Here is a 57,671-nt window from a genome sequence, read left to right as displayed (position 1 = left end):
GGGCCGGACGACGGCCCGCCCCGGCCGTCGTCCCCGGCCGCGCTACGGGGCGAACAGCCGGTGGAACCCGTCGGTTTGGAGTCGGCCGGGCCCACCACGGTGTTGGCCATGGTGCCGTTCCCGCTGCCGTACGGCTTGACGGTGGTCGAGTAGGTCACGGTCACGGTCTGGCCGACCGCCACGTTCCCGGTCCAGGTCAGGGTGGTGCCGCTGACCGCGGCCACGCCGGAACTCGCCGCGGCGTCGTTGCCGTAGTCGGCGTTCCCGAGGACCCCGGACAGGTCGTCGGTGAACTTCGCGCCGGTGTAGGCGGAGGTCCCGGCCGGGTTCGCGGCGGTGACGGTCCAGGTGATCCGGTCGCCCGGCTTGACGGGCTCGCGGGCGTCCGAGGTCTTGGTGAGCCTCAGCTGCGCGACGCCCTCGACCTTGACGGTGACCGAGGACGGGTTGGAGGCCACCGGCTTCTCCGAGGCGTCCAGCGCGGTGGCCGTCGCGGTGTTGGTGAACGTCCCGCCCCCGCCGAGGTCGGCGGCGGTCACGGTGTGCGTCCCGGTGCAGGTCACGGTGGCCCCGGGGGACCCGGCCGCGGAGAGGTCCGTCTCCGGGCAGTCCACCGGACCGGCGCCCGGGTCGTCCACCCGCAGCCCGTGCACCGGTTCGGTGCCGCTGTTGGTCACCACGAACTGGTACGGGACGCTCTGCCCGGTCTTGTAGCTGTCCGGCTGGGCCGTGCCGCGGTCGATCTGCTTGACCAGGTTCAGCTGGGCCAGCGGCACGACCGTGCCCACCGTCATCGAGCGGATCAGGTGCACGTCCGACAGCAGCCCGGTGCTGCTGGCGAAGCCGAACTTGTAGGTGGCCGGCGCCGGGGTGGTCATCGTGTGGGACAGCACCTGCCGGTAGCCCTTGCCGTCGTTGAAGTCGATCTCGACGGTGATCGTCGGCAGGGCGCCGGGGCCGACGGTGATCCTGGTCTTGCGCGCCGCCGACGCCAGGCTGCCGGCGCGCAGCTGGCCGGGCAGCGCGCCGGCGCTGCCCGCCGCGTTCAGGCTGCCGGCCAGGTAGCAGTAGCCGGACGAGCCGTCGCCCGGCCCGCGCAGCCCGACCGCGTTGCCGACCCGCGAGGTGTCGGAGCGCGCGGGACAGCCGGAGCCGAGCCCGTCCCCCGCCGTGTGGAAGTTGCCGAAGGCGTCGAAGCCGATGCCGACGTACCCGCCGGGCACGCCGTCGACCCCCTTGAGCGCCGCGTAGCCCAGCGCCGCCCCCACCGCGCCGGTGCGGGTCAACTGCTGCGCGCCGTCGGTCAGGAAGAAGCTGATGCCGTCCGCGCCGCTGCCCCCGTACTGGTACGAGGTGAACTCGGCCACCACGCCGGACGCGGCCGGCAGCGGACGGTTGTAGACGATCCCGCCCGACCGGTACGTCCGGTTGTCGGTCAGCTGGAGGTACCCCGGGCTGCCGCCCCGGCCCGGGGCGCCGTTCGAGGAGGAGCAGGGGCCCAGCGCCGACGACCCGGCGGGCGGCGCGCCACGGGCACCGGTCAGACAGGCATCGCCGAGCGGCACCAGCTTCGGGTCCGGGACGGCGCCGTCCTGGAAGCTCTCGCTGAACAGCAGGGTGCCCGTCCCGGCCGTCCGGGCCTGCGCGGGGGCGGGGCCGCGCTGCTGCGCCCCGGCCGCGGCCGCCGCCGGGCCGGTGCCGGACAGCAGCGGGCAGAGCAGCACGCACAGCGGAACCAGGCAGGCCCGCAACCGGTCCCGTGGACGCCCGGGGAGTCTCTCCTCCTCCGGAGGCCGATCGCCGTGCCCACCTTTTCCTGACGATGTGACAAATCCTGAGCCGAACGGGCGGTTCATGGTGACGCCTGCCGATGCCGTTCGTAGCGAAATGTCCTCCACTACTAGCAACCGGTGATCGGCGCACCAGTGAGCCGTGGAAGGCCCGTTCGCGAACCATCCGTACGGTGGCGCCGCCGACCGGCGGGGCTCCGGCCCGGGACCCGCGCCCCCGGGTCGGAGCCGGAGGACGCCCGGAGCCGGGCCCGGCGGGCCGGACGGGCCCGACGGCCTCCTCGCGGGCGCTCCCGGCGAGGGCCCCGGCCCGTCCCGGCGGCCGAAGGGTTTCGGTACATCCCGTTCGGAACGGAACCGCGGCCCGGCCGCGAGCCGTCGAGGATCCGGGGCGTGGAACGCCCGCGCCCCGTGACCGCGACGAGGCCGCCCGAGCGCGTCCCGGCCGCTCACCGTGGTGGGGACGACTCGGGAACGGAGCGGCGGGCACCGGGGGAGGAGGGGGCCCCGCGGCCGTGACCTCATGGACCCGCACCCGCCGACGCCCCGCTCCACCGGAGGCGTCCGGGGCACCTCGCCGCACCTCCTTCGCCGGCCCGGCGCCGCGCCGCCGGGCCCGACCACCGGATCGAGGAACCGCCGTGAACCGCCCCTCCCGTCTCCCGCCTCCCGCGCCCGCTGCCGACCGTCGCGGTCGCGGGCTCAGCCGATGGTGAGGGTGGCGGTGCTGTCGATGCGGGAGACCGTGCCCAGGCCGAGGGTGCAGGCCAGGACGTCGGTCGAGGGGGCGACGAGCTGGTAGACGACGGTGTCGCCGGTGAACAGGCCGGAGGTGACGGTGCCGGTGACCGTGGTGGTGAGCGCGGCGGCGGCGAGGTTGACCGTCCTGGTCCCGGTGACGACCGTGGTCGCGCCGTTGTTCCAGGTGAAGTTGATGACGGTGGGGGCCGAACTCAGCAGGGTGAGGCAGGAGTAGGAGGGGAGGGTCACTTGGTGGACGGTGACGGGCGCCGAGTCGATGGCGGGCACGCTCAGCGAGGTGCAGGTGCTCAGGTCCCGGGTGATCGTCACGACGGTGGCGGCGGGCGTCAGGCTGAGGGCCGGCCAGTAGGCGGAGGAGTCGCTGCTGGGCGTCGTGCACAGCACGTCCCCCACCGCGGCCCGGGCCGGTGCGTTCGCCGTGACCGTGATCGTGGCCGCCGCCAGCGCCAGTGCGGCGAGCAGGCCGGGGACGGGGTTTCGCCTCATCGGAGGCTCCTTTCGGGGGAGTGGGTGCTGTTTCTGCCCGTGCGGGCGGTCCGGCGCCGGCGGGTGGTCATCGTCCCGGCCGTCGTGGCCCGGGGTCCGCCCGGTCCTCCGGCGGGGTGGGGTTCGGGGCGCCGGGCTGCCGGGGGAGCCAGCTGAAGCCCGCCCGGGCGGGGGAGTCCAGGCGGGTGAGGATCGAGCGGCGCAGCGCGTCGAAGTCCGTCTCGTGGTGGTAAGAGGGTTCGGAGGTGGTCATGCCGGGGTGCTTGCGGTAGATCCCGCCGGGCTGGGCGATCATGACGCCGGGTGCGAGCGCGGCGCAGAACAAGACCATCGCGAGGGCTTCCAGGGCGGGGTAGGCGGGCCAGCCGCCGAGCGCCCGGACCAGGTCGGTGCGGGCGGTGAGGTGGGTTCCCACGAGGGGGAAGGCGCCGGCCTCGAACCGCTGGCGCAGGGCGGCCAGTTCGAGGGGCCCGTCGGGCGGGTCCCAGGGGCCGGGGCGCAGGGTGCCGTCGGGCAGCAGGTCGAGGCAGGCCGAGACGCACCAGGCGGCCCCGGTGCGGTGGAGGGCCGTGACGTCGCGGTGCAGGGCACCTGGGAGCAGCAGGTCGTCGGCGTCCAGCGCCCTGACCAGGGTGCCGCGGGCCCTCGCCAGGGCCATGGTCCGGGCGACGCCCGCGCCGCCGGCCCGGGCGGAGCCGGTGCGGATGCGGGGGTCGCGGGGCAGGACGTCCCACACGGACCCGTCCGGCCGGTCCGGCCCGTCCTGCTGGACCAGCCACTCCCACTCCCAGCCGGGTGGCAGGGCCTGCCGGCGCACGGAGGCCCAGGTTTCGGACAGGAAGGCGTGCTTGTCGGGGTGGACCGGGGTGATCACGCTGATGAGGGGCAAGGGAGTCCCTCCCGTCACTGGTGCGCTCCGGCCGCCGGGAGCGCGGGGGCCGGTGTTCAGCCGACGACGGCGAGGATCTCGTTCCCGCTCAGCTGCAGGTAGTCCTCGCCGTCGAGCCGGATCTCGGTACCGCTGTACTTCGCGAAGATCACCGTTTCGCCCGGTGCGATGTCCAGGCCGATGCCGACCGCGGAGACGCGGCCCGCGAGGAGGTCCACCCCGAGGACCTCGGTGGCGGCGATCTCGTGGGTCGACACCATCACGTAGCCGGCGGGCGCCGCGACCGCCGCCGGGGCGACCGGGCGGAGGACGGCGGCCGGGGCGGCCGAGGCCGCCGGGCCGGCGGTCCAGGTGAGGCCGCCCACCAGGAGGGCGGTCAGGCAGAGGCGTGCGAGGGAACGCGGGGTCACGGGCTTCTCCTTGATGGTGGGCCGGTCCGGCGGTCCGCCGGTGAGGGGCTGTCGCCCCGACGGGAGTCCGCGGTGTGCTGCCGGGAACGGGGGAATACCTTCCCCGCGCGTCCTCCAAACCGGCCCGGCCGAGCACGGCAGCGCGGACCCGGCGCCTCCGGCCCTCCGGGCCTCCGACCAGCGGATCTCGGCGGGGCCCGGCCCGTCGGCCGGGATTTCGCCATCCGTGCGATGTCACGAAAGGCGGCGCGGCCGGGGCGGCGGCGGTCGGCGGGGCAGCGGCGGCCGGCGGGGCCGGTTCCGGTGCCCGTCACGGGGTGGTGGTGCCGACGGGCGGTTCGGGGCGGGCGGCGCGCGGGCGGGCCGCGGTGTCGAGGTGGTAGGGGACGGTGGAGACGACGGCGTCGGTGCGGCGGCGCAGGAGCGCGGCGAGGACGGCGGGACGCCCGCCCTGGAGGAGGCGCTCGCGGTGGCGGCGGGTGAGTTTCCGGGGCACCAGGACGGTGACGTCACGGCCCTCCGCGGTGGCCCGCTGGACGTACCGGACGATCGGTTCGAGCAGCGCGTGGTGGGTGCCGGGGAGGGTTTCGAGGGGGACGCCCGGGTCCCATTCCCGCCACTGGCGGGCCAGGGCCGGGGCGGCCGTTCCGGGAACGTCCACCGTCACGGCGACGACGTCGCCGCCCAGGGTGAGCGCGCGGGCCAGCACGTGGGCGGTGACCGCGCTCAGCTCGCCGACCGGCACGACGACCAGGCCGCGTCCGGGCACCGGCCGGGGCGGGACGCGGCCGGCGCCGACGGCCCCGGCCGCCGCGCCGTAGTACCGCTCGACCCGGGCGAACAGCAGCATCAGCAGCGGGACGACCAGGACGACCGCCCAGGCGCCCCGGGTGAACTTGAGGACCAGCAGGACTGCGGTGGCCACCAGGGTGAGCGCGGCCCCGGTGCCGTTGAGCACGGCCAGGCGGCGCCAGCGGGCCGGGCGCGCCAGGTACCAGTACCGGACCATGCCGAGCTGGCTGACGCTGAAACCGATGAAGATGCCGAGGGCGAAGAGCGGGATCAGCCGCTCGGTGACCGCGCCGGTCACCACGAGCAGGAGCGCGGTGAGGACGGCCAGGCCCAGCACGCCGGCGCGGTGGACCGGCCGGGCCGAGCGGAGCGCGAAGAGGTGGGGAGCCGGTCGTCCCTGGCGAGCAGGGCGAGCAGGATCGGCAGCGAGCCGAAGCTGGTGTTCGCGGCGGCGGCCAGCAGCAGGGCGACGGTCAGGTTGGTGGCGTAGTAGGGCCAGCCGGTGCCCAGGGAGTGGGCCGTGAGCTGGGCGAGGACGGTGACGTCGGCCCGCGGGACGACGTGGTCGCGGGCCATCAGGTGGCCCAGGCCGACCAGCATCACCGCCAGCAGGACGCCGAGCAGCACCTGCGTGCGCCGGGCGGTGCGCACCCGGGGCGGGCGGAAGGCGGGGACGCCGTTGGCTATCGCCTCGACCCCGCTGACCGCGGTGCAGCCGGCGGCGAAGGCTTTGAGCACGAGCAGCACGCCCAGGCCCTGCGTGACGGCGACGGTGGGCGGGCCGCCGACCGCGCCGACCGGGTGCGGGCGGGCGGCGCCCAGGACGACGACGGCCAGCACCGCGAGGACGAAGAGCAGCGTCAACGGCGCCAACAGGCGTGCGCTGTCGGCGAGTCCGCGCAGGTTGACGGCCGTGAGGACGGCCAGCCCGGTCAGCGCCACCAGGGGCAGGTGGTCGTTGAGGACGGGGAAGGCGGAGGCGAGGCTGGCGGCGCCGGTGGCCAGGCTGACGGCGGCGGTGAGGACGTAGTCGACCACCAGGCCGGCTGCCGCGAGCAGCGCGGTGGTGCGGCCGAACTCCTGTTTGGCCACCGCGTACGAGCCGCCCCCGCCGGGATGCACGGCGATCACCTGCCGGTAGGAGAGCACCAGGGTGCCCAGCAGCAGCGCGACGGCGAGGTTCGGCGGCAGCATCGCGCCCATCGCGCCCGCGCCGGCCGCCGCCAGGACCACCGCCGCCGCCTCGGGCCCGTAGGCCACCGAGGTCAGCGCGTCCAGGGACAGGGCCGGGATCCCGCCGAGGGCGGTGAGGTGGTCCCGGTCCCCCTGGCGGCGGGAGCGCGGCCCCGTCCCGTGGCTGCGCGGCTGCGCGGCTGCGCGGCTGCGCGGCTGCGCGGCTGCGCGGCTGCGTGGTTGCGTCGCGCGGGTGTGGTGACGGAACCCGTGCGCTCACTTCCAGAACTGGGTGAGCGCGCCTTCCTTGAAGGGGCCGGAGGAGGCGCTCAGGTCTCCGGAGAAGGGGCGGTCGAGGACGAGGGTGAGCAGCGGGCTGAAGCCGATCAGCATGGCGACCGTGCCGACGAACAGCACCTGCATCCGTCGGCTGCGGACGCCGCACAGGAAGGTGAGAGGGATGATCACGAGGGCCCCTCCGTACACCAGCACCTGGAGGAGGAGCGGGAGTTCCTTGGTGGCCATGGCGATCCGGGCTCGCCTCTGGAGGACCATCTCGTCCAGCTGGCCGGTCGCCTGGCCGTAGTACGCCTTCTCGGTCTCGGTGCCGGGCTCATACGACTGGAGGGCGTCGTACAGGGCCTGCAGGTTGGCGCCGGTGGCCTCTCGGATCCGGTCCCGCTCGGCGGGCGGGAAGGCCCCCGCGTCGCGGACCAGGGTGGCGGCCGCGGTGGACTCCGAGGCCACGATGGTGTTGGTGGTGTCGAGTTGGGTCCAGAGCGTCACGATCACGAAGGCCAGGATGATCCCGTAGATCGCGCCGAACATGCCCAGGACGGTGCCGATCATGTCGTTGTGCTCGCCCTCGGCCAGCCCCGGGTAGCGGCGTCGGACCAGCAGGACGGCGAGAACGGAGAGGGCCACGATGACCCCGACCACGAGGACGGCCAGCGTGGGGGTGTCGAAGGTGTTGAGCAGCCGGATGTCCATGGCACTCCAGGAGGAGGGGCGACGGACGGACGAGCGCATCCCTTCCCGCGCCCATGAGGGCTTTCACCCCCTTCCCCTGGACGGCCCAGCCCCCGGCCCCGCCGGGAACCGGCCCGGAGCCGTCCCACCCCGCCACCGGGGGGCCTCGCGCACCGGACGTTTCGTCAGCGAATGCGCGTCACGCAACGACCCGTGCGGCCGGCCGCGCCGGGTCAGAAGCGGTCCGGGTACTTGATGGACAGGATGAGGTAGACGACCAGCAGGACGGCCACGATCAGGCCGACGATTGTCCTGACGCCCATGGGAGCCTCGTGTTCCTCGGTGCGGACGGCGGGTCCGGGCACGGTTCCCGCCCCGGGGGTCTACCCGTTCGGGCCGACCGCCAAGACGGCCCGCGGCCGGGCCCGCGCGTCGCGGCTCCGACGGGACCCCGGTGGGCCGCCGACGGCGTGGCGCGCCTCACCGCCTCGTACGCGCGCCGGGACCCGGGCGGCCCGTCCGCTCCGCCCGCCGGCTGATCCGCCGGCTGATCCACCCCGCCCCGCCCCGGCGACGGGGAGGGCGCCGCCGCCGATCCACCCGCACTCCTTTCGTCACTTTCCGCGATCGATGAAACGCGGAAAGTGGTGACGCGGGGCGTGTCGAGCAGTACTTTCTCGCCACGCCCCCCCACGACGGTCGTCGCCAGGAGAGAAGGACACGTGGATCCCCGCTCGCCCGTACCGCCGAGGCTCCGGGGCCGACGGCCCCGCCGCCCGCCGAACGCGCTCCCGCTGCTGCTCGCCCTGCTGCTCGCGGCGGCGGCGCTGGTCCTGCCCGCCCCGCCGGCCCGCGCCGCCGGGTCCCTGCTCGACTGCCCGGGCACCGCGACGAGCACCTACGCCCCGCCGCTCACCGCGGCGGGCGCCCCGACCACGATCACGCTCTCCGAGGTGCTGACGCCCTGCGCGGCGCCCGGCACCGCCGTCACCTCCGGGACGGCGTCCCTCGTGGTGCCGGTGCCGACGCCCTACCCCTGCGGCCAGCTGGCGGGCAGCGGCACGCTCACCCGGACCATCACCTGGAACACCGGCCAGACCTCCACCCTGACCGGCACGTACACGGCCACCTTCGTCGGCGCCACCATCGTGGGCAACGGCAGCGGGACCGTCGTCTCGGGCCTGTTCGCCGGACAGCCCTTCACCGACGTACGCGTCACCCCGTCCGAACAGGTCCTGCGCTGCGAGGCCGCACTCGCCACGGTCTCCGGCACCGTCGCCGTGACCGACCTCCTGATCGGCTGAACCCGGCACCGACAGCACGCCGAGACGCGCCGCCGGAGTCGAGGACGACCCCCGGATCCGCCCGGGGAGGAAAGGACTTGCTGTGGGAAGTCGGGAACCGGACACGACGGAGACCCCCGGGGCGGGCGGCCGGGGCGGGCAGGCGTTCGACGTGGTGGTGGTCGGCAACGGGGTGCTGGGGATGTCCCTGGCGGTGGTGCTGCTGCGGCGGGGCGCGCGGGTGGCGGTGGTCGGCGACGGGAACCGGCCGCTGGCCGCGTCGACGGCGTCCGGGGCGATGAACGGGTGCTTCGGCGAGGTGACCGCGACCACGACGGCCACCGCGCACGGGCGGGCCCGGCTGGAGATGGACGTGCTCGCGGCCCGCCTGTGGGACGACTGGCTCGCCGGACTGGAGGAGGACGGCGGCGCAACGGTCCGGTGCGCGCGGGGAACGCTCGTCATCCACAACACGATCGGCATGGCGGAGATCGACGACACCGCGATGACGGCGATCCGCGCCGCGCTGGAGCTCCACGGGGAGCCCTTCGAGAGCGTCGATCCCACCGAGGCCGTCCCCTGGCTCGATCCGCAGCCGACCGCCCGGCCGCTGGCCGGCCTCTTCCTCCCCCGCGAGCACGGAGTCGACTCCGGCGCGCTGCTCAAGGTCCTGCACCGCGCCGTCGTCCGGCTGGGAGGCGTCCTGGTCCCCGAGCACGCCGTCCGCGTCGTCCACGGCGCGGGCCGGGCCGGCGGGATCGCCCTGGCCGACGGGACGGTGCTGGCCGGTGACCGGGTGGTGCTGGCCGCCGGCGTCGGCACCCAGGCGCTGATGGACTCGCTGCCCCCCGAGGTCAGCGCCCCCGTACCCCGGCTGATCAGCGGGTTCGGCGTGTCGGTGGTCCTGTCGAACGGCCCGGCCGCCGCCCCGCCGGACTGCGTCGTGCGCACCCCCAACCGCTCCTTCGGCTGCGGGCTGCACACCGTGCCGCGCGGTCCCGACCGGGTCTACGTGGGCGCCACCAACACCACCCGGCCCCGCCCGGGCAGCGACCCCAGCGTCCGCGACCTGGCGTTCCTGCTGGACTGCGCCGCCCGGCAACTGCGCAGGGACCTGTGGTTCAGCGACATCACCGCCACCAGGGTCGGGAACCGGCCGATGACCCTGGACGGCCACCCCCTCCTCGGAGAGACCCTCCTGCCGGGGCTGTGGCTGATGACCGGCACCTTTCGCGACGGCCTGCACACCTCCCCGCTCCTGGCCTCCCGGCTGGCCGACCGGATCCTCGACGGAACGCCGCCCACACCGGAGATGGACCTCTTCCGGCCGACCCGGCCACCGATCCAGACCATGGACCGCCGGGACACCGTCCGCCACGCCACCGTGCACCGCCTGGCCGTCGGCCACGAGTGGAACTGGTCGCTGCCCGTCGAATGGCCCGTCCACCTCGAAGAGATGTACGAGGCCAAGTACCGGGCCGTCGCCGAGCGGACCCACGACACCATCACCCCGCCGCCGGAAGTCCTCGCCTACATCCCCGCCTTCCCCGAGCTCGCCGACATGCTCGACGCCTACTACACCGCCAGCCGGCCCCGCCTGGGCGCCTCCGGCGATTGATCCGGCGGCGGGTCGCAGCGGGGTCCGCGGTGGGCTCAGCTCTGGCGGTCGGTCGTGCGGCGGTCGGGGAAGAGGCCGATGAACGCGTCGAGCCAGCCCAGTTCGGCGCGGGCGAGGGTGTCGCGTTCGCACTCCTCGGTCCTGATCCTGGGGAGGGTGAAGGTGTACTCGCCGCGCCAGCCCTGGTGTTCGCCGGCGGTCACGGTGCCCTTCAGGACGGCGGTGTCCTGGGAGCGGCGTTCGGGAGTGCCCTTCAGGGTGGTGGAGGTGGCGGGGGTGCTGTCGAAGACGACGGTGACCTCGGTGAGCGCGTCCAGGTCGTCGGGCTCTTCGCAACTGGCCCGCACGGTGCGGGTGGTGACGCTCTTCGCGGTCTCGGCGGGGAAGTGCTCGCACATCTCGTACAGGACGGTGGTGGTCACGGTCGTGGTCTTCGGCTCCGCGCTCAGCGGGGGGTCGTAGGTCTGGTGTCCGGAGGCGCCGTGGCAGCTCGCGCCGTCGTCGTCGCCGGCCGCGGCGGGAGACGCGGCCGGGAGGAGGAGCGAGGCGCCGAGCAGCAGGGGCAGGGCCAGCGAGAGGGGACGGGTACGCATCGGGACTCCATGGGTGTTCGGCGGCGCACGAGGGCCGGGGAGGGGGAAGGGCTCGCTCGCGGGAGCCGCCGCAGATGCCCTGCCGCCCCTTCGGGCGTCCGGAGCGTCGGGGCGCGCGAGCGCCTGGTGGATCCCCATGGCACCATCCGGCACCGGCGGCGGCCCGCATTCGCCGTTCGTGTCCCGGTCCGCGAAAGCCGTGAACGGGGTGCCGACCGCGACCACCTGTCCCGGGGGCGGAGCGCACGATACGGGATCGTCCCGGTTGCGTCACTCCGGACAGATGACGGAACGCGGGCGAGCGCGGCCGTCCGGGTGCAATCCGGCGCGAGGGACGGCCGTCGGGTGCGGTCGGGCCTTCCCGCCGGTGATGCTGTGCACCGTCCCCGCCGGTGAGGTCCTCCCGGCGGTCCCGGAATCCCCTGCCACCTCCTGGAGTCGAACGCATGTCCCTCCGAGTCGGCCGGCTGCGGTGCGCGGCGATCGCCGCGCACCGCAGCCTGCGTCGCCTGCCCCGCCTCCGCGAGCGGATCCCCCGCCGGAGCGCACGCGCCGCGCGCCACGAAGCCCTCGATCGCGGAGGTGGAGCCGGGCTTCCACGGGAACACCGGGAAGCCCGAAGGCGACCAGCGCTACATGTCCTCGGTCACGTACGCGCTCTACAACTCGGCCCGCAAGGAGATGATCCTCTTCGACCTGCTCCAGGGCGGACGGCTCCGGATCCCCGTGCAGAACGACTCCGCCGGCCTGTTCATCGCACCCGACCAGACCGACCGGGTCACCCGCGTCGCGATCGACAACACCACCGGCTACCTGTTCTCCTGGGACCTGATCGATGCCCGGCTCTCCCGCCAGTACGTCGGCAAGAGCCAGCGGCCCCACAGCGACTACCTCTTCGAGGCCGCCGAGCCCAACGGCCCCACCGGGCCGATGACCACCGACCTCGACCTGGACCGCACCCGCGGCCTGGTCGCCGCCTACTACGACGAGGACGGCGACGGCCGCGGCCACGACGCCGTCCTGATGGTCTACGGCACCACCGACGGCAAGCAGCGCGCCGTCGTGACGCTCCCCGCCGACAGCACCGGCGAGATCGCCGTCGTCCCCGGCACCGACCGGATCTACGTCACCGCCCCCGCCGGCCCCGACACCCTCCTGCACGCCTACGGCACCGACGGCACCCGGCACGAGGACCTCCGGCTGCCCGGCGTCACCGACGCCGGCTCCTTCGTGACCGACCCCGGCACCGGCGACCTGTACTTCTACGGCGCCAAGGACGGTACGGGCCGGCTCCTGACCCGCAGCGCCGCCGACGGCACCGTCCGCGCGGTCACCGGCCTGACCGGTCATCCCAACGACGTCGTCATCGACGACCAGGCCCGCCTCGCCTACGTCCTCACCACCGAGACCACCAGCCCGCCCGGCGACCCGTCACCGAGCCTGCGCAACCGGGTGGCCGTCGTCGACCTCGCCACCCGCGCGGTCCTCGCCGACACCCCGATCGAACAGCACGGCCTCGGACTGGACTTCGACCCCCAGACCCACCTCGTCTACGCGGGCGGCCGGCGCGGCGACCTCTACGGCATCACCACCCTCCAGTACACCCCCTGAAACCACCCGGACCCCGGCCCGGCCTGGGTCCGGTGCTTCGAGGCGCTGTCGGAAGAGGCGGTGGTGTCCGCGCCGCGGTGCGCACCGCTCCGATTCCCGATCCGCGTTCCAGCCGGCACGGCGAACGCTCCACCGCTGGCCGCTCGGGCCAGGGCGGGAACACCGACCTCGGCACGGGTCTTCACCGCGCGGCGCCCACAGGCCGCCCCAAGACGAGGTTGCGGCCCCGAGGCGCCGGTGAGACCTGCGGCAGGGTTCGCGGCCGTCCCCGCCATGCTGACAGATGCTCACTGGGCGTTTCATCCCTGCGTTCAGAGTTCATGTTCCGCGCCAGGTGGGGGTGGATTCGCCGGTGAGACGGCGGGTCATGAGGCTGATCATCGCGACGTGGACCATGGCTTCGGAACGGGCCGGGAGGGCTTCGTAGTCGCGGGCGAGACGGCGGTGGTTCATGAGCCAGCCGAAGGTCCGTTCGACGACCCAGCGGCGGGGCTGGACGACGAATCCTCTGGTCGCAGGGTCGCGGCGGACGATCTCGACGTCGATGCCCAAGGTGGCGCCGTGTTCGACGACGGCGTTCTTGTAGCCCATGTCGGTCCAGGCCTTGCGGATGGCGGGGTGCTCGGTGGCGACCGCGGTCAGCAACTGCTTGCCGGCGGCGCCGTCCTGCACACTCGCGGCGGTGACCAGGATCATCAGCAGCAGGCCGATCGTGTCGGTGACGATGCTGCGCTTCCTGCCCACGATCTTCTTGCCGACGTCGACGCCCTGCGAGGAGGTGGGGACGTTCGTGGAGGTCTTCACGCTCTGCGAGTCGACGATGCACGCCGTCGGCTCCGGACCGCGGCCCTCAGCCGTGCGGACCAGACGCCTCAGCAGTCCGTTGAGCTGCTCGAACACGCCTTCCTTCTGCCATCGGGCGAAGTAGGCGTAGACGGTCTCCCACGGCGGGTAGTCGTGCGGGAGGTAGCGCCAGGGGATGCCGGTGCGATCCACGTAGAGGATCGCGTCCAGGAGGTCGCGCAGTTCGTGTTCGGGAGGGCGGCCGAACGCGAGGGCCCGCTCGGTGCGGGCCCGACGCCAGGCGGTGAGGGTGGGTTCGACCAGGGCCCAGCGGGCGTCGGACAGGTCGCTCGGATACCGTCGACGATCCGTCATGACAACGGCATACTGCGGGATTGCCGCGTTGCCCAGGGCTCGCGGCACCCGAGAGACAAAAGCCGGTGGGCTCGACTTCTTGGGACGAGACAGGAGGAACCGCGCAGTTCCGGCGGACATAGGGGTAACAGTGGCACTCCTGCCACCAGGACCCCAAGCGTCACCGAACGCCGGCAGCCCGAGCTCCCCGGAAAACGAGACCAACCATCCCAACTACGGGTGAAACGCCCAGTCACTGGGCGTTTCATCCCTGCGTTCAGAGTTCATGTTCCGCGCCAGGTGGGGGTGGATTCGCCGGTGAGACGGCGGGTCATGAGGCTGATCATCGCGACGTGGACCATGGCTTCGGAACGGGCCGGGAGGGCTTCGTAGTCGCGGGCGAGACGGCGGTGGTTCATGAGCCAGCCGAAGGTCCGTTCGACGACCCAGCGGCGGGGCTGGACGACGAATCCTCTGGTCGCAGGGTCGCGGCGGACGATCTCGACGTCGATGCCCAAGGTGGCGCCGTGTTCGACGACGGCGTTCTTGTAGCCCATGTCGGTCCAGGCCTTGCGGATGGCGGGGTGCTCGGTGGCGACCGCGGTCAGCAACTGCTTGCCGGCGGCGCCGTCCTGCACACTCGCGGCGGTGACCAGGATCATCAGCAGCAGGCCGATCGTGTCGGTGACGATGCTGCGCTTCCTGCCCACGATCTTCTTGCCGACGTCGACGCCCTGCGAGGAGGTGGGGACGTTCGTGGAGGTCTTCACGCTCTGCGAGTCGACGATGCACGCCGTCGGCTCCGGACCGCGGCCCTCAGCCGTGCGGACCAGACGCCTCAGCAGTCCGTTGAGCTGCTCGAACACGCCTTCCTTCTGCCATCGGGCGAAGTAGGCGTAGACGGTCTCCCACGGCGGGTAGTCGTGCGGGAGGTAGCGCCAGGGGATGCCGGTGCGATCCACGTAGAGGATCGCGTCCAGGAGGTCGCGCAGTTCGTGTTCGGGAGGGCGGCCGAACGCGAGGGCCCGCTCGGTGCGGGCCCGACGCCAGGCGGTGAGGGTGGGTTCGACCAGGGCCCAGCGGGCGTCGGACAGGTCGCTCGGATACCGTCGACGATCCGTCATGACAACGGCATACTGCGGGATTGCCGCGTTGCCCAGGGCTCGCGGCACCCGAGAGACAAAAGCCGGTGGGCTCGACTTCTTGGGACGAGACAGGAGGAACCGCGCAGTTCCGGCGGACATAGGGGTAACAGTGGCACTCCTGCCACCAGGACCCCAAGCGTCACCGAACGCCGGCAGCCCGAGCTCCCCGGAAAACGAGACCAACCATCCCAACTACGGGTGAAACGCCCAGTCAGTACCTGTTTTCGAAGTTCCTGACAGGATCTGCCCTGGTCGGAAATCGAACAGGGTGGAACAGGGGCGTTCTGCATGACCTGCGGTTGGCTCTTCGACCAGGGCTCAGGGAGCGGTCGGCGGCACAGGTTGGATGGGCAAGCGGGGAGTGAAGAGCATCCCGTAGATGGCGATCAGCCACGGCGCCACTACCTGAATGATCAGCCAGGCGGTCAACAGAAACACGACTACGGTTGTAAAGGTCACCTTCGTCCTGATCTGGGGCTCCGGGGGCGCAAGGTCGGGCGCTGCACACCTGTGCACCGTGGCACTGTCCGGAACCGGGGCTTGGTCGCGCTCTTCCCTTCCCCGATGTATCCACACATGCACGGTTATCGGCCCCGATTCCAAGTGCTCGGCACGGGCGATATCTGCGACCTGGACAGCCAGCTCGGCTGCCGAGCCGTAGTAGCCGGGGCGCGTGCCGTATGTGCGCCAGCCTGAACCGCCAACAGGGGTAACCAGGTAGACGAGATGCATGATTTGCCGCTCTCCGTTTCATTTCATAGCAAAGTTCCTGGTACCTGTTCGGGAGGTTCCTGCCGGCATCTTCCCAGGCCCGGACCTCAGTTGGGGCCGTCGGCGGCCCCCTCGACGTGCTCGGTTCAGAGGTCGCTGGCGAGCCGGGCCGGGGTGGTGAGGAGGGACAGCCGTCCGGCCTCGGCCGCGGGCCGGAAGTCGAAGACGCCGGTGAACGGGCCGGTGATCAGCAGCAGGGTGCGGTGGTCACGCAGGCGGCGGCGCCAGTGCCGGTCCGCGCCGATCTCGCCGTCGAACCAGGCCGTCCCGCCGGGGCGGTGGAGGGTCAGCCGGTAGTCGTCCAGGACCGCTGACCAGCCCGGTTGTGGCCCGGCGGCCGGGTCGAAGGCGGTGGTGCGGTCGGCCCAGCCGTCCTGGGCGATCACCGGGCGGTCGGGGGCGGCGGGGAGGATCAGCGCCGGGCGCCCGTCGGGCATCAGCTCCGGCCAGGGCCTGGAGTGCAGGCCGGCGCCGCTGATCAGCTCCATGCTGGTGCACTTCTCCCGTCCGGATCGCTCACCTCGCTGCCTGGCGGTCAACATCATCGGGCAGGAAGCGACCCGGCGTCGGCGAACGGCCTGACGGGCGGTCAGCGGCCGTGGGAGAGTGGACTGCGGACGCGCTGCGGCCCGGTCCCGGACCGAGTGACGGCGGTGGTAGTGAGAACGATCAGTCCCGCTGGGTTTCGCGGGAGGCCGTCTGTCCGGTCCGGGTGGAGTTGCGCCGGGTGATTCTCCTGGTCATCACGGTGATCGTGGCCCAGGTGATCAGCGATTCGGAGTGCTGGACGAGCCGTTCGTAGTCGCGCGCGTGCCGGCGGGCGTGCATCACCCAGGCGTGGGTGCGCTCGACCACCCAGCGCCGGGGCAGGACCACGAACCCCTTGGCCTCCTTGGGCCGGTTGACGGTCTTGACCGTGAGGTTCAGGTACTTCTTCGCCCAGCTCACCAGCTGGCCCGCGTAGGCGGAGTCGGCCCAGACGATCGTGATCTCCGGGTGCATCAACCTGAGCCGGAACAGCACCTCCTTCGCCGCGTCGCGGTCGGTGACGTCGGCAGGGGTGACCATCACGAACAGCGGCAGGCCCTTGGTGTCCACGACCAGGTGCCTCTTCCTGCCGTTGATCTTCTTCGCGGCATCGTAGCCGCGCGAGTCCTTCCCGACGGTCTCGGCGGCCTTCACCGACTGCGAGTCGATGATCGTGGCGACCGCCTCCGGGCCGCGGCCCATGTCCCGGCGGATGCGTCGGCGGAGCTGGTCGCGGATGCGGCCGACCACCCCGGCCGCCGCCCAGCGGGCCATGAACCCGTAAGCCGTCCGCCAGGGCGGGAAGTCCTTCGGCAGGGCCCGCCACTTGCAGCCGGTGTCCACGACGTAGCGGATCGCGTCCACGATCTCGCGGCGCGGGTGCTTCTCCGGGCGCCCGCCGGCCTTCGTCTCACAGGCCGGGACGGGCAGCAGCGGCTCCAGCAGCTTCCACTCCTCGTCCCAGGTGTCCGAGGGGTAGCAGCGGCGGCGGGCCATCGACTCCTCCTCTCCGAGGGGCTGTTGGCGGGCCCGGCCGCCGAAGGCGGCCGGGCCCGGAAGGGGGGTGACGATCACGCGTCGATGTAGTCGGCGATCACGTCGAGGGTGGACTCCACCGAGCTGAGCTGGGTGTTCAGGTGCCTCACCCAGCGGCCCTTGGGCTGCAGGACAGCGTGCGGGGCGACGACGCCGGTGATGAACCGGCGGATCTCGGTGAGCTTCTCGCGGATCACCGCGACCTCGTATGCCTGGAGCTCGACGGGGTCCGAGCAGAACTTGTAGCCGTCGGTCCGGCTCCAGATCAGGGGCGGCCAGCCCCGCTCGGCGATGGTGTCGCGCAGGCAGGCCAGCCCCGAGCGGGTCTGACTCGTACTCAGCCCGGACGCCCGGCTGAGCTGGGCGAAGACCAGGCCCGCGGGCCTCGCCTCGAACAGCACGAAGCGGACGGTGTCGGCGTGCCGCTCGGCGGCCGCCGATCTGCGGCGGGCAGCACGGGGCATCGCCTACTCGCCCTGGAGCAGGCGGGCCAGCTCGCCGTCCATGTCCACCTTCCCGGTGTCCACCGCGGTCTCCACCCAGTCCAAGGTGGCGCGGACCCGCGCGCAGTTCTCCCGGATCACGGCCTGCTCGTCCTCGCTCAGCTGCCGGTCGCGAAGGCCCGGGACCACCCGGCCGGCAGCGGCGACGAACGCGTGGCAGGCGGTGACCAGGTCGAGGAACTCCACCGTCCGGTCGATGTTCTTCACCGCCGGCGCGACGGGGTTGGTCTGCTCGAAGTGCTCGCGGGCCTGGCGGCCCCGCTCGACCTGGGCGTGGTTGACCTGGTGGCGGGCGGTGTCGTCGGCCATCGCGCGGGCCGCGACGTCCGGGCGCCGCAGCAGGCCGGTGGTCACCTCCGCGGCGACCGTCTCGTCGCGGGTCAGCTCCTGGACGACCCGGACCTTCTCGGCCGGGGCGACCCGGGCCACCACCTCGGGCCGGCGCAGGAACGAGGGCGCGACCGCCGCGGCGACCTGGTCGTCGCGGGTCAGCTCCTCCACCACCCGGACGCGGTCCTGCGGCTGGACCTGCGCGACCACCTCGGGCCGGCGCAGGAAGTCGCCGGTCACCGTCGCGGCGACCTCCTCGTCCTTGGCCAGGGCGTGGATCGCGCTGACCTTCTCCTGCGGCGTCACCGGGATCTCGACCTGCCGCCCGACCCGCCGGTTCGCCTCGTCCGCCGTCCACCGGCCCTTCTTCCCCGGTGGGGTGAGGATCGCCGCGAACCGCTCGCCTTCGTCGGCTATGCCCGCCAGGGTCCGGTGGACGGTGTAGGACACCTTCGGCTGCCGACGCTCCTTCGGCCACCGCGACGCCACCCAGCGCGTGCCGCTGACCGACGAGAAGGTCAGGCCGATGTCCTCCGCCAGCCGGGCCAGCGACTGCTTGACGCTGAACATCTCGTCCGCCGGCGCCGAGCCTCCCGGCTCGCGCATCGGCTCGATCTCCAGCGCCGCGTCCCCGATCGTGAACTGGCCGCGGGTCTGGTTCTCCACCACCTCGCGCAGCAGGGCCACGATCTCCTCGTAGCGGCTGGCGCTGACGCTGCCGACCTTGTCGGCCGTCGTCTCGATCTCCTGAGCCATGTGGAATCTCACCACCAACTCGCAGGCCGGGCACGGCCGTTGGCCGTGACGGGACCGGCCCGCTTCCGGCAGCAGAGTCGGACCGCCGGTGAGCTGATCACAACAAAAGCCTTGCCGCTGACCGGAGTTGACCGTTTCTGGGCGCATCCGCCGTTCGCTCAACGGTCACTGTGACCGTTCGCCGAACGCTTCGTTCCGCCGCCGCCAGGCCCTCATCACGCACCGCCGCGAGCAGTAGACCGCGTTCGAACGCCGGTCCACCCCGGCCACCCACCGCTCGCCGCACTCCGGGCACTCGACCCGGCCGACGCCGCTGAGTTCGGCCGCCACCCGCTTCCGCAACCGGCAGTCCACCCGCCACTGCCTGGCACGACACGCCGCCGAGCAGTAGACGGCACCGGGCGGCGACTCCGGCCTCAGCCGTCCGCCGCAGCACCTGCACCACCGCCCGCCCACCGGGCCGCTGTCCTCGGACACCGGCCCAGGCTAGGGCTCCAGGCTATCCAAAACAGGGGTTCAGACACAGGCACTGACCCCTGCCGCGCTCCGTCCCGGCCCCGTACGGCCCGCTGACGGCCGCTCAGCACCCCGCCGGGCCAGGGCCCGCACAGCGAAGCGGCGAGGCCGCCACCGAGTCGGTGACGGCCCCGCCGCTTGCTACCCGCTCCTACCAGTCCAGCGCCGGGCCGCCGTAGCCCTCGCCGCCCTCGTCGCGCCCGAACCGCGGCCGCTCCCGGTAGAGCACCGGCGCCCGCTCCGGGTGCGGCTCCAGGCCGGGCGGCGCGGCCGTGACCGCGACCGCGGGGACGTGGACCAGGCCGTCGCCGTTGACCTGGACGTGCTTGGCCAGAACCTCCAGCACCCGCTCCGCGCTCCACCCCAGCCCCTGAGCCAGCGCCGACCCGGTCCCTTGGCGCGGCTGGCCTCCGTGCGGCGGAACGGTCTCCCGCTCAGCGCACAGGTACTGGGGAGACGCCGAGCTCCGCGTCGCTGTTCCCCGAGCCCAGTACCCGGTAGCGCCCGTCGCCGAGCGGTTCCGACCGTCGGCGCATATCCGATCCAACGTCGTCCGGCCACTGTGTCTCGTCCGACCAGGTGACATTGACAAGCAGTGTGGGACGACCAGGACCCATACCCCCTACCTGCCCGATTCGGCTCTCGCCGGTCAGGTTCGCGCCGCTCAGGTCCGTGCCGCTGAGGTCCGCGCGGGTCAGGTTCGCACCATTCAGGTACGCGGCGCGCAGGTTCGCGCGGGTCAGGTCCGCGGCGGTCAGGTCCGCGCCGCTCAGGTCCGCGGCGGTCAGGTCCGCGTCGCGCAGGTTCGCGCCGCTCAGGTCCGCGCGGGTCAGGTTCGCGTCGCGCAGGTCCGCGTCGCGCAGGTCCGCATTGCGCAGGTCCGCATCGCGCAGGTCCGCGCTGGCCAGGTAGGTGTCGCGCAGGTTCGTGCCGCGCAGGTTCGCGCCGGTCAGGTACGCGCCGCGCAGGTTCGCGCCGGTCAGGTACGCGCCGCGCAGGTTCGCGCCGCTCAGGTACACGCCGGTCAAGTCCGCGCCGGTCAGGTCCACGCCGGGGTGTACATGGAGGCCTTCCACGATTCGCGAGCTTGTGCGGGCCGCCTCAGCGCCGGGGGAGTCCGAGTCGAGAGGACGCGGATTCGCGGCCGGGGAGACCGCCGGCTGCGCCTGCGCGCCGGCCGCGATCAGAACGCGGGCCCACCAGGGAGAGACAGTGATACGCAGCCACGGACGGCGGGAGACCGACGCGGCGGCGGCACGGCCCAGGAAGCTGTCAACGTAGGCCCTCACGGCGATTCACCTTCCGTGTTCGGATCGTCAACGGGGGAGTCGAGGACCTCAAGGCGTCGGGCGGTCACCTGGACCCCCGACAGGAGACCGCGGATCGTGGCCGGTGCCCCTACACCGAAGATGAACGCCGGCCACGGGCCGCTGATCTGACTGCTGGCGGCGGCGGACACCAGTGCGCCCAGAACCAGGCCGCCGGCCATATGGGTCAGCTCGGGCCACATCTCCCCCTTGCGCCAAGGCCAGCGGGCACCGGCCTCCCTGATCGCCGTCATCAAGGACAGCACCCCGACCGCCCCACCACCAGCCAGGCCCCACAGGGCCGCGTCCCACCAAGACATGAGCGGACCGTACCCACCGACGACACACCCCCGCAGCCACTCCCCCCAACCGACCTGACACCGCAACGGCCCCGTTACCGCCCCAGATCACAGCACAACTGCGGGGCCGCCACCGACTCGGTGGCGGCCCCGCCGTTCGCTGTCCGGGCCCGGACAGCGAACGGTCACAGGGTGTACTTGATGTCCCAGTGCACGGCGCCCTTCTGCGGGTGCTCCAGGACGTACTCGGCGTCGTGGGTCAGCCAGCGCGGGTCGCTGCTGCGGTCCTCGCCGCGGAACAGGTTGTTGGTGATGAACTTGTCGAGGCACGGGTTGGGCCGCACGTCGATCTTGTAGCCGGTGCCGTGGATGCGGGCGCCCACGGTGCTGTGACCGACCTCGGTGCCGCCGGTGACCGTCACGTCGCAGCCGCTGCGCTTCTTCAGCTCGATGGCGAGGTCGAGCGTGGGGGCGAGCATCTTCGTGAAGCTCGTGCAGCCGTACTTGCCCTGGTCCGTGCAGTCCTTGCTGGAGTGCCAGTCGACGCCGGCGGCGCGCAGCCGGGAGATGGCCTGGCTGTTGGTGAGCTTCGCCGGCGCGCCGGAGGACTTCTTCGCGGGCGGGGCGAGCAGGGCGAAGAAGGTGGTGTTGGTGTCGAACCCGGTCGGGGCGAAGTCGTGGACGAGCCCGGTCGGGGCGAGGCCGTGGTCGCGCTGGAAGTCCTGGACGGCGTAGAGGGTGCGCGCGCCGTAGGAGCCGTCGACGGTGACCGGGTAGCCGTGGGCCACCAGGCGCCGCTGGATCTCCTTCACCTCCTCACGGTCCGCCCGCGCCTTCGAGGACGGCTTGGCCGCGGCGGTGGCGGTGGGCGCGGGGACGGCGGCGGCGAGGCCGGTGAGGACCAGCACCGCGGCGAGCAGTGCGAGGAGGATCCGGACGTAGCGGTTCCTGCCTGCTGCGGCCAGGGCCGAGGTCGCGTTCATGGTCATGGGTTCCTTGTCTCGGTATGGGAAAGGGCGTTCGGGGTCGGGGAGTAGGGAAGGTCCGGGGTTCAGGGGCGGGGGCGGCGGGCCCAGGCGGTGGTGTCGGGGCGGGTGGCGTACCAGGCGGTGAGGGCGCCGCCGGCGAGGGTGGCCAGCGCCTGGAGGACCGCGGCGGCGCCGGCCTCGGAGCCGACCGCGAGGGTCAGGGCGCCCATCAGGCACTGCCAGGCGCCGAAGACGACCACCGCGGCGGTGGTGTCGGGGCGGGTGGCGTACCAGGCGGTGAGGGCGCCGCCGGCGAGGGTGGCCAGCGCCTGGAGGACCGCGGCGGCGCCGGCCTCGGAGCCGACCGCGAGGGTCAGGGCGCCCATCAGGCACTGCCAGGCGCCGAAGACGACCACCGCGCGGTGCAGCCCGCCGCGGCCCCGGCCGAGCCGGACGGCCAGGGCGAGGGCGCCGGCCGCGTGCAGCGCGGTCCACACCAGGGCGAGCTGCGCGAAGCCGACGGCGGCCTGGGCGGCCTGCTCCTGGCCGGAGAGCGCGCCCGCGAACCACGCGCCGCGGTAGGCGGCGTAGGAGTCGAGCTCGGCCTGGGCCTGGAGGAGCACGGCCAGGGCCAGGACGAGGTTCGCGATCGCCGCCGCGATCAGTACGATCCGCGTACGCGCCACCGAGCGCGGCGGCGCACCGGCGCCCTGGCGCGGGGGCAGCGGCTGCGCTACGGCCGGCGGGACGGTCGGCGCGTACGCGGGCTGGGGCGGCACGGGCCAGCCGGCCGGCGCGGGCTGGACGGGCATCGCGGGGGCGGTGGTGTGCTGCTGGGACGAGGTGTTCATGGCTTCTCCTGACGGCATGCGGAAATGGGCGCGCGGGGGCGCGCACAGGGGATCGGGGTAGTTGGCGGTGCGTCCGGCGCACCGCTGCAACCGATCCTGGCCAGGAGTGGGGCGGCGGTGAAGTACCTGCGGGGGGCGTCGGGTTTCACTGAAACCCGCACCGCCGTGACCAGTGCTTTCACCGTTTCAGTGGAGATTTCAGGAGGGGTTGCGGACACCGTGGGAACCGACAAGGACCCGGACTACGAGGCGGAGGACCCGGCCTTCGTGGCGGCCGTACTCGCGCTCGCCGACGACATGGACCGCTGGGCGAGACAGGTGTGGGAGCGCATCGAGGCCAAGGGGTGGAATCAGGACCGGATCGCGGTACGGACGCCGGAGGTGAGCATCTCCCCGACGAAGGCGTCCCACTGGAAGCACGGGAGCGGGATCCTGCATACGGACCGGGCCCTGCCCACGGCGCTGGAGACCCGGGTGGTCGCGGCGCGCCTGGAGCTCACCGGCCGGGAAGCGGCGGACCTGATCGAGCTCGGCCGCGCGATCGACCGGGCCTGCACCGGACTGCGCAAGCAGTACCGCTGGAGGCAGCGGGCGAGGAAGGTCCTCGGCCGCAGAGCAGCCGCCACCGACCAGGCCGCAGCCGTGCCGGTGCCGGTGCCGGAGCTGCAGCCGGTGCTGGTGCCCGAACCCGTGCCGGTGCTGGGGCCGGTGGTCGAGCCCGAGCCGGTGTCCGAGCCGGTCGTCCTGCCGCGGGGGCTGCGGCGCCGGGGGCCCGTCAAGGGCCGGCGTTCCCGGGTGAGGATCGGAGCCGGTGCCGCCGCGGTGGCCGTGGTCGTGGGCCTCATCGGCTGGTACGGCAGGTCTCCGGACGTCGGGTCCGCCGAGGCCGCCGAGTCGGCCGGTGCCTCGGCGCCCGCCGCCTCCGGCCCGGCCGCGCCCCTCCCCTCCGGCCCCGTCGCGTCGAGTCCGGCGCCGTCCACCGCCCCGCCGTCGAGCCGCGCGCCGTCCGGCTCGGCCCCGGGGAGCCCACCGTCCTCGCCGTCGGCCTCCCCGACTCCGTCGCCGGTACCCAGCCCGCCGGCCTCCGCCCCCGCCTCCGCGGGCGTTGCGGCCGCGGTCCCCGCCGACACCGGCGAGCACTGCCGCGGCCCCGTGGAGGCCTACACCGACCACCAGGCATCGGTCGACGTCTGCTACCGCCGCTCGGGCGACGACCTCTACATGATCGGCTACATCCAGTCCGCCGCCCGGCCGCTGAGCGTCGACCTCTACCTGTGGCTGAAGGACGGCAGCGGCACCGCCGTCTACCCCACCGACCACGCCGTCGCCTGGACCAAGGTCACCGCGACGGTGCCCCAGGCCCGCAGGGAAGCGAAGATCGCGGTGAAGCTGAACCCCGGCACGACGTACTCCGTCTGCTTCCTGGACTTCCCCACCGGGAGCCCGACCCCGAAGTTCAACACCCCGGGCACCGGCCGGCAGGTCACCTTCGTCTACTGACCGGATCCCGCCCCCGCACCGGGCCGCCGGGGGCCGCTCACCGCCCCGCCGGGTCGGGCACCGGGGCCGTCTCGCCGCCCCGTCCCCGGTTGTTCCTGCCAGCCGGTGGCGGTGCCCGTCTGGCCCGCCGTCGCGCCTCCTGTCCTGAGGGGCGCGGCTGCCAATCCGGTTTCCGGAGCGCGGCTCCTCCGTCAAGGGGAACCACTTCTTGAACTTCCCGTTCGGTCGGGCCGGGCTGTTGCGGCCCCGGTCCGGTGCGGTGCGGCGGGGCCCGGCCCAGGGGGGAGCCGGCCGGGCCTGTCCGCCGCACCGCACGCCTGCCCCGGCAGCGCGGGTCCGTGCCTCCTGGGTGCGGCCGCTCTCGGACAGGAGCCGGTGCCGGGCGGTCGGGGGCGCCGCGGCAGCCGCCCGCCCGCTGCCCGCCCGCCGCCCGCCCGCCGCCCGCCTGGCGGCGGCCGGCCGGCTCGCCCTCCGTTCGAGTGCTCTTGGCGGCCCGTCAATCTTGACGCTATGGCCCTCGTCCGAGGCTGTCCGGTGGAGAGGCCGGCCACCGAGAATCGACGGGGCCGGGCGGTTGTGTACAGACCCGCTCCCACCGGGGTGACTCCTTCCAGGAGGCGCTCCTCATGCTGCCCGTCATCGCGTCGATCAACCAGCACAAGAAAATCCTTGCCCGCCACCCCTTCCTCTCCTCACTCACTGACACGGGCTCCGAGGGGCGAGTATCAGCGGTACAGCCACTAACGCTGAGATTGATCTTGAAAGGGCCGATCGGCCGATCGGCAGCGCAGGTAGCTGTCGGGCGTGGACGGCCGATCGCGCCTGGTGAAGCGGGGTGTTCAGCCTGGGTCTGGACAGCTTTCCTGATCTGTGCCGGACAAGCAGATGGAGTGCTCATGGCCGAGTTCGAGATACCGGACTTCTACGTCCCCTTCCCCCTGGAGTGCAATCCGCACCTGGAGGAGGCGTCCCGGGCGATGTGGGAGTGGATCGACGCAAACGGCCTCGCGCCCACAGAACGGGCACGCGACAGGATGCGGCGCACGGGAGCCGACCTCTCGGGGGCGTATGTGTGGCCCCGCGCCGACCTCGACACACTGACGATCGGTCTGAAATGGATCGCGCTGACCTTCCGGATCGACGACCAGATCGACGAGGACGACACCGCGGAGCGGCTGCCGGCCCGGATGACAGCCATCGACGAGCTGCGCGGCACCCTGCACGGACTCCCGGTCTCCGGGCGGTCACCGACCGCCCGGGCCCTGGGCGCCCTGTGGCAGGAGACCGCCCTCGGACGGCCCGCTACCTGGTGCGATGCCTTCATTGGGCACTTCGAGGCGTTCCTCCAGACCTACACAACCGAGGCCGGCCTCAACGCCCACGGCGCCGGACTCCGCCTCGACGACTACCTCGACCGCAGGATGTACTCGGTCGGCATGCCCTGGCTTTGGGACCTCGACGAACTGCGCCTTCCGATCTTCCTGCCCGGCTCCGTACGAACCTGCGGCCCGATGAACAAACTGCGCCGGGCCGGCGCGCTGCACATCGCGTTGGTGAACGACGTCTTCTCCGTCGAACGGGAGACCCTCGTCGGGTACCAGCACAACGCGGTCACCATCATCCGAGAAGCACAGGGCTGCTCGCTGCAGGAAGCGGTGGACCAAGTGGCGGTCCTCGTCGAAGCCCAGCTCCACACGGTGCTGCAAGCCCGGCAGGAACTCCTCGAAGAACTCGACAGGCAAGCCCTGCCGTCACGGGCTCGCGAGGCCGCAGTCGACTACGCGGCCAACGTCGCCGCCAACCTGAGCGGGCAGCTCGTTTGGCACTCCTCGGTCGAACGGTATGCCGTCGACGACCTCCAGTCCGCGGCCGATCCACGGGCTACCCCGACGACCTCCTCTCTGGGAATATAGATATGGCCGGGATGCTTACCGTGGTCCATTCGCGCAGGCGGATTCGATGATCGCTGTGCCTACCCGGGCGGCCGCTCGATCTACGAGCCCGACGCGGCGGGCCGCTGGATGTGGCAGGGCGACACCCCGTAGAGCGCCCCGACCCCGGTGGCGGCGGTGCCCGCGCCGGCGGAAGGCGTGCGGTGCTACAGCGCGGAGTCCTCGATCGCGCTCTGCAGGCGGGCGCGGACGTCGGCGCGGGCACCGCCGCCACCGGGGTCGGGTCGTCCTCGTCCAGCAGCAGGCCCAGCAACTCCAGGGCGGCCGCGAGGACCGGCACCGGCACCGTCGCGGTGCGCAGCATCTGCAGCTGCGCGGCGGCCCGCTCGGCGGGCGTGGTCGGGGCCCCGGTGATCGGGATGAGGGCGGTGAGCCCGCGGGGCAGGCGGGGAGCAGAGGTCATGGGCCTCATTCTCCCGGGCCGGCGGCGGCCCGGCCGTCCTCCGGCCGGCGTTCGGGCCCGGGTGCCCATCGCCGGGGGAGACTGGGTCCATGACCGACCGTCGACCACTCCACCTTCCCGGCACCGCGCCCGACGACGACGGCGGCCAGGCCGCCGCCGGCCGCCCCCGCCTCCTGCCGATCGAGCGCGCCCCGCACCCCGACCCGCAGCCGCATCCCGACCCGGAACCGGGGCCGGGGCCGGACGCCGGGCCGTCCGGGCCCGTCCCGCGCGCCCGCCGACCCCTCGGGCACGGGTTCCTCGCCGAGCCCGACGGTTATCTGGGGCTGGTTGGCGTTCCCGCAGATCAGCCCCAGTGATCGCCATGTAGGCACATGAGGCACTGCCTGGCCGGCGCAAACTGTTCGGCCGAATAGTTTGGGGGCGTACCGTGACGCGCAGGCGTCATACCGGTCAGTACGGGGTTGATTCGTGACGGCTCGACGTCACGCTGCCGACCGGGCTCGGCGGGAAGCCCGCTGACGCCAGGCGCGGGACCGGCACCGACCGGAGCAGTAGACGGCATCGCGCCGCCGGCTCGCCCTGGCCATGGTCGCGCGCCCACAGACCGGACAGGTCAGCGCCCGGATCAGCCGTCGGTGACTGGCGTAGTGGGCCTGCCCGAGCAGGGTCAGGAAGTCCAGGCGGCGCTGTTCCGCCTTGCGGTCCCGGTACGCCTGGGCCCGGCAGGCGTCGTCGCAGTACCGGCGCCGGGACGAGGCTCCCCGGGGGAGCCGGCCGCCGCAGCTCGCGCAGTACCGGACACGTGCCACAACTCCATGGTGGCGCGCCGTCCGGCCGATTGGTCAGCAGCAGCCCCAAGTCCGGGCGGAAGCATTTCGGTCGAAAATCTTCGCACTGACGTTCCAAACTTTTCGACCGAAACGTTCGGCCTCGACCCGTGCCGCGTGTGCCTCATGAGCCCCCAGATATCGGTTAGCCACAGGCGCCTACAGGCGCTGTTCCTCATGTGGCCAACGGCTCCGGGCCGCCCAAGATAACCACTGACCCCTGCCGCGCCCCGTCCCGGCCCCGTACGGCCCGCTGACGGCCGCTCAGCACCCCGCCGGGCCAGGGCCCGCACAGCGAAGCGGCGGGTGTCCAGGACGGTGTTTCTTGGCCCCGGGGTGACGGCTGCAAGTGGCCCCACCGAGGAACGGTTTAAGTTGGCCCCACCAGGCGGTCAACGGGGCAAGTACGCATGGACGACAGTCGTACCGGTTGCAGGATCAGTCGGACCTCTCGGCTACTGTCTGGGCGGTCGGCGGCAGTGAGCGGTGCCGACTTGAGGAGCGGGGCCGTCCCGCGGGCAGGGGACCAGATGAAGACCGTCAGCGATTTCTTGCCCTTGCTCGGGGCTCCTGTCCGGCAGGACGAAGGGCATCTGATCAAGGAGATCGCTGCCTCCTGGTCGATCACCTTGCCCGAGGACTTCATCGCGATCGCCGGCGCGTACGGCGACGCGCTGATCTCGGACTACCTCTACTTCTGCGGGGCCCGGAAGCTCCGCAGCTACGCCGACCGCATGGGCCGCATGCTGGAGGCGACCCGGACGGTTCCCCACGCGGTGCTGCCAACCCCGGGCGGTGCCCTGGTCTGGGGGAACACGGTCGAAGGCGACCAGCTGTTCCTCGTTCCCCGCGGGGACGGGTCCTGGACGGTCTCGGCGTTCCGACGTGGCTGGGCGGACTGGCACGACACTGACCTCGGCTTCAGCGACTGGTTCCACCTTGCGCTGACCGGCCAGACGGCCACCGACTGGCTGCCCGAGTGGGAGCCACTTCCCCACCCCCTTGAGCCCAGCGACGAGTGACACGGGTGGGGCCACTCCAACCCGTTCCTTCTCGACACTGCCCCGGGCCGCCACCCGGACGGCCTAAAAATGGGACCAGACGAACCCGTTCTGGTGGGGCCAAAACTCACCGGCGCAGACAGGCGGGGCTGCCACCAGCCGGTGACGGCCCCGCCGCCTGCTGCCCGCTCCTACCAGTCCAGCGCCGGGCCGCCGTAGCCCTCGCCGCCCTCGTCGCGCCCGAACCGCGGCCGCTCCCGGTAGACCACCGGCGCCCGCTCCGGGGGCGGCTCCAGGCCGGGCGGCGCCGCCGTGACCGCGACCGGGGGAACGTGGACCAGGCCGTCGTCGTCGACCTGGGCGTGCTCGGCGAGCACCGCCAGCACCCGCTCCGCGCTCCACCCCAACCCCGCGGCCAACGCCGCCAGGCGGCGCCCCGCCTCACCCGGCACCACCACGCGCACCTCCACCCGGTCCACCGGGTGTTCAGCGCCAGTAGTTTTGGAGTAGGTGGATTCAATGGCAGTGCTGTGAGCTGTGGTTCTGCAAAAACTGGGACTACAAGTACCAGGGCTCTGAGCTGCCAATTTCCCTGATCTGGTCGGGGTATGTGGTTTCTGACCTGCTGTTATGCAGCATCTGGGACAAGCCTGCAGAGTGCCTGGTGCGATCTATATACCAGCGTGGTGGTTTGACGGCTCACCGGATCGGCCTGGCGGCGGGATGCCTGTCGAACTGCGGTCCGGTGGCTCACCGGCAAGGGGGTCGGTCTGGGCTGTCCCCGTTTCATTGTCCGCGTCCTGAGGCAACGGCGCTGCCGCCGAGGGCCGCCCTGCGGCTCGGTGTGTCAACGGTGGCCTGCCGCTGCTGTCCGCTGACCGGCTGGGGTCGCCTGAGCCCCGTGCCGCGTGGGTGTCCGCCAGCCCTGACCACCTGGGACGGGAGCGTCCCGAATCGGCGGTCAGAGCTGGCGTTCTGCTCAGCGGTCAGGTGTCTTGAGTGTTGGTCACTTCTGCTGATCCGCTGTCAGGTTGTTGGGTGGCTTCGGCGCGGTCGCGGTCGCGGGCGTGACGGAGTCCTTCGAGGAGCCGGGACTGGTCAGGGTCGGGCGAGGTCTGGGCCTGGTCGAGGACGGTGTAGACCTCGGCACGGTCGATCAGTGCATCGAGGTTGGCCAGAGTGTCGGCGTCCACTGCGCCCCAGGGAGTGCGGGGCGGGCGGACGATCTTGGTGAGTAGGGGCAGGAGCTGCCAGGTGCCGTCGTCAAGGCGTTGGCGGATCCAGGCCCGGGCGGTTGCGTGGTCGATGTGGCGCCAGTTCCAGATGAGATCGACATCGGAGTCGCTGAGATGGGCAGCGGGGCGGGATCCGGGCGTCGCCAGATGCTGGCGCAGCCGCGCTACCAGGCCGGTGCGGGCTTCCTGGACCCAGGCGTCGTCTTCCTGGGCGAAGGCAGGCTTGCTGTTGCTGGGCTCCGTCGCGTCGTACAGGACCCGGCTGGCCAGCATGGCCCCCTGCGGGGTGGCTGCCATGCGCTGCAGGACCTCTGCCCGCCCGTCGGACGGGAGGCTACGGAAGAGGTCCTGGGCGAGGAAGCGCGCGCTCACGTCCGCTCCGAGCAGGCCTTCGGTTTGTGCGGTCAGTGAGCCGTAGCGGGCGGCCAGTTCGAGCAGCAGCGCGGTGGAGGGGACCGGGGTGCCGGCGTCCATGCGTTGCCTGATGCGCCGGCCGATGCGCTGGGTGTCGTTGTCCAGCCGCAGGAGGAGTTCGGCCGCCTCCGGACCGGGGGCTCCGGCCGTCAACTGATCGAGGCCCGTGGTGAGAGCGGCTTCGGAGAGGTCGTCGTCGGGGATACCGAAGGCGACGTAGCGGTCGAAGTAGTCGTTGCTGCCGATGCCGCGACGCCGCGCGGTGCCTGACGCGTCGCCACCGCCGCCGAGCGCCTGCCCGAGCGGAGGGAAGAGCATGGCCAACAGACCGAGCACTCCTTCCATGTGATCAGGGGCGACGCCGGCCTTCTCAAGCCGCTCGCGCCATCGCTGGGTGTGCTCCCCGGACTGGCGCTCACGCCTGGCGGCCGGATCGAAACTGGTGCCGGTGAGTTCGGCGCGGTGGCGGTTCAGCAGGCGGTAGACGCCGGGCTCGCTGGTGCGCAGGAAGGTGACGAGGAGGAAGTCGACGAGGTCGACATCGCCGGCGAGGGCGTGAAGGGATGCGGCGGCCTGGCCGAAGTAGCGCTTGATCGCCCGCGGTGTGCGCAGCCGGTCCTGCAGGTACTGGAAGTAGGCGGTTGCGAGTCGCCGTTCCTCGGGCTCGGTCAGTGCCAGTTGATGCGACTCGAGCAAGGTGCTCAAGGATTGGTCGACAAGTGCGGAGGCGTCGCGTTCGCGGAAGGCGGGCAGGTCCAGCCTGACCTGGATGATCTTTTCCAGGAACTCGCTGGCCCGGTGCTGGGAGTCGCCCACCAGGTCGCTGCGCCGAAGGACGTCGAGGAGGGTTTGCTCGTCGAAGCTGATGAGGTAGTAGACGTTCGGCAGGTTGCCGACCAGGCGCACCAGCTTGAAGACCAGGAGCAGCTCTTGGGGCGTCAGCCTGTCCAGGTCGTCCATGACCACGAGAACGGGGCGTCCCGCCTTGCGCAGTGCTTCGCTGGCGGTCGCCTTGGCGGCTGATGGACTGGTGTCTCCGCTGATCCGCTCGGAGAGGGCCTTGATGGCCTCGCTGGGGTCCAGGCCGAGGAGCCCGCCCACCTTGCCGAGGGGGCTGATGGCCTGGCCGAAGTTGCCGATCTTCTTCCGCGTCTCCGACCACTGGTCGTCTTTGGGCAGCGCGCCGCGGATCTCGCTGAACAGGGCCATGGTGAGGGTGTCCAGGTCCGGGTAGAGCCACGGGTTGAGCTCGGCCACCGACCATGACACACCGTCGGCCGGGCCTTGCCGGAGGTTGCGCAGCACCATTTGCAGGACCGAGGACTTCCCGGACCCCCAGGGCCCGATCAGCGCAAGAACGCCGGACTCGCTCTGACCGCGGACCTCCTGCAGAAGGCCCACGGCGTGGTGTGCGTATCTCTGGTGCCCCAGCAGGTCAGGGGCGTCCGGGCTGCCGTCGACCGGGTCGTCGTTGAAGAACGTGTTGGCCATGCGTGCATCCTGCTCCTGGAGAGGCCCGTCGAAGGGCTGAATGCCTTCAAAGACCTCGCAGCCACTGGCCCGGTGGGTGTGAGGCCGGTGACTGCGAGGTCTTGCTGGTCGGAACGGAAGGGGCGCTTCCACCGGTGTGGGGTGGTCAGCCAGCGGTGCTGTGAACGGGGTCAGGGACTGCAGTACACGGCGAAGTCGCCGGCAGTGGCGTGCCGGACGTACTGCTCTGCTCCGGCGAGCAGGAGCAGTTGGTCGTGGGTGGCGTGTTCGGCCTGGAGGCCGGGTTGGACGACGACGGTGTGGAAGCGGGGGATGAGGGTGCGTGCGATGTCGTGGATCGCGAGGAGTTCCCTGGGGCCGCCGATCTCGTACGGGGAGATGCCGGTGCGCGCGGTGTACTTCTGGGCGCGGTCGCGCAGGTGGTCCAGGAGGGAGAGCGTCCTGCCGCGCCGCCATTTGGCGCTGCGGACGGCCTGGCCGCACACCTCGTACAGGTCCTTGACGCGGCGGCCTGCGGCGGCCTTGGTGTACTTGCAGTGCACGAGTGTGATGTCGAGGTACTTGTTGTCGACGACGCGCAGGCCGACGAGGTCGGCAGCCTCGCCGGGGCCGTCGTCGTCGATGAGGACGTCGAAGGCGCTTGATGCACGCAGGTGCGCCGACATGTGGAACTGGATGGAGTCCGGGCGGCGTTCGGGCCCCTGGGACTCCTTGGTGAGGTCCACGCCCTGCCAGGCCAGCGGTACGAACCCGCTCGTGTCGAAGGGGAGCCGGGCGTAACGGGGGTTGAGCAGTCGGCCCTCGTCGTCGATGAGGCGGTCGCCCTCCAGGAACAGTTCGGGACGGTGGATGTTCAGCCATGCCTGCAGCGGCAGCGCCTGCGTGCCGCGGGTGCTGCTGCGCACTTTCGCATCCGAGCCCAGGGGGCGGTAGACGAGGCGCCTGTTCTCGTAGTCGGCCTGGTAGGGGATGCGCCAGGCCGTGCTGACGAGGGAGAAGCGGAACGGGCCGGTGGGGGAGTGGTCGTCGACCTCGAAGTCGATGTCGGTCATCGAGCAGGAGCGGCCGTCGTGGTGGACGGTGAGCCGTCTGCCGGCGTCGGTGTGGATCTGCCAGGGCCACTGCACTGCGAGTAGGACGTACTCGGGTCGTTCGTCGATGTCCTCGGGGATGATGAATCCGTCGAAGACCCGTTCGACGTTGATGCTGTCGTCCAGGAGCTTGCTGCCCTGGTGGTCGCACCAGTCGGTCCAGGCCTTGAGGTCGGGGGCGGTGGTCGGGGTCCAGAACCGCCCGGCGTAGGCGGCGCTGATGGAGACGCCCTCGCCGTTCTCGAACCCGGACGCGGCGATGTGGGTCTGGCTCTTGTGCTCCTGGGAGGTGTCGAAGCCCTGGGAGACGTCGCTGCCGACGTGCAGGGAGAACCTGGTGAAGTGGTTGCGGGCGTCCTTGAGCCCCACGTTGCTGGGGATGAGCCGGTCCACCCCGGCCAGCACCCGGTAGGTGCGCGCCCCGTTGATCAGTTCGCAGTCCGGCCCCAGCACTGCCTCGGCGAGTTCCTTGTAGGCCCCGGACTTCTCCGAGCCGTGAATGTACAGCAGCCGCCGGGCGACGTCGAAGTACAGGATGTAGAGCTCGTAGACGACTTGTTCAAGTGCCTGTGGCGCGCCCCAGCGGACGGCGGTGCGGTGCTCGACGACGAACCACGCGACCGGGTTGTCCTGGCCGCCGGTGGCGACGGTCTCGTCGAGGACCCGGGCGTTTTTGCGGAACAGGCCGAGCGCGGCCTCCGGATTCCACTGCCCGCTCGCCGCGCGATAGGCGACGGCGCTCATCTTCGGCTCCAGGACGCTGACCGCGACATCGTCCGGGGCATCGGCGAACGTGGCGTCGAAGGCGCTGGTCTCCTCGGCGCTCGACGCGGCGCCGTCGGTCAGACGGTCCAGCAGCAGGTTCCAGTCGGCGTCCTCCCGCAGCAGCTGGCGCAGCGGCGACACGCCGGCGCCGGGTTCCTGGGCGACGAAGACGGTTGCCTCGCCCAGGTCCTTGCGGGCCCGGGCGAAGCGGCCGATGAACTGCAGCATCGGACTCAGGCTCCTGCGCGCCGCGTGCATGGCGGCGATCTTCAGCGCCGGCTCGTCGAAGCCCTCCCCGAGCATGTCGACACAGACGATGATGCGGCAGCTGCGGTCCCGCAGCGCCCGCACGGCGGCGGTGCGGCGGCGGGCGCCCACGTTCTGATGGACCACCGTCGGCGCGAACCCGGGAGCCAGCTCCCGGTAGATCTCGACGATTTCCTCCGCCTTCGGGATGCTCTCCGCCCTCACCATCATCAGGTGGTCGAACCCGGCGTCCAGATCGCTGCGCAGCCGCTCCACCGCGGCCTCCGCGAGTTCCCGGTCGGTGTCCCGCAGCCCCAGGACGGCACGGTAGTTGATCCGCCCGAAGATCCCGTCGCGCTGCGCCTCCCGGAGCGGGAAGCGGAAGATGACGCGCCCCGGCAGGCGCCGGCCGTCTTCCCGGAACGGGGTCGCGGTGAACAGCAGGACAGGCCGGTCGGCGAACGTGTCGATCACGCGTGCCCAGGTGGCGGCGGGGGCGTGGTGGGCCTCGTCGACGATCAGGTGGGAGAAAGCGCCCAGCAGTTTCGCCCGGACGGCCGGCGAGCAGGCGTTGAGCACCTGAGGGGTGGCCACGACCACATTGCAGGCCTGCGCGAACCGGGCAGCCTCGTCCGGGTCCTTGAAGGAGTGCTCCAGCCGGCCCACACACGGGCGCAGCGCGCCGGCCGACACGATGCGCTCGCGCTGCAGGACGCCCAGCGTCTCGAACTTCCCGGCGAGCTGGTCGCGCAGCGCAGCACTGGGAACCAGGACCAGGAGCCGTTCCACCCGGCCGGCCACCAGCACGGCGAGCATGGTCTCCGTCTTGCCCGTGCCGGTCGGCATCACCACCACACCCGGATCGGGCAGTCCGGAGACCCAGTGAGCCATGACGGCGTGCAGCGCGCCGAGTTGGGGGCGGCGCAGGCTGCCCGGCTCGTCGTGGGGGCGGTAGCCGATGGAGCCGCGCAGCGACCGCCTGACGCTGTCGGGACCGGTGCGGGCCAGGCTGCCCCGCCAGCCCACCACGCCCGAGGACGCGCCGGCGGGGAGCACCGCCGTCAGCGCCTCGGCCTCCTGCGGTACGTCGTGCGCCGCGTCGACGGCCGGCCAGCTTCCGAAGACGCTGTGCACCCGTTTCGCCCCGCCGCTCTCAGTGACATCCAACTCGCTCGCAGGGACGAGGAGTTGGCGGACATGGTTCTTCTCGTACTTCGCGGGATCGGCCCACACCTCGGTGCTCGTGTACATGCGCCGCGCCTTCTTCGGAGAGGGAGGTCGAACGTGCGGTCGTGCGGACTGGTCTTTCTCCCGCACAGGGGGCGGCCGGGCTTCGAAGGCACGGCCAGAGCGGACGGGCCCGGATCCCGCGGGCCTGCCCCCGCACCGGCGATACGTGCCGACACGGAGACGGGGCCGGTCAGTGCGCGGGGTCGTCGTAGCCGGTCAGGACCGAGTCGAGCAGGTCCTTGTCGATCTCCTCGGTCCCCTCCAGGATGCTGGCTTGGGCAGCCTGGCAGATGAGCTGGTCCAGGACATGCATGGAGCCGTCGGTACGCCCGTGGAGGTAGGCGGCGAGGTCGCGCAGGGTTCCGGGCTTGTGCTTGTAGAGGCGGAGGTTCTCCTCGACCTTGCCCAGCACCCTGTGCCACTGCTCGGGCTCGGCGTCGGTGTAGGGGACGGGCCGCACCCACAGGGTCGGGAAGGCAATGTGGGGCCGCGGCGCGTGCGTGCCCGCGGCCGGTGCCTGGCTCCGGTGGTCGCCGTACCCCGCCCTGATGATCTCCCGCGCACCGATGCCGCAGAACAGGAACGTGACGCGGGGCAGCCTGTCCTGAAGACGCAGGAGGTAGTCGAACGCGGTCTGCCGCTCGCTGCTCCTGATGTACTCGACACCGTCGACCACGACCAGCCGGGTGCCGGCACGCTGCATGACCCGCACGATGGGCTCGGTCATGTCGACCGGCCGATGGTTCATCGTCTCGGGAGAGCGCGAGTGCTCGATCCCGAGGAAGTCCGCGAACGGCAGCGACCAGTGCAGATCGTCGCTGCGGTCGTGCGGCACGTTGATGTACACCACCGGATGCCGGTCCGGGTCGGGCCCGTACAACTCGTCGACCAAGGCATGGAATCCGAGGGCGATCAGCGCCGCCAGCAACGATTTCCCGCTCAGGCGCGGGCCGTCGACGACGAAGTTCGGCCCGCGCCCGTTACCGGTCGTCAGGTTCTTCACCAGCAACCTGCGGGCCTGCTTCAGGGCTGCGCCCACATCGTCGGTCACCACCGGCAGCAGCCGGCCGTGATAGACCAGCCGTGGGTCCGACAGCGTCACCTTCGTGCCGAGCGGAGCGCAGTCCTGCAGGTCGGGCGGGCCGTAGGTGCGCCGGGCCTGTGCCCGGAAGCCCTCTTTCGTCGTCAGCGGCCCCGGATCGAACGGCCCGCCCGGCAGCGGGGATGTCCCGGCCGGCGCGGGTGCGGTGCCTTGCCGTGTGGTGTCGTTCACGAATCCTCCTCGTCGGTGGAGCCGGCCGCTGCCCGGGGCGGGGGAGCAGGATCGGAGGCATCGGCCGGGGCTGGCAGGCCGCTGAGGAACAGATCGGCGATGCCACCCGTGGAACCGCGCCGCTGTGCCACCAGCCGCGGCTCCTTCCCAGTCCCAGTCGTCATGTCCACTCCGGGATCCGCCGGCGGTTCTGCGTTCTGCGGCGGACGCTCGTCCGTGTCGGGAACAGCGACCGGCTCGCCCGCAGTCACCAGCACGCCCGCGTCGCCGGACAGCCGCGGCCCGGCGTCCTGATCAGGGAAGAGGAACTGCGCGGGATTCTCCAACGAGCGGGCCGGCACGATCGTGGCCGGGTCGGGGACACTGATGCTGGCGTACCTGTCCGGATCCGGCGGGCGCACCGCCGGCTGAGGCCCGGTGAACGGCCGGCCCGGCCGGCGCCACAGCCGCCGAGCTGCGCCCGCCCGCCGCCAGGCCCGTGCGGCGGGTGCCTCGTCGAGCGGCCCGCGCCGCGCCCGCTCCCGCAACTCCGACACGGCCAAGGCGATGTCGCGCTCCCGCTGCTCGTGCTCCTCCGGGCCGCCCGCATTGAGGAAGGCCTGCTCCGCGGTCTGCCACAGGTACTGGGACCACTCGCCGTCGATCAGGTCCTGGTGGATGAACTCGGCCTCCACCCACGGGTCCTTGCCGAGCTGCTCCTGGCGCTGGTCGAACAGCCACACATAGTGCGGCGCGTACGGGTCGAAGCGGATCGGCCACCTCTTGCCCTGCCCCCGCACCCCGGAGGGCTGCTTGTTGTATGCCTGGAGCGCGGCGCTGTTGTACGTGCGGTTGCCGACCCGCACGCCCTTGTCGCCGACCTGCCGCCACTCGCAGAGCAGCAGCTTGCGCGACTGCGACGGCGACAAGGGCAGCGGCGCGTACCCCTCGCATGCCACGAGAGCCGCGTACATCTGGTTGGGGGTGAGTACCACACCGGGCAGGTTCGGGCTGCGCAACCCCTCGTGGCGGTGCTGCTGCCAGTGCAGCGCTATCCATTCGTTCAGCAGGTCCTGCAGCTCGTTGAGCCGCCACATCGGCCCCTCGGCCACGTACTTGCCGCGCCGGGCCAGGTCCCGTGCCGTGTAGGCGGCCACGTACTGGCTGAACAGCTTCTTCAAGGCGGAGAACGTCGCCTCCACGATCGCCTTGTCGGGGCCGGTGTTGTCCCGCGCCGACCTGATCGAGATCCCCAGCGAGGTGCACACGTCCTCGAAGTGCTCGCCCTGGTAGATCTTCCCCTGGTCGACGACGACCATCTTCGGGCGGATCACCGGCCGCGCCGCGGCACCGGCCATCCGCGGATCGCAGGCGACCTGATCCGCGTAGGGCAGATCCGACAGCTCAGCCCTGCTGAGCGGCGACCATCCGGGCCGGGCCGGCATGGGGGCGAGTGCCTGCGCGAGCATGAGGGTGGCGTCGAACGAGGTGGTCGCTCGTCCGCCCAGCCGCTTGCCCTTGTACCCACGGCCAGGAGCGCGGGGCACGATCAGTGCCCCGATGATGCTGCGGCTGGCCACGTCCACAGCCGCGGTCAGCTCGACTTGGACCGGGTAGCCGTCGTCGCCGATCGCAAGCACATCCAGGCCGGTCGAGTCGATCTGCACCATCTCGCCGAGCATCCGTGCCCGTGTGGGCGTCCACGGCGGCTCGGGGGAGCCCGCCGCCTCCCTGCGGCGGCGTACAGGCCCGCGCAGGGAGCCCGTGCGGGTGCCGAGGCTGTTCAGCAGCCGGTAGAACCCGGTGCGGGAGATCCTCAGGTTCTCCTCGGGGTAGGCCGCGCGCAGGCCGGCCTGCAGCCGCTCGTGCAGGCGGGTGCCCCAGCCGGAGGACTCCTCGACTCCGTCTTTGAGCTCCTGCAGCAGCAGGGCGACGATCCGCTCGTCGGTGTTCCCGTAGAGCTTTCCGGCGACGACCTTCACCAGGGCCGCCACGCCCTGGGCCGAGTACTCCTTCAAGCGCCGGTCCAAGGTCGCCACCGACACCTTGCGCCAGCCCAGCGCCTTGAGTTCGCGCTCCTTGCTGGCCAACCGCTGGCTGCGGGAGACGGTGGCCGGGTCGTACTCGGGCCGGGGCCGCGCGTCGGGTGCGCAACCCGGCGGCAGGCCTTCCTCTGCCTCGCGCAGGTGCCGCTCCCACGCGCGGACGTCAACCAGTTCAGCCGGGGTGAGCAGGGACAGGATGCTGACGTCGGGGATCCGGGCTCCGGGCCGCTCCGTGCCGGCGTCGTCCAGGACCGCGAAGTCCGGGGCACCTACGACGGCCGACAGCAGCGCGACCGCGTCCTCGCCGTCCTCGTCGGCGGCGCTCAGGTGGACCCGGCCGCCCTGCAGGGCGGCCACCAGGTACGAGGCGCCGTGCCAGCGGACCGTGTCGCCCGGCTCCAGGCCGGCGCACCGCCCGTCATCGTCGTCCGTGCCCGGCGCGCTGCCGGTACGGCAGGTGCAGCCGGACCTCTGGGCCCTCACACGACCACCCGATTCGCGGCGTTGCCTGCCCAGGCGAGGGAGACCGGGATGAGGGCCCGGTCCCGCTCGAAGGACAGGTCACCGGTCCACAGCAGGTGCCAGGCATGGGCGAGAGCCGTGCGCGGGAGGCCAGCGGCGGCGACTCCCGCCGTGATCGGGCGCGCCACCGAGAACGCGGGGAGCAGCACGTCGCGGATCTTCTCGTCGTACAGGTCGGGGAAGCGGTGCGCGGACACAACCCGCAGCCACTGCAGGCGGATTCCCGTCGGGACGTCCAGCGGGGCGACGGTCCATCCGGCGGCGTCCGCGACATGCGCGACCACTTCCGCCTCCCGGGATCGGGCCTGCTCGTCGCCGTCGCGGGCAGGGTGCACGATCACCAGCCGCTCCCCGCGTACGGTCCGAGCGAAGAACGCGGGCTCTACCGTCCCGTGCGCGGAGCCGTCCTGCCAGCAGATCTGCGTCGCGGTCGCGGAGAACCACTGCACCGAGGCGTCGAAGTCCAGCAGGGCCGCCGCGTACATCAGCCGCTCGCTGCCGCAGACCACCATGCCTTTGGTGGTGGCCGCCCAGTAACGGGTCAGGATCGACTGCCTCCCGTGGTAGGCATGGGGTTCACGCAGGGGCTCGCATCGCTCCAACGGCACTGCGCGCATTTCTCCGGGAGCGGCCTCGCGCTCCCGGCCGTCCGGATCCCGATAACGCACCTGTACCTGCACACGATGCCTTTCCGCCGCCGGGCCGAAGCCCCGGCCGAGCCTGCGCCACCACATCGAGCCGCCGTGATACGCCCCACAGCTATCACAACTCGCCACCCGGCGGAACAAAGACGTCCACTTCAGGTGTGAAAGCCCTCCGCCTCACGTCACAGGTAGGGCCGGTCGAAGGTTCCGGCGCCCAGCTCGCCCGGCAGACAGCTCAGTTGCGCCACCGACGCCAGCGCGCCGACCACCTTGTGCGGAGCGGCCAGCGGCGGCCGGACCCCTGCCTTGCGCGCCGCCACGGACGTCTGCGGCTGATGCCGGGCCATCCAGACGGTCAGGACCGGGCTGAACGCCGGGCCCAGTTCGGCCACCGCCTGCGCGTGCCAACGCCGGTACTCCTCCCACGTCAACGCCCCCGCCAGCCGGTGCCGCTCGCTGCGCGCCAGGACCCGCGCGACCCGGACCGCCTCCGGATACGCCAGGAACGGTGCCGCCCGCCGTTCCCCGAGCCGGTCCGCGGCTTCGGCGAACCAGCGCGGCGCCCGTCCGTACAAGGACCGCACCTGGCGGTCGGCCATCATGGAGAAGGCGTCCGCCATCAGCGCCCGCCCCACCTTTCCCATCCGCCGGCCCAGACACGCCAACCGGCGGTGGGCGTCAAGGACCTGCGGCCACGGCCGCAGATCGGTCCACGGCCACGCCGTGTCGCGCGAGTTGTCCGTCCACCGGGCATGCTCGCCGCACACGCTCCAGGTGTCGGGCACCATCAGCCACGCCGGCTCGGTGACCCCGCGCCGGGCCGCGCACAGCGCGCACGCCCGTACCAGGTAGCCGTCCGTCACGGCCCACGGCCACTTCCACACCGGGTGCTCCCCGGAGCCCGTCAGTAGGTACTCCTCGCCCAGACTCGCCAAGGCCCGTTGCAGCACGGGCAGGGGCCGGCCGGCGAGCCGGGCCAGACGCTCGGCCGCGGGCCGGTTGAGGTAGAGCTCGGTCAGGTGGGGCGCAACCACCCGGCTCTTGCCCTCACCCACGATCTCCAGCAGGTAGCCCACACTCAGCCCGTTGCGCTCGGCGAGCCGGGTCACGTACGAACCGGTCGACTCGTTCGGCAGGAAGCGCACATGCAGCGGCAGCTCCCGCAGGTCCGAACAGCGGCCATGCTCCTGCACGTTCACATCGCTCCCCGGGGCGGACAACCGGCCCACCACGGTAGCGCATGTCGGCCGTATCATCACGGGAACATCCGGGCACCTTCCAGGGCCGGTCCGACCGATCGGAGACCCCGGACAGGTGCCCGAGGCGGCAGGCGGCCTGCCCGCATTGCCGCCCCGCACGTCGCAACGGCCGTGAAGGAACCGCCTCCTCAGTGTCCAGGGAACCGCGCTCACTGCGTGAACACCAGCAGCAGGCGATCGAGGCCGCGACGGCGACGCTGGGACTCCTGCCGAGAGCGACGGTGATCGCAGCGTGCGGCACCGGCAAGACCCTGATTGCGATCCGGGTCGCCGAGCACTTCGCCGGGCAGGGCAACGTCCTGGTGCTCATGCCCACCCTGGACCTGGTCGCCCAGACCATCCGCCGATGGCGCGAGGACAGCAGCATTCACCGCATGACCGCTGTGTGCTCCAGCGGCCGCACCGACTATCCGGACATCACCCGGCATGTCGTCTTCACCACCGACCCCGAAGTCCTCGCCTCCCGGCTCTCCGAGCGCCCCGGGCCGGCCGTGGTCTTCGCCACCTACGCTTCCCTGGAAGTGCTCGAACTCGCCCACCGTCGGCACTTCCTGCCCGAATGGGCGATCGTCGTCGCCGACGAAGCGCACCACACCAGCGGCGACCGCGGCAAGGACTGGGGAGCGGTCCACGACGACGAGCGCCTGCCCGCTGCCCGGCGCCTCTACATGACCGCCACCCCGCGCCTGTGGACGGCGAACAGCGGCACACGCAGACGCAAGCGCAAGCCCGGGGCCCCGGTCGAACTCGCGTCCATGAACGACGCCACCATCTACGGGCCCGTGGTCTACCGCCTCACCCTGGCACAGGCCATCGACCGCAAACTGCTGGCCGACTACCGCATCGTCGTGCCCATCATCCGCGACGAAGACCTGCGCGAGGTCCTCCACACCGCCGAAGCAACCCCCGAGTACGACGGACTGCGGCTGGCCGCCCTGCAGGTGGGCCTCCTGCAAGCCGTCGCCGACTACGGACTGCGCCGCGTGGTCACCTTCCACAGCCGCATCGTTGCCTCCCAGAACTTCGCCGACAGCCTCCCCCTCACCGCCGCCGCCATCAGCGAACAGGACACCCCGCCGCGCATCTGGTCCAGGGCCGTCCACAGCAACCAGACCCCGCGACAACGCGCCCGGTGCCTACGTCAGTTCGACACCATGCCCCTGCTGGGCAGCACGACCCGAGGGCCGCTGGGCTACCAGTTCGCCATCCTGGCCAACGTCAAGACCCTCGGGGAGGGCGTCGACGTCCCCGACGCCGACGGCGTCCTGTTCGCCGACCCCAAACGCAGCGCCGTCGACATCGTCCAGTCCCTCGGGCGCGCCCTGCGCCAGCCCCCGGGCTCCGGCAAGATCGCCACGCTGGTCATCCCGGTCTACCTCGCCCCCGGCCAGTCCACCCGGGAGGCCATGTGGTCCTCCCACTTCTCCGTCCTGTGGGACGTCCTCACCGGACTTCGCGACCACGACGACCGCGTCTTCCACCGCCTCACGGGCATCCGCCGCCGCCGCCTCCAAGACCCTGTCCTCCCCGGTCCTGAACGCGCCGACGAGATCGCCCCCGTCCTCGACCTGCGCACCCACCAGATCGACAGCGGTGAATGGGCGGACGGCTGGAACGCGGCGGTGCGCTTCGTCGACCGGCACGACCACTTCGACGTGCCCAGCGACTACACCGACTCGTCAGGATTTCCCCTCGGCTGCTGGGTCGGCCGTCACCGCACCCACTACAAGGCCGGGACACTGCCCATCGAACGGGCGGTCGCGCTCAATGCCCTCGGCATCTCCTGGCCCCACCCACCGGACAGCTTCGAGCACCACCTGGAACGGGCCGCCGCGACCGCCTCCCGCACCGGAAGCCTCGCCTTCGACCCGACGATCCCCGGCAGCGACCCCACGCTCGGCGCCTGGCTCGCCCGCATGCGCCGACGAGCGAGCACCAGCAACCTGGAGTCCGAACGGGTCGACGCCCTCAACGCCGTCGACCCGTGGTGGAACCCCCCATGGAGCTTGCGCTGGCAGCACACCTACACCCACCTACGTCACCGACTCGCGACCACCACCTGGACGATCCCCTACCACCGGCAGGCCGACACCGACACCGGCTGGAACAGCTGGCTCGACCGCCAGATCAACCGCCGGGACGACCTCCACCCGGGGCAGCGGCATCTCCTGCACCACCTCGCCCGCACCCACCCCGACGCCCACCCCCACACGATCCTCCTGTCCCGCCCCGCCACCGCACTCGCCGCAGCCTTCACCCGCGGACTGCGTGCCGCCCGCCAGTACCACCAGCGCGAAGGCCACCTGGATGTGCCCGCCGGCCACTGCGAGACCGTCGACTCCGAGCAGGTCCACCTCGGACGATGGATCCGCCAGCGCCAACGCGACGCAGCCCAACTGACCAGCCGGCAGCTCACCGCCCTGCGGGCCCTCGGCATCGACCCGGCCCCGCACTTCCTCCAAGCCCCCGCCGACCCCGCCCTCACTCAACCGGCCGGCCCCATAGAACCGCCCGGCCCCCCGCTGGCCGCCCCCCGGATCCCGCAGCCGTTCCCGCACCGCGCCCGATCGGAGCCAGCCGACACCACGGCCGGAAGCAGCACGGCGCCGCCAGGCACAGACACAGCCCCCCACCACCAGGCCACAGCCCCACCAGCCGCTGCCGTCATCGCGCAGGCCGCGCCCAGGCCGACAGCATTCGAGGAGCCGTGGGCCAGCATGCTCACCAAGGCCGCGACCTTCGCCGCACAGCACGGCCACCTCAACCCTGCCGAAGGCGCCCTCGCGAGCTGGCTCTCCCGGCAGCGCCACCTGCACGCCACCGGCCGACTCGCCACCAGACGCCGAAACGACCTGGACGCCCTCGGGATGATCTGGAACAAGCACGAGGACGCCTGGGAGCGCGGCTACGCCCACGCGCGCGCGTTTGCCGTGCGCACTGGCCATCTGGCCGTTCCCGCCGACGAGCAGGTCGAGGACTACAACCTCGGCACGTGGGTGCGTCGCCAGCGAAAGGCCGACCTGACCGCGGATCAGGAAGCACGGCTCACCGCACTGGACCCGCTCTGGCGGATGGCGCCGGACTGGCAGCGCTCATACCGTCGCCTCGTCGCCTACCTGGCAGCCGGCGGCCGCCTCACCGGTCCCGTGAACCGCACCGGGACACCCGGCGACGAACGCTTCCGGCCGGGTGCGTGGCTGCGCATGCAGAACCGACACGCCGACACCGGCAACCTCGACGCGCACCAGACCGCGCTCCTGGACGCCCTCGGAGCCTGGCGAACCCACCCCGCACAGGGCGAGCCCGCGCCGTACCGCAGGGCGCAGGGCAGTGCCGGCTGCGGGCAGCCCCCATACGCCCGGTCGATGGCCGCACCACCATCAGTGCCGCCCCTACGGCCCGGACCCCGAACGGACCGGCCAGCCCATCGGCCGCCGCGGTCCGCCCTCACCCCGATCCACCAACTGCCAGCGGAATTCCGTCGCTACATCAAAGCTGCGCGAGCCTTCCGGGACCGGGAGGGCCACCTGGACGTCCCGCCCGGATTCGTCGAGCGCGTCGAGCACGCCAAGGTCCGCCTCGGCACCTGGATCGCCCGCCAACGCGACAAGGTCTTCCGAGGGCAACTCCCGCCGCTCCTGATCTCAGAACTGGAAGCCCTGGACATGGTGTGGGTGCGCAGATGACCACTGGGCGGTATGGCGGGCCGCCGGATGCCGGCCAGCGGCTCCGGTCCGCCACAGCGGTCACCAGGACCGCGAGGAGCGCGATCCCTGACCGGGAACCGCACCCAACGGCGCACGAAGACCAGTATCGGAAGCCCTCCCCAGAGACGTACGGATGCGGTCGGGTTCGAGGTATAGTCGCCGCACTGCGCACTTGTGGGTGCGTGCCGCCCTGTATGGCCACCGCCTCGGGTAAACCGGGCCGCCGCCCGGACCACAAGGGATGCACCCGGCACTGGTCCTGACCTTCCATCACATCCAGTGGTCTGCCGGAGACATCGCGCGGTGGGATGTGCTCCGCTCGTAGCAGGCCTGGATCGGAACGCGCATGACCGCCAAGACCCACCGCACCCGTCTGGCCAAGGCTCTCGCCAAGACCCGGCCCGTGTCCTACCAGAAGGCCCTGGCACACGTCGTCGCCTGTGGCGATGCGGGACTGTTGCCGGCCAGGCTCGACCAGGACGGCATGAGCCAGGCCCTGGCCGTCCTGGAACGTCACCTGGACACGCCCGCTGTCGTCGAGTCGGGGCCGGCAGCCCGGTCGGCCGTGGGACCGGCCGCCGTGCCCTCGGCCAGGAAGCCGCCGATGTCGAAGGACCCACGGTGCGTGGCGTTGTCGGACGCCCTGCTGCCCGTTCTGGAGTCCACCAGCCCTGAGGGGGCCGGCGGCTATGGCGGCTCCCTGCAGGCCAACCTGTCCCCGGCCGAGGCCGAGGCGTTGGGCGGCCTCCCCCTGATCCGGGCTGCCCTGCGGCGCGCGGCCCGCCGACTGGGATGGCGGGTACAGACCGTGGGCCACGAGAGCGAGCACGTGGTGGTCGTGTTCATCCACGACACCAGGGAAGCCCCGGCCGAGTTCGCCGAGGCATTGGAGCGCGACCGCCACCGGCAGGGCAGGGAGGCCGCGGAGAGGATGGACCGGTTCTACGATGGGCGGGACGTGCGCGAGCTCGGCCCAGGCCCGGTCGACCGCCAGAGCGCCCTGTTCCGGACAGCTGCCCGGGCAGTCCTTTCACGGCAAGCGTGAGCGAAACAGAGTCCACCAGCCCGCCCGGGCAGGAGCGCCGCAACTGCGGATGATCGCTGCGCAGCAAGGGCAGATGGTTCCCGCCCCACGCCGCAGCGATCACCGCAGACAGTGCCTGTTCGCCGGCCGGATTCCGACGGCCCGCATCGACCGGCGACCACCACCGGCATGCCCATTATCCCCGGGGCCATGAAGAGTTGAGGAGAAGCAGTACACATGAAGCGCGAGCGGGCGACCGCAGTGCTGGTCGAGATGCTCGACCGGCTGGAGCAGGGGGCTTGGCCGTTGAACCTGGTCGAGGAGATCCACCTGTTCGGATCCTACGCCCGGGGTGCTCTGGAAGTAGGGGACGTGGACGTGGTCGTCGAGCACGCCACCGACGCACGCTGGACGCGGGAGTCACTCGACGCCTTCTGCGACGGTCGCGACAGCTATGTGACGATGCGTCAGGCACTTCGGGGCCGTCGACGCGGTGTCAGTTTCCAGTTCCAGGAGCGCAAAGCCCTCGAGAGCGAGGGGATCGATCTCTCCCTGCTGTGGCGGCGCGGTGAGCCGGTCGTCACAGCCCGGCAGCGGCTTGCCGCGCTCACACCCGATCCGGCCGCCGGGCGCGCACCCCGCGACCACGTCCTGCCCTCGTACGAGGCCATCGCCGACCTGCTCCCACGACCGGTCCGCATCGACCTGCACCGCCTGTGCACTGAAGGTGCCGTGACCGTGGCCGCGTTCTCTCTCCCCGACGCCTGGCCGACCTCGGCCAGGGCAGCCGCGCACGTCCAGGGCCGTTGGGCCCTGAACAGCCCGCTTCGCCGCGCGGCGGCCGCCGCCCTTGCCCGCCTGGAGAGCACCGGCCAGGCACTCGAACGCGTCGAGGTCCACGGCCAGCACCTGGTGTACGGCACGGCGGACGAGGCCGTCGACTGCTTCGTCGACCTGGGCTGGCGCTACTGGCGGAGCGCGGAACGCTACCTGGACGACGGCCAGGCGTGGTTCGAGGTCCTGCCGGCCACGGCCCGCCAGCCCTTGCACGCCCTGCACGTGACCCCCGTCGCCCTGGCGTAGCGGGCCCGGGCCGGATCAGGGGCACTGCTGCGGGTTGTAGTGCGCGAAGAGGTCGCCGAAGAACGCGGACCGGCGTGAGCGCCGGGTCCGCCCGCGGCACCTGCCCTCTCCTCGGCTTCCTGGGCGAGGCCGGCGATGACCTTCTCCCAGCAGGCCGGGCAGCCGCACCTGTCGCCCTCGCGGTGCGCCATGCCGCTGCGACCCGCCGCTGTCCGCACGTGGCCGGACAGCGCCTCGAAGGCGGCCTTCCATCGCTCGGCCGACGCCCTGTTGGCCGAGATCTCGGACCGGGCCGAACTGGCTTCCTGCTCGGCCCGCCGCTTGGCTTGGATCATCGGCCAGTTGGGACCGCCGCTGTACCCGTACGACATCCGCTCTCCTCCCGTGCCATCTTCTGGTGGTCCAACACTGCGCAGGCTTCGGTGGACACGCCCGCGCCCCGCACGGAGCAGCTCGGACCTTGCCGGGCAGGAGTGTTCTTCCGCGGGTGCGCCCGCCCGGTGTGCCCGCTCTGGGCGGGCACACCGGGTCGGCCGTCTCAGCGCACGCGGTTGCCGATGGGGCTGGCCAGAGCGGCTGCTTCGGTGTGCAGGAAGTCGCGGAGCCTGTGCCGCAGGGTGGGCAGGGGTGTGGTGGTGCCGAGGCGGAGCAGGAAGTCGGGGACGGTCCAGGTGATGAGGTGGCCTTGGCGGGACAGGTACAGCCCGACGCGGTCGATGCCGAACTCGTCGTCGTAGTCCAGGAGCAGGTAGCCGGCGAGCTGGTAGATCTCCGCGACGCCGAGCTGGCGGGGCCGGGTGGTGGCCTTGCAGTCGATCAGCAGTCCGCCGAGGACGAAGTCGGCGTCCGCGCCGCCGATGTCGCCACTGCCGGCGAACACCGGCCCGCACACCCGCTGCGCCTCGGGCAGTGCCCGCAGCGCGGCGAACGGCTCCTGGGCGAGACGCATCTGTACGGCGAGGTCGTCGGGCACGTAGCTGTCGACCGCGTCGGTGAGGCGGCGCAGGGTGGTGTGTTCGTCGGCCCGGGTGAGGAAGCTGAAGCGATGCACCCGCCCGATGCGGTAGATGTCCTCATAAGAGGCGGCGACGAAGCACAGCCGTGAGAGCGTGTCCTCGTCCAGGTAGGTGCCTTCGCTGTCGAGGTGGCGCCGGGTGAGGTCGAGGAGTTCGACTCCGGCGGTGTGCAGGGCGCTGCGGACCTTCGGGGCAGGCGCTCCGGGCAGCTCCCAGCGCGGGTGCATGGCATCGACACCGGCCGCAACAGCGCCTCCCATGTCCCGGCCGAGGGACAGGCGCAGCCGGTAGTCGATGGCGTGGCCGAGGGCGTCGAACTTCGGGTGGGCGACATCCAGGGGCTGTACGGGACGGGGAAGCGGGGGCAGCCGCTTCAGGTAGTCGCCGGCGACGTGGCGGGCGTCGGGCAGGTGCTGCTCCATGAACCGGGACATGGGGGAGGCGAGGTGCTTGAGCTGCCCGGTGAGACTGAGGTCGAGCAGGGGCCGCCCGCCCGCGCCGGGCCCGGAGGCGAGGGTCTTCTCGTAGGCATCGAGCCAGGCCATGGATTCCATGTCCAGGTGACGGCAGGCGCGGGTGACGGCGACGTAGGCCAGCCGCGCCTCGGGCAGGGACAGCGGGGCCTGCAGTCCGTCCTCGTCGAGGGGCGGCGCCTCGAACCCGCCCGCGATCCGCACGGTGTCCCACTCACGGCCCTTGGCCTTGTGCGCGGTCGACACCGTCACCTTCGCCTGCTCCTCGGGGGTAAGACGCTGGGCAGCGGCGAGGATCGCCTCGGGGCCGTGCGTGTCGACGAGTTGCACGATCGCCTTGAGGTCGGAGCCGGCGCTGTCCTGCTCGACGTACTCCTGCACCTCGCCCCAGGAGGAGAACAGGAACAGCTCCGGATGGCTGGTGCGCTTGCCGGCCTTGAGCTCCAGCGCGGCCTGCGCGATCCGCTCCATTGCCGCACCGCCGCCGGCGAGCGCGACCGGCACGCCGTCGTCGAGGAAACCGATCACCTCCCGCAGAGCGTCGGCATTGGTGCGGCACAGCACCGCGTCGGCTCCCACCACCGGGCCGATCCTCGATTCGGGACCGCAACCGGCCAGGCGCATCGGGGACTCCGCATGGCAGAGCCACCGGTTGGCCACGGCCGCGATCCCCGGGCCGAAGCGGAACGACTGTGTGAGCTCCAGGTGTTCGGCGGGGAACGCGGTCATCACGTCCTTCGCCGCCCGCCAGGCGTAGATCTGCTGTGCGGGATCACCCACGCATACCCGCTGCGCCTTCTGGTTGAGGAAGACCTCCTCCAGCACGGGGTTGGTGTCCTGGGCCTCGTCCAGGAGCACGAAGTCCGCACCCAGCACAGGCGAGGTCAGAGCCCACATCTTCATGTAGTGGTCGTGCTCGAACCGCAGCTCCCCTCCCGGGTCCTGGAGGTCCTCCCACGCCCGCGCCGCGTACGGCAGGAGCTCGCGGGCGACGAAGTCCTGCCCGCCGGTGTCCAGGCCGTTGACCCATTCCAGGTGACGGGCCATCAGCTGACGGTCGGTGGTGTAGCAGAACCGGCGCACCATCCCCATCACCAGGCGGGCCTGGTGCTTGACGGTGATCCTGGTGGAGTTCACCGGCAGGTCCCGGTCGATCCCGAGCCGGCGCGCGGTCTGCCAGGCCGGCACGCGTGCCGAACGGCTGATCCGTTCACGGTAGTTGCGCCCCACGCTCTGGAACGCCAGCGAGTGCGCCGTGCGGCACTCGACGTTCGACCCGAACCGGCTCTTCGCGTCGTCGGCGATCGACTTGTTGAACGCCACGTACAGGCCCCGACGCGGCGTCGACTGTCCCATCAGGACCAGGGTGGACGTCTTTCCCGTCCCGGCACCGGCCACCAGGGCCAGATCGCCGCCGGCGGCGAACATCTCACGGGCCGCCTGCTGCTCGGCGGTGGGCATCAAAACCATGTGTCCTCATCATCGGAAGGCACGCCGCCTGCTGTGGAAGCCCAAGGGCGACGCAGGTCTCGTTGTGGAGCAGAACGGTGTCGGCTTCCGGGCGGGCAGTACCGGATGCTCCTGGTCTCGCCAGTGGTGTCAGCGCTGCCGCGGGATACCGGACACCGGGTGTATTCGCACAACCCGCAGCATCGGGCCGGGCAGGATCACGATGGCATCCTTCGTGTACGTGGGCACGGCGGCACGGTACGACACACCACTGACAACCGGCCCTGGAACTCGCGCGAGGCCGGTGCACACCGGGTGGATCCGCTCCAACAAGGGCACCGCCACCGGGCCGGCCGACCCCGACGACCGAAGATCCGGAGGCGGGGGCGACGCCTCCGCCTGTCGCCCCCGCCTGCCGCCCTGCTCCGACCCGCCAAGAGTGTTACGGCACGAGCGGGTTCTCACGGCTGAGCTCGATGACATGCAGCCGGTCCCGGAACCCGACGGGCAGGTCGTTGTCGACGATGATGACCTGGGAAGGCCGCACCACGGTTGTGCCCTCGCGCACAGCGGTGATGTGTTCGAGGAAGTGGGTGTACAAGCGGCTGATGAGCTGCTGGTCGTCGGTGCCGTAGCCGACGTTCTTGCGAGGGGAGTCGATGACGAGCAGGGTCGGCAGGTCGGTGGCTCCGGTGACAAGGGCGTGGCTGGTGAACGCCATCCGGTAGGCGACATTCAGCACGGTCCGCACCCCGTGCCCGACATTGCTCAGCGGCCCGCGCCGCACCCTCGGCAGGTAGCTGGAACGGTCGATCGCCGCTCCCGGGTCACCCGGCAGCTGGAGGGCGTCGATGATGTGCCGGAAGAAGTCCTCGATCTCCTGCACAGCCACCTGACGCCCCGACAGAGACGCACGATGGTCGGCGAGTTGCTGCTTGACCTCGTCGCGCTCACCGACCGCCCGCTCCAGCTCCTGCTGCAACTCCCGCAGCCGGGCATAGGGCTCCAGCTCCTGCTCGAGCGCGGCACTTTGGGCCTTCGCCGAGGCATGCGCCGCAGCGAGCTGCTCCAAGTGGCCCGCGGCCGGGCCGATCCGCGAAGCCAGATGGGCGTCCAGCTCGGCCTGGGCGGCCGCCAGGTCGGCCTCCTTCCGCCCCTGCTCCTTGGTCGCCGCGGTGGCGGCCTGCTCGGCAGCCAGAAGCTCGGTCTCGGCAAGGCGGAGCAGATCCTGCAACCGCGAGGCGTCCCACCGCTCGGTACACACCCCGCAGAACCCGTCCCCGACCGTACGCCCCGTCAAGTCCCGGGCACAGCCAGGGCACGGGCTGACCAGGCGCGGCCCCGCCTGAGCACGGTGCTGCAGACCCCGAACCCGTCCAACCATGCGCTCCACCTCCGCCCGGGCCTCCGCAGCCACCGACCGGCAGCGCGCCGCGGCCGCCTCCCGCTCGGCGACCTTGCACCGCAGCGGATCCTGCTCGGCGGTCATGGCCCGCTGACGCCCCTTGAACTCCTCCAACGCCACCAGCGTCTCCTGCACGCGTCGCCGGCTCTCCTCCAGATCCTGACGCAGGGCGTGCTCGTCGCGGGCCGCCGCCAGGAACTCCTTGACGTGCTCGACCCGGGCCTGCAGCGGCCGTACGGCATCGAGCAGGACTTTGAGCCGGGCGGTGAGAATCCGCGTGCGCGCATCCGTCAGGTGCAGCAGCAACTCCACCACCGCCTTGTACGACGACGCGCTGTTGGCCCCACCCCTCACCAGCTCACCGCCGTCGACCATGTCCTGGCTCAGGTAGCACAGCGGGTACAGGTGCTCGAACGACAACCGCCCCGCGCCCGCCGACGACACCGCCACCGCCTCCGGCGGGGCGAACAGCTCCGCCAACCCCAGCAGCTCCAACAGCACGTCCCCGACCCGGCGCTGCTTCCCGGAAGGGTCGTACTTCACCACGAGAGTCTCATCGACCTCGCCGCTACGCGGATCGATCAGCTCGACCAGATTCGCACGACTACCCAGACCCCGACGCAGCGCGATACGCATGCCCTCGACCCGCAGAACGACGGTGACGGAGATCAGCCGATCCTTGGGGACCTGGCGCCAATCGACGCTGTAACCGAGCGGATAGGCCAACGCATCCACCAACGTGGTCTTGCCGGTGTCGATCGGGCCGAACACCCCGATCACCGGGTGGTCGAGGTCCACCTCCCTGACCCCGTTGACCGAGGTGAGCACCAACTTCTCGTAGGAGAACTGCCGTGCCATGAAGGCTCCTTCGGCGAATCGCATGTACTTTCGTGCGGGACGCGAACGACCCCGCACGACTGCAACGACCCCACGCCGGAGCCTGTGACGAAGACCCGGGCGAATCCCGTGAACACCGAACAGAACAGTCCGGCGCTCCGCTCCGCACGCGGGCGCACACATGCAAAGGCACGCCGCGATACGCCCCGAAGCAAAACCGCGACCCGGTGATCCGGACCTGTGGCACCGGCGAGGCGGAAGCGGACAGCAGAAGCCCAGACCGTGATCGCGGCGTACCGGCCCACCGCTCGACCGATCAGCCCTGACCACCATCAGCCCGGCAACCGGCCAACACCGCCCGGCTACGCCCGGGAGTAGAGCCGGCCCGCCCCCGCAATGACTGCTGCGACTCGCCGCGCCCACTCCGGATCCCGCCCGGCCGCGCCATCACCTCACCGATGACCGACAAGAGTTGCCGCGAACACCGTGCACGCCCGACCACTGCGTCGGCATGCTGTTCCCACGGATCGAAGAACGGCAGGCAAGGGAGGACACAATGGGGGCCTGGGCCTGGACAGCCCTGTTCGCAGCGGCGGCGGTGTTGGCCGCGCTCGTGTGGTGGACGAACCGCTACCCCGGGGGATGGCGGTTCGCGTTCCACCGCCAGCACGCCGACGACCGAGCCCGCCTCCGTACCAAGCGGGGCAACCTGCGCCGGCTGGAACACGAGGCCGCAGACCGGCTCGCAGCCCTCCGAGCCGCCGTCGACACGGAACGCTCCGCCTACCGCAGCCGCATCGCCCGAGCCGAGCGCCGTCTCGCAATGCTCCGTGACCCCGGCCGCGGCACACTGCACAGCACGATGGGCCCCGTGCAGCTGTACGAGCACCGACTGGTTGTCTCTACCGGCGGGGCGACCCACGAGTACCCACTGGAGGAGATCGCGGTCCGCTGCGAGCGAGCCGACGACATCGGACACCTGCACCTGGTTCTTCCCGACGGCCGACAGCAGGCACTCGACTTCCCCGAGGAAGAGTACGACCCGACGGAACTCACGCAGTTCGCCGCCAGGACGCACGACGCCATAGCCGCTGCCAAACGGGCCACACCACTCCGCTTGGCCAACATCCCCCAAGCGGAAGCCGAACTCGCCGAAGCCGTCGCCGACACCACCCGCCACGAGCAGGCACTCGAACGGCTGGAACAGGGAAAGGCCGAACAAGCAGCCGACACGAAGATCCCCACCGCCCGCCGAGCCCTGGACGAAGAGCTGGACCGCTGGCACAAGATCACCGGAGCCCGTCCGCGCTGACGGAACCAACCGTCAGCGCGGACGGGCCAACTACAGCGGCGCGCCGAGCGGGTACGCCGAACCGGCCACTCACCACGAAGGAACACCGCCTTTAGTACCAGCCGATGACATCGAGATCACTTCGGCCGAGCACCACGACAGTGACGCCGTACACGCAGGCGAAGCCAGCATCCCGGTGGCAGGAGCTGACGGCGGCTCCGTCCACCGCACGCCCGCAGCAGCGAACCATGCAACGGAGCAAGCCAACAGCTGAACGTCCTGCCGTCGACAAAAACGCACTCCCTCGAAACCGGAACACACCCACCACAGAGTCCAGGACGTCCAACTCCAATCGGACCGGCAAGGCGGCCGATCCCGGTTCGAAGTCCTCGAAGGCTGCGTGCACGTCGCAGGCGACCCGCGCTCCGCCGGCCCCTACCGCCCGATCCCTGCTGTCAGCGTCTGGTGATAGACCATCACCACGGTGCGCGGGCAGGAGAGGGACAGGGGCCATGACATCAGGGACAGTGCTGCGCGGCCCGCTGGGCGACGTCGCGCAGCGGGCGGCACGACAGGAGGGCGTTCACGTCGAGGACGCCTACGCGGCAGCCCTGTGCTGGTGGGCAGCGGCCGTGGCCCCCTCTGCAACCCTGCCGACCCGCAGCAAGGACTGGCCCTGCCTGGTATGGGGGGCGTTCCTGACCGGTGACGCCCAGCCCTCCCTGACGACCACGCTGACCGAAGCCGGCCTGGACACCCACCGCTTCCGCCGCCTCACACGCCACCACGACATCACCACCCTCGACAAACTCCGGATCGCCTGGACCAAGGCCTCACGGACCATGGCACCCGGCACCGACTTCTCCATGCTGCTCACCGGTAGCCCCGTCGCCCGCCGCGGGTCGGGAACCTCCTGCGACGACTTCCTCACCTACAAACTGCGCACGGCCTGGGATGGTAGAGAATATCGAGACCCCGGGCACCGGCTCCGCTCCCGCAGGGGTGCACCGGCGCGGAAAGCCGCCAAGGTTGGGGTGCTGTGGGAGATGCCGGCCACCGACTGGCCCTACCGGGCACGCACGGACGAGGCATCCTCCACCCGGTTCCTGATCTTCCTTCGGAAGACGCCGGGGGAGCGCCGAAGCACTCCTGTTCCCGTCCCCCGGCCGTCGGCGGCCTGTAGGGCCGTCGAGGAACTCGTCCGTATCTACGAGGACCTGACGCGACGGCAGGTACCCATGGTGATCACGGACGAGGCCGCCGCGAAGTTCTGGCCGATCCAGCTCAGCGCGGATCAATTCGACGACCTGGGACCAGCAGCCAACCAGTTCGCCCGGCTGGACGCCCACACCCACCGGATCGCGGCGGCGCTCGCACTCGCGGAGGACACGGACGTGGTCACCGGCGGTCACATTGAGGCGGCATGGTCGGTGGTCGCCCGCTCCGCCCTGGACCGGTCCCGACTACTGTGCCCCGACGCCCTCGAACCGGTCAGTGTCGCCCTCGACAAGATCGGAGGTGAAGTCCGCGCCGCAGCAGGATCACCGCGAGTCCTGACCCTGGACGAACTGTCCTGGCGAGGCGGGCACCGCACAGTCCACACGCCCACGGCGGTGCCGGAGCACGCGGTCAGGGATCGCAAGGGCCGTATCACGCGGGACGGCGCCGTCGCCCAAGACGTCAAAGACTGGCATCGCAACCAGTGCCAGATGTGCGGAGACATCCTGCGGATCCCAGGACCGCAGGAAGCGATCAGCGAGGGCGCCCACATCCGCCCCCTGAGCCACGGCGGCCCCGACTACACCGGCAACGTCCTGTGCCTGTGTCCCAGCTGCCACACGCGGTTCGACCACGGAGCCCTCTACCTGACCGACGACCTGCACATCGTGGAGACACTGACCGGCACTGTACGCGGACTTCTGCGCACCGAACCCCGTCACCAGGTCGGCCTCGACTGCGTCCGCTGGCACCGGGCACGATGGGAACAGCACATCCCCCCAGGCAAACGCCCGGCGGTCCCTGACGGCCCGGCAGAGCCACCGGCCCTCCGTGCCGCCGAGCCACTCGCACACTCGGCCCGCCTGGAACACTGAAAATCGTGACCACCTCACCCCACGCCCACCCTCCCGCTCAGGACCCTGCTCCACAGGACGCACCACGCCGTCGGCCGCGTGCGGACCAGCAGGCGGGGATTGCGGCTGCGGCGCGGCAGTTGCGTCGTGCGGGGTCGCGGGCGACGGTGGTGTCCGCGTGCGGGACGGGCAAGACGCTGATCGGTATCCGGGTCGCCGAGGAGGTCGGTTCCCGCCGGGTCATGGTGGTCCTGCCGACGAAGGACCTCGCCGTGCAGACCGCCCTGGCCTGGCGCGCGGACCGGCGCCGCGAGCCGATGGTCCTCATCTCCTCGATGGATGCCACCGCGAGCGCCAGCCTGCAGGCGGCGAACGTCGGCAGTACTGGTGACTTCACCCGCCTCGCCTCCTTGATGAAGAGCGTCGAGCAGCTGACGGTGTTCGTCCTCTACGACAGCCTTCGCAAGATCACCGAAGCCCAACAGGCCCTGCACGCGCCCGCGTTCGATCTCGCGATCATGGACGAGGCCCACCGGATCTCGGGTCACCACGACAAACAGTGGGCAACGGTCCTCGACAACCAGCACATCAAGGCCGACCGCCGCCTGTTCCTCACCGCGACCCCCCGCATTTGGGACAGCCCCGATCTGGCCGAGGACCCCGACAACCCCCACCGCCCCCGCCCGCGGCGACGCCGCACCACCGTCCAACGGGCGCCGATCGACCCCAGGTTGATCAACTCACTAGACAACACCCACCTCTACGGCCCCACCGTCCACCACTACCCCCTCCACCAAGCAGTCGAAGACGGCGTCATCGCCGACTACCGCATCCTCGTCCCCACCATCACCGACACCCACCTCCACCAGCGCCTCCACACCGACACCACCACAGCCGCCAGCACCCGGGCCGGCAGTGCCCCGACCACCGGCACCAGGCCCGGCAACGCCCAGACCGACGACATGAGGACCGGCAACGCCAAGCCGGGCGGCTCCCCGGCCGGCAGTGCGCTGCGCACCACCGCCCTGCACCTCGCCGTCCACAAGGCCATGACCGAGCACCAACTCCACCACGTCCTCGTCTACTTCAACGAGGTCGCCACCGCCCGCGACTTCACCCGCGAATACCCTCACACCCTGCGCCGCCTCCCCCCAGAACTGCGCCCGGCCACCATGCCGAGCGTCCTGCACATCAACGGCGACGACCTGCCCGACGAACGCCAAGCCACCCTGAACGCTTTCACCGCAGCACCGGCCGCGATCCTCACCAACGCCAAGGTCCTCACCGAGGGCATCGACAGCGGAGCCATCGACGCCGTCGTCATCGCCGACACCACCCGCAGCGTCGTTCGCTGCGTCCAGGCCCTCGGCCGCGCCCTGCGCAAGCCCGCCGGCGCTGACAAACTCGCCCACCTGATCATCCCCGCCTACATCCCCGAAGGCGCCGACCCCACCGACATCCTCGGCACGCCCTACGAACCGGTCTGGGCGATCGCCACCGCGCTGCGCAGCCACGACCACCGGATCGCCGAGCGGCTGCCGAACCGGGCGAACCGGCTGCCGGGGGAGGTGCGTGAACTGGTCAGGCGCCGCTGGCGCTTCGACTACGACACCCACCCGGAGGTGATCGCTAGGGCGATGGACCTTGTCTCCTTCGACCCCGCCCGCATCAGCACCAGGCCCCGCCTCAAGGGCTTGGCCTCCGCCCAGGCGTACCGCGACGAGCACGGTCACCTCGCCGTCCCGCACGAGTACGTTGACCCCTACGGCTTCACGCTGGGCGAGTTCGTCTCCGGTCAGCGCAGCGCCCACCAGCGCGGCGAGCTCCCGCCCGAGTGGATCGCCGAACTCGACGCCCTCGGCATGATCTGGAGCGTCCCCGACGCCCAGTGGCAGGCCAACCTCACCACCGTCACCGCCTACCACCAGCAGACCGGCCACCTCGCCATCCCCACCACCGACCCCGGCGGCCGCTTTCTCGCCGAACAACGCGCCCAGGCCGCCCGCGGCCAACTCGCTCCCGAACGCACCGCCGACCTCGAGAACATCGACCCCCACTGGCGCCTGCTCCACGGCCCCGACTGGCACCGCAAATACGCAACCCTCCGCACCCACCTGCGCGCCGGCCACGACCCCGCCGAACTCCACCCCGACAGCGTCCTCGTGGGCATCAGGATCGGCCCCTGGCTGCAACGCCAGACCACAGGCTGGGCCAAACTCCACCCCGACCAGCAGCGCCTGCTCACCGAGATCGGCCTCACCCCGGCCAGCAGCCCCCTGCCGCGGCTGGCCCGCACCCGCCGGACCTTCCGTCAGAACACCGACCTCCTCGAAGCGTTCCTCGTCCGTGAGGAGGGTCGGCTCCCCGAAGCCCGCGAGAGCATTATCGTAGACGGCGAGAAGATCGCGATCGGTGCCTGGCTCGCCAAGGCCAGAAGCAGAGCGCGCAGCGGCGCCCTCCGAGCCGAAGACCGGGCCACGATCACCGGTCTCCTCGGTGAGGAATGGGCAGCCGCTCCGGACACCGCATGACCCCGGAGGGACGGGAGTAGAACTCCGAACTGCGGGAAAAAATCTGCTAAGGCAACAGACCTCGGAGAGCCACCGCTACCCCGCCGAGAAGCCCGCCACCGGAGTAGGGGAGCGGGCCGCCAAGAGGTGTAGACCAATTGGTTCAGACCAATCAGAGCCCAGCCACCCCCACCTCCAGCCAGCTCCGGCCGAAGGCCGGACAACCCCAACCACAATGCCACCATGCCCATCTCACGAAATCCCAGCCATCCAGGGGCCGTGGAGCGAAGCGGAACGGACCCAGGCCGAGCGCGAAGCGCCGGCCGCACCCCCGCGAAGCGGTGGTGCCGGACACGCGGAGCGGGTCCGCGCTCCGCGCGGAGCGCGGACCCGCTCCGCGGG

The 57,671-nt window shown here is 71.6% G+C and carries 43 protein-coding genes and 1 pseudogene (1 of these 44 running past the window's edge); 14 read left to right on the top strand and 30 right to left on the bottom strand.

All coding sequences use genetic code 11. From position 1 onward, the window contains the following. The 8 genes from KSE_RS41855 to kdpF form a co-directional block, all read right to left on the bottom strand. A protein-coding gene (locus KSE_RS41855; RefSeq protein ID WP_033258914.1) for a DUF7927 domain-containing protein crosses the window boundary here: on the bottom strand, positions 1-1,751 show its 5' portion. The gene continues 355 nt to the left of window position 1, outside the view; only the first 1,751 of its 2,106 coding nucleotides appear in the window; its start codon is at positions 1,749-1,751; its stop codon lies beyond the left edge, outside the window. A gap of 741 nt (positions 1,752-2,492) precedes the next feature. Next, positions 2,493-3,038, bottom strand: coding sequence for a hypothetical protein (locus KSE_RS00220; RefSeq protein ID WP_014133219.1), 546 nt, complete (start codon positions 3,036-3,038; stop codon positions 2,493-2,495). A 67-nt stretch (positions 3,039-3,105) separates the two neighbouring features. Beyond that, the gene (locus KSE_RS00215; RefSeq protein WP_051055069.1) at positions 3,106-3,927 is read right to left on the bottom strand and encodes a glycosyltransferase; all 822 of its coding nucleotides are present in this window, start codon (positions 3,925-3,927) and stop codon (positions 3,106-3,108) included. Between the two features lie 56 nt (positions 3,928-3,983). Further along, on the bottom strand, positions 3,984-4,337 hold the full coding sequence (locus tag KSE_RS43960) for a molecular chaperone (protein WP_014133217.1): 354 nt from the start codon (positions 4,335-4,337) through the stop codon (positions 3,984-3,986). A gap of 310 nt (positions 4,338-4,647) precedes the next feature. Beyond that, positions 4,648-5,466 (bottom strand): hypothetical protein, encoded by an 819-nt coding sequence (locus tag KSE_RS46155; RefSeq protein ID WP_014133216.1) that lies wholly within the window; start codon positions 5,464-5,466, stop codon positions 4,648-4,650. Continuing rightward, complete coding sequence (locus tag KSE_RS46150) at positions 5,424-6,389, bottom strand: APC family permease (RefSeq protein ID WP_014133215.1); 966 nt, start codon at positions 6,387-6,389, stop codon at positions 5,424-5,426. Before KSE_RS46150 ends, KSE_RS46155 begins: the two co-directional genes overlap by 43 nt. A 189-nt stretch (positions 6,390-6,578) precedes the next feature. Next, the gene (locus tag KSE_RS00200) at positions 6,579-7,292 is read right to left on the bottom strand and encodes a bestrophin-like domain (protein WP_014133214.1); all 714 of its coding nucleotides are present in this window, start codon (positions 7,290-7,292) and stop codon (positions 6,579-6,581) included. A gap of 212 nt (positions 7,293-7,504) precedes the next feature. Further along, entirely contained in the window at positions 7,505-7,594 is a 90-nt protein-coding gene (kdpF, locus tag KSE_RS39260) for a K(+)-transporting ATPase subunit F (protein ID WP_014133213.1), read from the bottom strand. Between the two features lie 399 nt (positions 7,595-7,993). On the opposite strand from kdpF, the gene KSE_RS00190 reads away from it, so the two are divergent. Beyond that, the gene (locus tag KSE_RS00190) at positions 7,994-8,575 is read left to right on the top strand and encodes a hypothetical protein (protein WP_014133212.1); all 582 of its coding nucleotides are present in this window, start codon (positions 7,994-7,996) and stop codon (positions 8,573-8,575) included. Positions 8,576-8,657: 82 nt separating this feature from the next. Beyond that, the gene (locus KSE_RS00185) at positions 8,658-10,172 is read left to right on the top strand and encodes an NAD(P)/FAD-dependent oxidoreductase (RefSeq protein WP_014133211.1); all 1,515 of its coding nucleotides are present in this window, start codon (positions 8,658-8,660) and stop codon (positions 10,170-10,172) included. A gap of 35 nt (positions 10,173-10,207) precedes the next feature. Here the strand turns inward: KSE_RS00185 and KSE_RS00180 are convergent, their stop codons facing one another. Then, entirely contained in the window at positions 10,208-10,765 is a 558-nt protein-coding gene (locus tag KSE_RS00180) for a hypothetical protein (protein WP_014133210.1), read from the bottom strand. Positions 10,766-11,347: 582 nt separating this feature from the next. Between KSE_RS00180 and KSE_RS00175 the strand changes: the two genes are divergently transcribed. Then, on the top strand, positions 11,348-12,376 hold the full coding sequence (locus tag KSE_RS00175) for a YncE family protein (protein ID WP_014133209.1): 1,029 nt from the start codon (positions 11,348-11,350) through the stop codon (positions 12,374-12,376). Between the two features lie 318 nt (positions 12,377-12,694). Here KSE_RS00175 and KSE_RS00170 read toward each other — a convergent pair whose 3' ends face one another. The 12 genes from KSE_RS00170 to KSE_RS00115 all read right to left on the bottom strand — a co-directional run bounded on the left by KSE_RS00170 (position 12,695) and on the right by KSE_RS00115 (position 22,522). Then, entirely contained in the window at positions 12,695-13,534 is an 840-nt protein-coding gene (locus KSE_RS00170; protein ID WP_014133208.1) for an IS5 family transposase, read from the bottom strand. A gap of 263 nt (positions 13,535-13,797) precedes the next feature. Then, a complete protein-coding gene (locus tag KSE_RS00165; protein WP_014133208.1) occupies positions 13,798-14,637 on the bottom strand; it encodes an IS5 family transposase in 840 nt (279 codons plus the stop codon). Positions 14,638-14,976: 339 nt separating this feature from the next. Then, entirely contained in the window at positions 14,977-15,390 is a 414-nt protein-coding gene (locus KSE_RS00160; RefSeq protein WP_033258913.1) for a hypothetical protein, read from the bottom strand. Between the two features lie 125 nt (positions 15,391-15,515). Next, entirely contained in the window at positions 15,516-15,917 is a 402-nt protein-coding gene (locus KSE_RS41850) for a hypothetical protein (protein ID WP_033258912.1), read from the bottom strand. Positions 15,918-16,098: 181 nt separating this feature from the next. Next, positions 16,099-16,953, bottom strand: coding sequence for an IS5 family transposase (locus KSE_RS00150; RefSeq protein WP_014133206.1), 855 nt, complete (start codon positions 16,951-16,953; stop codon positions 16,099-16,101). Between the two features lie 74 nt (positions 16,954-17,027). After that, on the bottom strand, positions 17,028-17,456 hold the full coding sequence (locus KSE_RS00145; protein ID WP_014133205.1) for a hypothetical protein: 429 nt from the start codon (positions 17,454-17,456) through the stop codon (positions 17,028-17,030). A 3-nt stretch (positions 17,457-17,459) separates the two neighbouring features. Continuing rightward, positions 17,460-18,581, bottom strand: coding sequence for a DUF6192 family protein (locus KSE_RS37950; RefSeq protein ID WP_014133204.1), 1,122 nt, complete (start codon positions 18,579-18,581; stop codon positions 17,460-17,462). A 667-nt stretch (positions 18,582-19,248) separates the two neighbouring features. Further along, entirely contained in the window at positions 19,249-19,443 is a 195-nt protein-coding gene (locus KSE_RS00135) for a hypothetical protein (RefSeq protein WP_014133202.1), read from the bottom strand. 88 nt (positions 19,444-19,531) lie between these two features. Next, positions 19,532-20,386: a pentapeptide repeat-containing protein gene (locus tag KSE_RS37945; RefSeq protein WP_051055068.1), complete on the bottom strand. Its 855-nt coding sequence runs from the start codon at positions 20,384-20,386 to the stop codon at positions 19,532-19,534. Continuing rightward, positions 20,383-20,724 (bottom strand): hypothetical protein, encoded by a 342-nt coding sequence (locus KSE_RS00125; RefSeq protein WP_014133200.1) that lies wholly within the window; start codon positions 20,722-20,724, stop codon positions 20,383-20,385. The genes KSE_RS37945 and KSE_RS00125 overlap by 4 nt, the downstream gene beginning before the upstream one ends. A gap of 164 nt (positions 20,725-20,888) precedes the next feature. Further along, positions 20,889-21,686: a peptidoglycan-binding domain-containing protein gene (locus KSE_RS39490; protein ID WP_051055599.1), complete on the bottom strand. Its 798-nt coding sequence runs from the start codon at positions 21,684-21,686 to the stop codon at positions 20,889-20,891. 68 nt (positions 21,687-21,754) lie between these two features. Further along, positions 21,755-22,522 carry a hypothetical protein gene (locus KSE_RS00115; RefSeq protein ID WP_041293870.1) on the bottom strand — a complete coding sequence of 256 codons (768 nt, stop codon included), beginning with the start codon at positions 22,520-22,522 and terminating at the stop codon, positions 21,755-21,757. A gap of 219 nt (positions 22,523-22,741) precedes the next feature. On the opposite strand from KSE_RS00115, the gene KSE_RS00110 reads away from it, so the two are divergent. From KSE_RS00110 to KSE_RS00095, 4 genes are all read left to right on the top strand, one after another. Then, positions 22,742-24,022, top strand: coding sequence for a hypothetical protein (locus KSE_RS00110; RefSeq protein ID WP_014133197.1), 1,281 nt, complete (start codon positions 22,742-22,744; stop codon positions 24,020-24,022). Positions 24,023-24,918: 896 nt separating this feature from the next. Then, positions 24,919-25,935, top strand: coding sequence for a terpene synthase family protein (locus tag KSE_RS00105; RefSeq protein WP_014133196.1), 1,017 nt, complete (start codon positions 24,919-24,921; stop codon positions 25,933-25,935). Between the two features lie 531 nt (positions 25,936-26,466). After that, positions 26,467-26,736 carry a hypothetical protein gene (locus tag KSE_RS40710; RefSeq protein WP_033258910.1) on the top strand — a complete coding sequence of 90 codons (270 nt, stop codon included), beginning with the start codon at positions 26,467-26,469 and terminating at the stop codon, positions 26,734-26,736. Positions 26,737-27,737: 1,001 nt separating this feature from the next. After that, on the top strand, positions 27,738-28,229 hold the full coding sequence (locus KSE_RS00095; protein WP_014133193.1) for a hypothetical protein: 492 nt from the start codon (positions 27,738-27,740) through the stop codon (positions 28,227-28,229). Between the two features lie 170 nt (positions 28,230-28,399). Here KSE_RS00095 and KSE_RS00090 read toward each other — a convergent pair whose 3' ends face one another. The 7 genes from KSE_RS00090 to KSE_RS00060 form a co-directional block, all read right to left on the bottom strand. Continuing rightward, positions 28,400-28,666, bottom strand: a complete 267-nt coding sequence (locus tag KSE_RS00090) for a hypothetical protein (RefSeq protein ID WP_231873102.1) — start codon at positions 28,664-28,666, stop codon at positions 28,400-28,402. 528 nt (positions 28,667-29,194) lie between these two features. Beyond that, positions 29,195-31,348, bottom strand: a complete 2,154-nt coding sequence (locus KSE_RS00085; RefSeq protein WP_014133191.1) for a P-loop NTPase fold protein — start codon at positions 31,346-31,348, stop codon at positions 29,195-29,197. A 170-nt stretch (positions 31,349-31,518) separates the two neighbouring features. Continuing rightward, on the bottom strand, positions 31,519-34,701 hold the full coding sequence (locus KSE_RS00080; protein WP_014133190.1) for a DEAD/DEAH box helicase: 3,183 nt from the start codon (positions 34,699-34,701) through the stop codon (positions 31,519-31,521). A 169-nt stretch (positions 34,702-34,870) separates the two neighbouring features. Next, entirely contained in the window at positions 34,871-35,953 is a 1,083-nt protein-coding gene (locus KSE_RS00075) for an AAA family ATPase (RefSeq protein ID WP_014133189.1), read from the bottom strand. After that, positions 35,950-38,334, bottom strand: a complete 2,385-nt coding sequence (locus tag KSE_RS00070) for a Mu transposase C-terminal domain-containing protein (protein ID WP_148283035.1) — start codon at positions 38,332-38,334, stop codon at positions 35,950-35,952. The genes KSE_RS00075 and KSE_RS00070 overlap by 4 nt, the downstream gene beginning before the upstream one ends. A gap of 122 nt (positions 38,335-38,456) precedes the next feature. Continuing rightward, the gene (locus KSE_RS00065; RefSeq protein ID WP_014133187.1) at positions 38,457-39,116 is read right to left on the bottom strand and encodes a hypothetical protein; all 660 of its coding nucleotides are present in this window, start codon (positions 39,114-39,116) and stop codon (positions 38,457-38,459) included. Positions 39,117-39,325: 209 nt separating this feature from the next. Next, complete coding sequence (locus tag KSE_RS00060; protein ID WP_014133186.1) at positions 39,326-40,342, bottom strand: TniQ family protein; 1,017 nt, start codon at positions 40,340-40,342, stop codon at positions 39,326-39,328. A 191-nt stretch (positions 40,343-40,533) separates the two neighbouring features. Between KSE_RS00060 and KSE_RS37935 the strand changes: the two genes are divergently transcribed. The 3 genes from KSE_RS37935 to KSE_RS00045 all read left to right on the top strand — a co-directional run bounded on the left by KSE_RS37935 (position 40,534) and on the right by KSE_RS00045 (position 46,216). Beyond that, positions 40,534-44,088 carry a DEAD/DEAH box helicase gene (locus KSE_RS37935; RefSeq protein ID WP_014133185.1) on the top strand — a complete coding sequence of 1,185 codons (3,555 nt, stop codon included), beginning with the start codon at positions 40,534-40,536 and terminating at the stop codon, positions 44,086-44,088. Positions 44,089-44,455: 367 nt separating this feature from the next. After that, positions 44,456-45,154 (top strand): hypothetical protein, encoded by a 699-nt coding sequence (locus tag KSE_RS37930; RefSeq protein ID WP_014133184.1) that lies wholly within the window; start codon positions 44,456-44,458, stop codon positions 45,152-45,154. Positions 45,155-45,370: 216 nt separating this feature from the next. Next, positions 45,371-46,216 carry a nucleotidyltransferase domain-containing protein gene (locus KSE_RS00045; RefSeq protein ID WP_014133183.1) on the top strand — a complete coding sequence of 282 codons (846 nt, stop codon included), beginning with the start codon at positions 45,371-45,373 and terminating at the stop codon, positions 46,214-46,216. Positions 46,217-46,754: 538 nt separating this feature from the next. Here KSE_RS00045 and KSE_RS46145 read toward each other — a convergent pair. Both KSE_RS46145 and KSE_RS00035 read right to left on the bottom strand, forming a co-directional pair. Beyond that, a complete protein-coding gene (locus KSE_RS46145; RefSeq protein ID WP_014133182.1) occupies positions 46,755-49,166 on the bottom strand; it encodes a UvrD-helicase domain-containing protein in 2,412 nt (803 codons plus the stop codon). A gap of 430 nt (positions 49,167-49,596) precedes the next feature. Next, positions 49,597-51,417, bottom strand: coding sequence for a hypothetical protein (locus KSE_RS00035; protein ID WP_014133181.1), 1,821 nt, complete (start codon positions 51,415-51,417; stop codon positions 49,597-49,599). Positions 51,418-51,907: 490 nt separating this feature from the next. Between KSE_RS00035 and KSE_RS00030 the strand changes: the two genes are divergently transcribed. The 4 genes and pseudogenes from KSE_RS00030 (at position 51,908) to KSE_RS46460 (ending at position 57,290) form a co-directional block, all read left to right on the top strand. Continuing rightward, positions 51,908-52,708, top strand: a complete 801-nt coding sequence (locus tag KSE_RS00030) for a hypothetical protein (protein WP_148283034.1) — start codon at positions 51,908-51,910, stop codon at positions 52,706-52,708. A gap of 506 nt (positions 52,709-53,214) precedes the next feature. Beyond that, entirely contained in the window at positions 53,215-54,780 is a 1,566-nt protein-coding gene (locus KSE_RS37925) for an HNH endonuclease (protein WP_051055066.1), read from the top strand. A gap of 5 nt (positions 54,781-54,785) precedes the next feature. Further along, positions 54,786-55,376, top strand: a pseudogene (locus KSE_RS46465) (DEAD/DEAH box helicase family protein); the annotation flags it as partial. Positions 55,377-55,808: 432 nt separating this feature from the next. Then, the gene (locus KSE_RS46460) at positions 55,809-57,290 is read left to right on the top strand and encodes a Helicase associated domain protein (protein WP_407927481.1); all 1,482 of its coding nucleotides are present in this window, start codon (positions 55,809-55,811) and stop codon (positions 57,288-57,290) included. The last annotated feature ends 381 nt before the right edge of the window (positions 57,291-57,671 follow it).

The organism is Kitasatospora setae KM-6054 (assembly GCF_000269985.1).
GTDB lineage: Bacteria > Actinomycetota > Actinomycetes > Streptomycetales > Streptomycetaceae > Kitasatospora > Kitasatospora setae.
Note: the sequence above shows the minus strand (reverse complement) of the source record. Positions and strands in the feature narration are given on the sequence as shown.

Coding starts and splice junctions, on each gene's coding strand:
- KSE_RS00220 (WP_014133219.1), bottom strand. CDS start 3,038: ATGAGGCGAAACCCCGTCCCCGGCCTGCTCGCCGCACTGGCGCTGGCG.
- KSE_RS00200 (WP_014133214.1), bottom strand. CDS start 7,292: ATGGACATCCGGCTGCTCAACACCTTCGACACCCCCACGCTGGCCGTC.
- kdpF (WP_014133213.1), bottom strand. CDS start 7,594: ATGGGCGTCAGGACAATCGTCGGCCTGATCGTGGCCGTCCTGCTGGTC.
- KSE_RS00180 (WP_014133210.1), bottom strand. CDS start 10,765: ATGCGTACCCGTCCCCTCTCGCTGGCCCTGCCCCTGCTGCTCGGCGCC.
- KSE_RS00170 (WP_014133208.1), bottom strand. CDS start 13,534: ATGACGGATCGTCGACGGTATCCGAGCGACCTGTCCGACGCCCGCTGG.
- KSE_RS00165 (WP_014133208.1), bottom strand. CDS start 14,637: ATGACGGATCGTCGACGGTATCCGAGCGACCTGTCCGACGCCCGCTGG.
- KSE_RS00160 (WP_033258913.1), bottom strand. CDS start 15,390: ATGCATCTCGTCTACCTGGTTACCCCTGTTGGCGGTTCAGGCTGGCGC.
- KSE_RS41850 (WP_033258912.1), bottom strand. CDS start 15,917: ATGGAGCTGATCAGCGGCGCCGGCCTGCACTCCAGGCCCTGGCCGGAG.
- KSE_RS00150 (WP_014133206.1), bottom strand. CDS start 16,953: ATGGCCCGCCGCCGCTGCTACCCCTCGGACACCTGGGACGAGGAGTGG.
- KSE_RS00145 (WP_014133205.1), bottom strand. CDS start 17,456: ATGCCCCGTGCTGCCCGCCGCAGATCGGCGGCCGCCGAGCGGCACGCC.
- KSE_RS37950 (WP_014133204.1), bottom strand. CDS start 18,581: ATGGCTCAGGAGATCGAGACGACGGCCGACAAGGTCGGCAGCGTCAGC.
- KSE_RS00125 (WP_014133200.1), bottom strand. CDS start 20,724: ATGTCTTGGTGGGACGCGGCCCTGTGGGGCCTGGCTGGTGGTGGGGCG.
- KSE_RS39490 (WP_051055599.1), bottom strand. CDS start 21,686: ATGAACGCGACCTCGGCCCTGGCCGCAGCAGGCAGGAACCGCTACGTC.
- KSE_RS00115 (WP_041293870.1), bottom strand. CDS start 22,522: ATGAACACCTCGTCCCAGCAGCACACCACCGCCCCCGCGATGCCCGTC.
- KSE_RS00105 (WP_014133196.1), top strand. CDS start 24,919: ATGGCCGAGTTCGAGATACCGGACTTCTACGTCCCCTTCCCCCTGGAG.
- KSE_RS40710 (WP_033258910.1), top strand. CDS start 26,467: ATGACCGACCGTCGACCACTCCACCTTCCCGGCACCGCGCCCGACGAC.
- KSE_RS00095 (WP_014133193.1), top strand. CDS start 27,738: ATGAAGACCGTCAGCGATTTCTTGCCCTTGCTCGGGGCTCCTGTCCGG.
- KSE_RS00085 (WP_014133191.1), bottom strand. CDS start 31,348: ATGGCCAACACGTTCTTCAACGACGACCCGGTCGACGGCAGCCCGGAC.
- KSE_RS00080 (WP_014133190.1), bottom strand. CDS start 34,701: ATGTACACGAGCACCGAGGTGTGGGCCGATCCCGCGAAGTACGAGAAG.
- KSE_RS00065 (WP_014133187.1), bottom strand. CDS start 39,116: ATGCGCGCAGTGCCGTTGGAGCGATGCGAGCCCCTGCGTGAACCCCAT.
- KSE_RS37930 (WP_014133184.1), top strand. CDS start 44,456: ATGACCGCCAAGACCCACCGCACCCGTCTGGCCAAGGCTCTCGCCAAG.
- KSE_RS00045 (WP_014133183.1), top strand. CDS start 45,371: ATGAAGCGCGAGCGGGCGACCGCAGTGCTGGTCGAGATGCTCGACCGG.
- KSE_RS46145 (WP_014133182.1), bottom strand. CDS start 49,166: ATGCCCACCGCCGAGCAGCAGGCGGCCCGTGAGATGTTCGCCGCCGGC.
- KSE_RS00035 (WP_014133181.1), bottom strand. CDS start 51,417: ATGGCACGGCAGTTCTCCTACGAGAAGTTGGTGCTCACCTCGGTCAAC.
- KSE_RS00030 (WP_148283034.1), top strand. CDS start 51,908: ATGCTGTTCCCACGGATCGAAGAACGGCAGGCAAGGGAGGACACAATG.
- KSE_RS46460 (WP_407927481.1), top strand. CDS start 55,809: ATGACCGAGCACCAACTCCACCACGTCCTCGTCTACTTCAACGAGGTC.